Here is a 57,671-nt window from a genome sequence, read left to right on the forward strand (position 1 = left end):
TTGAAGTCGGTCTGCTGCACCCAGCGCTCGGGCTTGGTTCCGATGATGCGGTAGATGTTGCCGAACGACCCACCCTCGACCTTGACGACGAAGCCGCTGTCGTCGACGGGCTTGGGACGGATGACGATGCGCGGCTTGACGGCCTGCGCCGCGGCGGCCTCGACCCGGCCGGCCTCGACCGTCTCGGCCAGGGCGTAGTTGAGCTGCTTGAGGCCCTCGTGGCTGACGGTGGAGATCTCGAAAACGCGGTAGCCGCGCGCCTCGAGGTCGGGCTTGACGAACTCGGCGAGTTCGCGGCCCTCGGGAACGTCGATCTTGTTCAGGGCGATCAGCTGGGGGCGTTCCAGCAGCGGCTTCTGGCCCTCGGGCACCGGGTAGGCGGCGAGTTCGCCGAGAATGACGTCGAGGTCGCTGAGCGGGTCACGATCGGGGTCGAGCGTGGCGCAGTCGAGGATGTGCAGCAGGGCCGTGCAGCGTTCCACGTGGCGCAGGAATTCGAGGCCGAGGCCCTTGCCCTCGCTGGCGCCCTCGATCAGGCCGGGCACGTCGGCGACGGTGTAGCGCACCTCGCCGGCGTCCACGACGCCGAGGTTGGGGTGCAGGGTCGTGAAGGGGTAGTCCGCGATCTTGGGGCGGGCGGCCGAGATGGCCGCGATCAGGCTGGACTTGCCGGCCGAGGGGTAGCCCACGAGTGCGACATCCGCCACGGTCTTCAGCTCGAGCTGGATGTCGCCTTCCCAGCCGTAGGTGCCGAGCAGGGCGAAGCCGGGGGCCTTGCGCTTGAGCGACGCCAGGGCCGCGTTGCCGAGCCCGCCCTGTCCGCCGGGCGCGACGACGATCCGGAAGCCCGGTTCGGTCATGTCGGCGAGCTCGTTGCCCTCGGCGTCTTTCACCACGGTGCCGAGAGGCACGGCGAGTTCCATCAGCTCACTGCCGAAACCGGCCCGGTGGTCGCCCATACCGGGGCCGCCGTTGGCGGAACTGCGGTGGGGGGACCGGTGGTAGCCCAGGAGGGTCGTCACATTGGGGTCCGCGACGAGAACGATGTCGCCGCCGCTCCCGCCGTTGCCGCCGTCGGGGCCGGCGAGAGGCTTGAACTTCTCACGCTTGACGGAGACACAACCGTTCCCTCCGTTGCCTGCTCGCAGGTGGAGAGTGACGTGGTCAACAAACGTGGCCATGGGGGTGCCCCTTTCAGGTGGCAAAAACTATGTGCACAAAAACGAAAACGATGGTGCCGTGAAACACGCAAAGGGCGAGCCGAAGCCCGCCCTCACGCTTACAAGTTGTGGATGCCTACGCGGCAGCCACCACGATGTTGACGACCTTGCGGCCACCCTTCGCGCCGAACTCAACCGAGCCGGGCTCGAGGGCGAAGAGCGTGTCGTCTCCACCACGGCCGACGTTGACGCCGGGGTGGAAGTGGGTGCCGCGCTGACGGACGATGATCTCGCCCGCGCTGACAACCTGACCACCGAAGCGCTTCACGCCGAGGCGCTGGGCGTTGGAATCGCGACCGTTGCGAGTGGAACTCGCACCTTTTTTGTGTGCCATCTGTTCTTCTCCTCAGGCCTAGGCGATGCCGGTAACCTGAACGCGAGTGAGCTCCTGACGGTGCCCCTGACGCTTCTTGTACCCGGTCTTGTTCTTGAACTTCTGGATGACGATCTTCGGACCACGGAGGTCGTTCAAGACCTCGGCCGTAACCGTGATCTTGGCCAGCGACTGTGAGTCAGAGGTGATCTTGTCGCCGTCGACGAGAAGCACGGCGGCCAGCTCGACGTTGCCGTCCTTATTGGCTTTGATTCGGTCCATCGTGACGATGGTTCCGACCTCGACCTTTTCCTGCCGCCCACCGGCGCGCACAACTGCGTAAACCAAGTTACGTACCTATCTCTGGGGAGCCGTGAGGCCCCATGATGGAAAGTTACTGCTTTGAACAGGCCAAGCCGGCCCACTCGCTTTCAGAAAACCTTGATGACCGCGTGAGCTAAGGCCCAACGCACACCAACAGTCGACTTTAGCTGATCATCCAGCCCCGGTCAAACCGAGACGGGATCGTAGAATCTGAACATGACGGTGTTGATAGACCAGCCTACGTGGCCCGCCCACAGTACGGTTTGGTCTCATCTGGTCAGCGACACTTCCCTGGCCGAATTGCACGCATTCGCGGCCGCCAACGGGATTCCCCGGCGCGGATTCGACCTGGACCACTACGACGTCCCCGCGCGCCTGTACGAGGCCCTGGTGGCCGCTGGGGCGCATCCGGTGAGCAATCGGGAGCTGGTCGTGCGGCTGCGGGCCAGCGGGCTGAGAGTGACCGGCAGGCAGCGCGCTCACCTGCCGCCCGCTCCCCCACGCGACGACAACGCCTGATCCCCTGCGCGAGGGCCTGAACCACGAAGACGGGCGACCGGCGGCGAGGCGGCGATCGGCCGCTCACGCCGCCGGTCGCCCGGCGATCATTCGATGCAGTTACTGCTTCTCGTCCGGGGACGACGTGACGATCGGCTGAAGGCCGGCGGTGGACCCGCCGGCCGTCGTGACCCGGCGGCTGCGCCCGCGCCCCTGGCCGGGCTGCTTGGGCTCGGGCAGTGAGTCGAGCACCGAGTCCAGCAGCTGCTCGGTGACCTGCTTGCTCACCGTGCGACGGCTGCGCGAGGACTTCTTGATCGGGATGTCGAGAATCGCGACCGACTCGGATGAATCTTCCGAGGCCGACGCCGACGCCGACGACTCGGTGGCCGCATCCGGTGCCACCGGGGCGGACTCGGCCGCCTGGACGGGCTCGGTCTGCGCGGGCTGAACGTGCTGCCTGGCCTGAGTCGACTGGCCCGACCCGGAGGATGCCCGCCGGCTGCGGCGTGCCGGCGCAGCGGTCGCTTCCGGGGCGGCCACCTCGTTGACGGCCGCCTCGATCGGGTTGACATCGCGGGGAGCCTGCTCGACCTCCTGCGCGGGTACGGCAGTCTCCTGCGCGGTTGCAGGCTTGGTTTCCGGCGTGGCTTCAACGGACGGCATGATCGGGATGGATCCGGTCAGCGAACGGGTGATCGTGCGTGCGGCAATCAGCGCGAGGGCGTGCTTGGCGTCCTCGGTGATCCCGTGGGTGCCGTGACCGGCCCTGGCGTCGGCCTGGGTGGCCGCGGCCGCACTGCCGGAGTTGTTGCTGCCGTCACCGGAGTTGCCGCCATTGTTGCCGCCGTTGCGGTGTCCGTTGCCGCCGTTGCCGGTGTTTCCGTTGTCGCCGCCGGAGTTGCCGCCCGACTTGCTGCGCGGGCGACGCTCCATCGCCGGCTGAGCGGTCTGGCGGTGCTTGAGCACGGGGTCGTGGTGGATGACGATTCCACGGCCGGCGCAGGCCTCACAGTTCTCACTGAAGGACTCGAGGAGTCCGAGGCCCAGCTTCTTGCGGGTCATCTGCACGAGTCCGAGCGACGTGACCTCGGCCACCTGGTGCTTGGTGCGGTCGCGGCTCAGGCATTCGAGCATGCGGCGCAGCACCAGGTCGCGGTTGGTTTCGAGCACCATGTCGATGAAGTCGACGACGATGATGCCGCCGATGTCCCGCAGACGCAGCTGGCGCACGATTTCCTCGGCGGCCTCGAGGTTGTTCTTGGTGACGGTCTCTTCGAGGTTTCCGCCCGAGCCGACGAACTTGCCGGTGTTCACGTCGACGACCGTCATGGCCTCGGTGCGGTCGATCACCAGGGATCCGCCGGAGGGCAGCCAGACCTTGCGGTCGAGCGCCTTCTCGATCTGCTCGGAGATGCGGTACTCGTCGAAGGCGTCCATCTCGCCCTCGAAACGTTCGACCCGCTCGACCAGGTCAGGGGCCACCTGGCCCAGGTAGGTCTCGATGGTGGCGCGTGCCTCGTCGCCGGAGATGACCATCTTCTGGAAGTCTTCGTTGAAGACATCCCGCACGATCTTGATCAGCAGGTCAGGCTCGCCGTGCAGCAGGGCCGGTGCCGAGGCGGATTCGACCAGCCTGGCGATGGACGCCCACTGGTCGGTGAGGCGGTTGACGTCCAGCGTGAGCTGCTCGTCGGTGGCCCCCTCGGCCGCGGTGCGCACGATGACGCCCACGTTCTCGGGCAGGACCTCCTTGAGGATCTTCTTCAGGCGGGCACGCTCGGTGTCGGGTAGCTTGCGGCTGATCCCGTTCATGGAGCCGTTGGGCACGTAGACGAGGTAGCGGCCCGGCAGGGAGACCTGGCTGGTGAGCCGAGCGCCCTTGTGGCCGATCGGGTCCTTGGTGACCTGCACCAGCACCTTGTCGCCGGGCTTCAGTGCGAGTTCGATCCGTCGGGCCTGGCTGCTGTTGCCGGAGGTCTCGGCGGCGGCCTCCCAATCGACCTCTCCGGCGTAGAGCACGGCGTTGCGGCCGCGTCCGATGTCGACGAAGGCGGCCTCCATGCTCGGGAGCACGTTCTGCACCCGGCCGAGGTACACGTTGCCGATCAGGGACGCATCCTGGTTCTTGGCCACGTAGTGCTCGACGAGGACGCTGTCCTCGAGCACGCCGATCTGGATCTTGTTGTGCTTGGCGCGCACGACCATGACGCGGTCGACGGACTCGCGGCGGGCGAGGAACTCGGCCTCCGTGATCACCGGGCGACGGCGACCGGCATCCCGCCCGTCACGCCGGCGCTGCTTCTTGGCCTCGAGCCTGGTGGAGCCCTTGATGCGCTGCGGTTCGGTGATCAGCTCGGGCTCGCGGGGGGCGCGCACCCGCACGACGGTGTTCGCGGGGTCGTCGGAGCCCGAACGGCTCTCGTCGCCGGTGCGGCGGCGGGCCCGACGGCGAACGGTCGACGACTCGTCGCCCTCGTCGTCGTGGGTCTGCCGGGTGTCCGAGCGGTCCGGCCGGGCGTCCTGCTGGTAGCTGTCACGGCTGTCGCGGCGAACGCCGGTGCGGGCCGGGAGCGGCACGATGACCGGAGCCTGGAAGACCAGGGAGGTCGAGGGCCGGCGGACCACGTCGGTTGTGGGGGTGGGCGGCAGCGTCAGATCCACGTCAGCGTCCTGTTCTGTGTCGGGGGTTCCGCCGAACGGTGCGGCGGATGCCGGCTCGGTCGCGGAATCATCGGGGAGGACCGGAGCCGGTGGCTCGGTCGGGGCGGGCTCGCGTGTCGCCGCGGCGACGACCGGAACCTCGTCCTGTGGGGTGTTGCTCGGGTCATCCGTCACGACCGGGGACACCGGTGTGGCAGCACGGCGCGCTGTGCGGCGACTGCCGAACAAACCCTTGCGTTTTTTGATGTTTTCGTTGTCTTCCACCATCACTGGTGCGCTCCTTGACCGGTGTGGGCGACCGCGCCACCCATCCGGCTACTCTCTCGTGGGAGGATTTTGCTTACGCGAAACCCTCGGGAATCCTCTTCGTTCGCAACCGGCTCTTGGCTCTGGCTGCTAATACCTTTGGTCGTGGGACCAATGAATCCGGGCTAGTGCGGCCCATTTATAAAAATGTGTGATTAAGCCTTCTCTGGCATCAACTTGAGCGCGGCTCAAGCGACATCTTCGATTATCGCATGCATTCTCAGGATCACGTGCGAGGCACATGACATAATCCGAAGGTGCCAGCAGCCGACCAGTCCAAGCGCCCCGTCGGGCTCGCAATCTTCCTCATCGTCGGTGGACTGATCGCCCTCACCGCGGCATTCCTGCTGACCATCGACAAATTCCGCATTCTCGAGGACCCGCAGGCGCAGCTGTCCTGCAACTTCAGCGTCCTGGTCGGCTGCAGCACGAATCTGGGGTCCTGGCAGGGTGCCATCTTCGGCTTTCCCAACCCGCTGATCGGGCTGATCGCCTGGACGGTCGTGATCACGATCGGCGTCGCGATCTTGGCCGGCGCCCGCTTCAAGCGCTGGTTCTGGATCGGTCTGAACATCGGTGTCACGGGCGCCCTCGCCCTGGTGCTCTGGCTGATGGGCCAGAGCTTCTTCGTGCTCGACGTGCTCTGCCCCTGGTGCATGGTCACCTGGGTGGTCACGATCCCCACGTTCCTGGCCGTCACCCTGCACAATCTCACCGTCGGCAACCTGCCCGCGTCGCCGGGCGTTCGGCGTTTCGCGGCGGGCGCGTACTCGTGGATCGTGGTGATCACGATCGGCTGCTACCTCGTGGCGGCCGTCATCGCCCAACTGCAGATGGACTTCCTGCACCGCCTCTAAGCCCCGGCTACCCTCGCCGCCCGCGCCGCCGAAAGCTCGCCGAGCCGTGAGTTTCATCGCGCCGAGCCGTGAGTTGCGACCCTCCGCAGACGCGAAACAGGGGCCAAACTCACGGCTCGGCGAACGTGGCGCTGCGACGACGGTGACGCGGCGGCGAAGGCGGGACGCAGGTCCGCACGGCCGAAAAACGTCGCCGAGCCGTGAGTTGCGATCCTCCGCAGACGAAAAAGAGGGGCCAAACTCACGGCTCGGCGGATGGGGTGGGGGTGGGGTCCTGGATGGGGACCGGGTGGGGGTCTCGCTAGTCGAACCAGAGGGCGAGCTCGCGGGCGGCGGACTCGGGCGAGTCGGAGCCGTGCACGAGGTTCTGCTGCACGCGGGTGCCCCAGTCACGGCCGAAGTCGCCGCGGATGGTGCCGGGGGCCGCCGTCGTGGGGTCGGTCGTGCCGGCCAGGGACCGGAAGCCCTCGATCACGCGTTCGCCGGCGATCCGCAGCACGAGGATGGGCCCGCTCTCCATGAATTCGACCAGGGAGTCGAAGAACGGCTTGCCCTGGTGCTCGGCGTAGTGCTCGGCCAGCAGGGACCGGTCCGCCTGCACCAGCTTCGCGTCGACGAGGGAATAGCCCTTCTGCTCGATCCGGCGCAGGATCTCGCCGGAGAGATTGCGGGCCACGCCGTCGGGCTTGACCAATACGAGGGTTTCTTGGACCTGGGTGCTCATGAGTTCTCTTTCTGGTTGTCTATTCTCGAACCGGCGATCATGCAGTACGCCCACATGGCGGTGAACATGGCGCCGACAAAAAACATGGCGGGGTTGAGGAAGCCACAGAGCAGCACGATGGCCTGGAGGATCCAGCCGATCACGTACGACCACGGGTAGCGCAGCAGAGCGATCACGGCGACCATGGCCAGCGACAAAAGCGCTCCGCCGCCGAGGGCGAGCAGCGGCGGCAGCGCGCCGAGCCCGAAGATCACGAGCGCGCCGAGCATCACCACGATCGTCTCGAAGCCGAGCACGATCGAGGCCAGGGAGCGCTTGATCGACCGCGGGACGGCGGGGCGAACGGATGCGCCGGGATCCGGCGTCTCGTCGGGTTCGGGCGCGAGGGTCACTTGGTCATCCATTCGCGGGAATCGGCCAGGGTGATGGCCTCGCCGACGAGCGTGATCGAACCGGTCACGATCACGGCCCGTTTGGGCGATTCCAGGGCCCAGTCGCGGGCGGAGTCGAGCGCGGCGGCCAGGTCGTCGAAGCGGATGGTGCTCACCTCGCCGGCGGTCTCGGCCACCAGGTCGGCGAGGTCGTCGACGCCGATCGCCCGTTCGGAGTGCGACTGGGTCACGTGGAACCGGCTCACCGACGGCAGCAGCGCGGTGACGATGCCGTCGGCGTCCTTGTCGGCGAGGATGCCCACCACCGCCACGATCTCGTCGAAGTCGAAGTAGTCGCCCAGGGCCGCGCTGAGGGCGGTGGCGCCGTGGGGGTTGTGCGCGGCATCCACCAGCACGGTCGGTTCGACGCCCACCAGCTGGAGGCGTCCGGGCGAGGTGGCCGAGGCCAGCCCTTCCTCGACCAGGTCGTACGAGAGCGCCGTGGCGCCGGCGCCGAGGAAGGATTCGACCGCGGCGATCGCGACGGCCGCGTTCTGGGCCTGGTGGGTGCCGTACATCGGCAGAAAGAGGTCGGAGTAGGTGCCGGCCAGGCCGCGCACGGAGATGAGCTGCCCGCCCACGGCGACCTGGCTGCTCAGCAGCGCGAAGTCCTCGCCCTCGCTGGCCAGGGTGGACTCGGTCAGTTCGGCGGCGCGCTCGAGTTCGGCCTGGGCCTCCTCGACCTGCCGGGCCGAGACCACGGAGGCGGAGGGCTTGATGATGCCCGCCTTGGTGCGCGCGATCTCGGCGATGGTGGCGCCGAGCCGCAGGGTGTGGTCGAGGGCGATCGGCGTGAAGACGGCGACCTGGCCGTCGGCCACGTTCGTGGAGTCCCACTCGCCGCCCATGCCGACCTCGATCACCGCGACGTCGACGGGAGCGTCGGCGAAGCAGGCGAAGGCGAGCACGGTGAGCGCCTCGAAGAAGGTGAGCGCACCCTCCCCGGCGGCGACGAGCTCGGCGTCCACCATCTGCAGGAACGGCGAGATGTCGGCCCAGTTCGCGGCGAGGGCCTCATCGGTGATCGATTCCCCGTCGATCACGATGCGCTCGTTCAGCCGCACCAGGTGCGGGCTGATCAGCAGACCGGTGCGCAGGCCGTAGGCGCGCACGATGCTCTCCGCGATGCGGCTCGTGCTGGTCTTCCCGTTGGTGCCGGTGACGTGGATGATCGGGTACACGGTCTGCGGGTCCCCCAGCAGCTCCAGCGCCCGCCGGGTCGGCGCCAGGCGGGGCCGGGGCGCGCCCTCGCCGACCCGCTCGAGGAGCGCGGCGAGGACGGCGTCGCCGGCCTCGCGGTCGGGATCTGCCGCGGACGGCCGGGGCTTAGACATGAACGAGTCCGTTCTCTCGTGCGACGGCGACCAGGACGGTGCCGCGGTTGGCGTACTGACCGGCGGTGTAGAGCACGTAGTGCTCGACCGGGAACCCGACCAGGCCCGCCAGCCATTCGGACGGCAGCCCGTTGGCCAGGCTGTCGGCGGGGACCTCGGTCGACACGTGGGTGGCGAACCGGGTGGCCAGGGTCTCCGCGGCGAGGTCCACCCCGGGGGCCAGGGCGAACGTGGCGGCATCCTCGTCCGAGTAGAAGACCAGGTCCAGACGGATGCGGTCGCTCACCTCGAAGCCGGCGGACTTGCGGGTGTCCTGCACGGCGCGGATCAGGTCCCGGGCGAAGCCCTCCGCCTCGAGCACGGGCGTGGTCCTGGTCTCGAGCAGCACGAAACCGCCGCCGGCCAGCAGGGCCAGGGCGGGGGCATCCGTTGCGGTCTCGGACGCGTCGGCCTCGGCGCCCGAACCGGTCTGCAGCACGAGTTCGTACTCGCCCTCGGCGAGGGCGATGCCCCCGGCGGTGACGACGCCGTCGGTTTCGCTCCAGTCGCCGGATCGGGCGGCCTTGATCACCTGCTGCACCTGCTTGCCGAGGCGCGGTCCGGCCGCCCGGGCGTTCACGGTGAGTCGGGAGGTGATGCCGTAGGCGCTCGCGCTGTCGCCTTGGAGTTCGACCAGGCGCACGCTCTTCACGTTGAGTTCGTCGCGCAGGATGCCCTCGAAGGGCGCGAGTGCCGCCGTGTTGGAGGTGACCACGGTCAGGGTCGCCAGCGGGAGCCGCACGCGCAGCCCGGCCTGCTTGCGCAGGGAGAGCACGGTGGAGCTGATGGTGCGCACCTGGTCCATCGCGGTGACGAGGTCGGCGTCGGCGGGGAACAGGTCGGCGTCCGGCCAGTCGGTGAGGTGCACGCTGCGGCCGCCGGTGAGGCCCTGCCAGATGCGCTCGGTGACGAGCGGGAGCATCGGGGCGGCGACCCGGGTGACGGTCTCGAGCACGGTGTACAACGTGTCGAACGCCTCGGTGGAGCCGCCGGCCGCGGCGCCGGCCCAGAACCGGTCGCGCGAGCGGCGCACGTACCAGTTGGTGAGCACGTCGGCGAAGTCGCGCAGCCGGGCGGCCGCGAGGCTGCTGTCCAGGTTCTCCAGGTCGTTCGTGACGTCCACGATCAGGTCGCGGGTCTTGGCCAGCAGGTACCGGTCCAGCACGTCGGTGGAGTCGGCGCGCCAGGTGGCGTCGTAGCCGTTCTCACCGGACGCGTTCGCGTAGAGCGAGAAGAAGTACCAGGTGCTCCAGAGCGGGAGCATCACCTGGCGGGCGCCCTCGCGGATGCCCTCCTCGGTGACGATCAGGTTGCCGCCGCGCAGCACGGAGGAGCTCATCAGGAACCAGCGCATGGCATCCGAGCCGTCGCGGTCGAACACCTCGTTCACGTCGGGGTAGTTGCGCAGCGACTTGGACATCTTCTGCCCATCGTTGCCGAGCACGATGCCGTGGCTGACGACGTTCTTGAAGGCCGGCCGGTCGAACAGGGCGGTCGAGAGCGTGTGCAGCATGTAGAACCAGCCGCGGGTCTGCCCGATGTACTCGACGATGAAGTCGGCCGGGTTGTGGCTGTCGAACCAGTCGGCGTTCTCGAACGGGTAGTGCACCTGGGCGAACGGCATCGAGCCGGAGTCGAACCAGACGTCGAGCACATCCGTGATGCGGCGCATGGTGGACTGCCCGGTCGGGTCGTCGGGATTCGGGCGGGTGAGCTCGTCGATGTAGGGCCGGTGCAGGTCGGTGGGGCGCACGCCGAAGTCGGCCTCGAGCTCGTCCAGCGAGCCGTAGACGTCGATGCGCGGGTAGTCGGGGTTGTCGCTCTTCCAGACCGGGATGGGCGAACCCCAGTACCGGTTGCGGCTGATCGACCAGTCGCGGGCGTTGCCGATCCACTTGCCGAACTGGCCGTCCTTGACGTTCTCCGGCACCCAGGTGATGTCCTGGTTGAGGTCGACCATCCGGTCGCGGAAGTCAGTGACGCGCACGAACCAGCTCGACACGGCCCTGTAGATCAGCGGGTTGCGGCAGCGCCAGCAGTGCGGGTACGAGTGCTCGTAGCTGGCCTGGCGGAGCAGGCGGCCCTCGGCGCGGATCAGCTGGGTGAGCGGCTTGTTCGCGTCGGACCAGAGCTGGCCGGCCACCTCGGGCACGTCGGCGAGGAACTTGCCGCCCGCGTCGAGGGAGATGATCACCGGGATGCCGGCGGCCTCGCAGAGCTTCTGGTCCTCTTCGCCGTAGGCGGGGGCCTGGTGCACGATCCCGGTGCCGTCCGCGGTGGTGACGTAGTCCCCGACGATGATCGTCCAGGCATTCTGCGTGCCCCAGACCTCGGTGTCCGCGTAGTAGTCGAAGAGGCGGTCGTAGGAGACGCCCTCGAGGTCCGCGCCCGGCACCGTGCGGGAGATCGCCGCCAGCGCGTCGACGGCGGAGTCGTAGCCGAGGTCCTTGGCGTAGTTGCCGACGAGGTCGATCGCGAGCAGGTATTCGGCGCCGAGCACCTCGACCCGGGCGGAGGACACCGGGGCGACGGATGCCGCGCCGCCGTCCGGCCCGGCCTCCCGCAGCACGGTCGCGTCGGGGGTGCCGTTCGGCCCGGCGGGGACGACGGCGTACGTGATCTGCGGCCCCACGGCCAGCGCCATGTTCGTGGGCAGGGTCCAGGGTGTCGTGGTCCAGGCCAGGGCGCGCACGGCGGTCAGCCCGAGGGCTTCCGCCTTCGCCCCGACCAGCGGGAACGTCACGGTGACGGTCTGGTCCTGGCGCATCTTGTAGACGTCGTCGTCCATCCGCAGCTCGTGGTTGGAGAGCGGCGTCTGGTCGCGCCAGCAGTACGGCAGCACCCGGTAGCCCTCGTAGGCGAGGCCCTTGTCGTGCAGGCGTTTGAACGCCCAGATCACGGATTCCATGAACGTGATGTCGAGGGTCTTGTAGTCGTTCTCGAAGTCGACCCAGCGGGCCTGGCGGGTGACGTACTCTTCCCAGACCTTGGTGTACTTGAGCACCGAGCTGCGGGCGACCGCGTTGAAGGCGCCGATGCCCATCTTCTCGATCTCGCTCTTGTCGGTGATGCCGAGTTCGCGTTCGGCCTCCAGCTCGGCCGGCAGGCCGTGCGTGTCCCAGCCGAAGCGGCGGTGCACCTGCATGCCGCGCATGGTCTGGAACCGGGGGAACAGGTCCTTGGCGTACCCGGTCAGCAGATGCCCGTAGTGGGGCAGCCCGTTGGCGAAGGGCGGGCCGTCGTAGAAGACCCACTCCGGGGCATCCGCCCGGTTGTCGATCGACGCCTGGAAGGTGCCGTCCTCGGCCCAGAACTTGAGCACGTCGGTCTCGATCTGGGGGAAACTCGGCGACGGCACGATGCCGGAGGGCACGCTGCCCGAGGGAACGGTGCTGCCGGGCTGCTGGTCTGCCGAACCGGGGTGCCGGCCTTTGGGGTACGTCATGCTTCTCCTGGACGAGTCGGGCAGGTTCTGCTTGGTGCAGAGCCGCCCTGTTCCACGAGGACGCCGAACCCGAAAAGGGATCCGCCGCGGTACCACCTCGCTTGCCGCCTGGGCAGGTGGACCCGGGCAACCGCTTGTTCTGAGGCTGTGACGGGCCCGACCCGTTCGGTTCTACCAGGAAGCCGCCCGGAGGCGGTTCCGTTCTTCCGAAGACTCACCGGTGATGGCCGGATCACAGTCATGCAGGAACGATTCTAGCCTGCGGCGTGCACGGCCCGGTAGCCGGAGCAGACCGGCGCGATGGCCGCTTGCAGATATGGGCCCAGCGGCCCGCGGGAGACGCCCGCGCGCGCCCAGACCCCGGCGGCGGCGGCCGCGGCGGCCAACACGGCCATCGCGAAACTCCGACCGACCAGCGCCGCTTCGGCACCGGCGGGCGTGCGCGCCAGGACGAAACGCTCGACCAGCGTCACCAGCGCCATGAACCGGGACAGCGCGGATGCCTCCAGCTCCCCCGTCGTGCCCATCAGCTCGGACTGGGTGAGCGCCCAGGGCACGTGACCGGGCCCGAACCCGGCGGATATCTGCAGCAGGGCCCGCTCGACGGCGGACACCGCCTCGGCCGGTCCGGCGGCGCCGGCGCACTCGGCGAGCGCCGCCGGCAGTCCGGCCAGTCCGGCGTCCACCTCGACCCAGAGCAGGTCGCTCTTCGCGGCGAAGTAGTTGAAGAAGGTGTTGCGGCTCACTCCGGCCCGCCGCGCGATCTGCTCGATCGTGGTGCCCGCGTAGGTCTGCTCGAGGAAGAGTTCCGCCGCGGCCTCCTCGAGCATCATCCGGGACGAGCCGCGCGGGCGCCCGACTCGGCTCGGCGGGTGATTCGTCATGGTGATTCCGTGTTCTACGATGGTGGTCGGTCCGGAACATTCTTGGACCGAGTCCAACAATTGCACACTCGGCCGAGTCGCGCCGCGGAAAGAGACCTGACATGATCGCCTCGGGGCACACCCACCGCGCTTCGCGCACCGTCGCCGGCCTGGTCGCCGCCGGCCTTCTCCTCACCGGCTGCGCCAGCCCTGCGGAGTCTCCCACGATTGAGGGGCCCGTCACCGGCGGCACCCTCACCTACGCCTCCGGCGACGCGGAACCCACCTGCCTGGACCCGCACGTGGGCGGCAACTACCCGCAGGCGCTGGTGAGCACGCAGTACCTCGAGTCCCTGGTCTCCCGGGACGCCGACGGGAAAATCATCCCGTGGCTGGCGGACTCGTGGACCGAGAGCGCCGACGGCCTGGACTGGGAATTCACGCTCGCCGACGGGGTCTCCTTCACGGATGGCACGCCTCTGGACGCGTCCGCCGTGCAGGCCAACATCGCTCACCTCCAGGACCCGAAGACGGGTTCGTCGACTGGTTACCTGGCGCTGCAGAAGGTCACCGGTACCGAGGCGGTCGCCCCGAACGTGGTGCGCCTGACCCTCGGCGAACCGGACAGCGCCCTGCTCGAGTCCCTGAGCCAGCCGTGGCTCGCGATCGAATCAAAGCAGGCGCTAGCCCGCAGCCAGGAGGAGAACTGCGCGGCTCCGGTCGGGACCGGCCCGTTCCAGGTCAAGACCTGGGTCAAGCAGGACTCGATCACCCTCGTGCGGAACGACGGCTACTCCTCTCCGCCCGCGGATGCCGCGCACAGCGGATCGGCGTACCTCGACTCCATCGTCTGGCGCTTCATCCCCGACTCCGCGTCGCGGTACGCCGCCCTGCAGTCCGGTGACGTCGACGTCATCGACAACGCGCAGCCCGACACGATCGTGCAGACCGAGAAGGGCGACTCGATCCGTCACCTCGACGCACCGCGCCCCGGCGCCTCCAACCGGATCGAACTGAACTCCGGACGCGCCCCGTTCAACGACCCGCTCGTGCGCGAGGCGTTCATCCGCTCGGCCAATGTCGACGACGCGGTCGCGAGCCTGTTCCAGGGCACAGCCACCCGCTCCTACGCGGCCCTCTCCAGTGCGGAGTCCCTCGCGGTACCGCGCCCCGAACTGTTCGGATACGAGCCGAAGGACGCCGGCACCCTCCTCGATTCCGCGGGCTGGACGAAGCGCGACGCGGGCGGCTACCGGGTCAAGGACGGCGTGCGGCTCACGGTCACCTTCCCGGTGAGCACCAACCAGTCCATCCCCGCGGAGCAGTCCCTGTTCGAACAGATCCAGGCCACCGCGAAGAAGACCGGCTTCGAGGTGCGCCTGGTCCCGATGGACCTCTCCAGCTGGTACACGGCCCTCGGCGAGAACAACTACGACGCCGTCAGCGCGCCGTACACCAAGGTCGGACCCGACGTGCTGCGGATCCTGTTCCACTCCGCCGGCATCGTTCCCGCGCCCAGCGGCTACTTCGCCAACCACGCGCAGGTGAACGACCCGGCCATCGACGCGCTGCTGACCGAGGCCGGCCAGGTCACGGATGCCTCCAAGCGCAAGGCCCTCTACACGGACGCGCAGAACCAGGTGCTCGAGGGCTACTACATCCTGCCCCTCTACGACCAGCAGAACCACTTCCTGCTCGGGGCGAAGGTCACCGGCGCCCGCGCCCTGCCGACCGTGTCGACGCCCACGTTCTACGATGCGTGGCTGAAGTAGCGGATGCCGGGAACAGCCCATGCCTGACGCGGCGGCGCAGGCTCGGTCCACCCTCCGCGCCCTGCGCCGGAGCGTGCCGGGCCTGATCCTGGTGCGTCTGGTCGGGGCCGGCTTCGTGCTGTGGATGGTGGCCACGCTCACCTTCTTCGCCGTGCGGCTGATCCCCGGCGACCCGGCCGAGGCCATCCTCGGCGGTCCGGGTTCGCAGACCTCGCCGGCGGCGCTCGCCGCGGTGCGCGCCGAGTACGGCCTCGACCTGCCCGTGTTCACGCAGTACCTGGCGCAGCTCGGTCGGCTCGTCACCGGCGACCTGGGCCGCTCGTACGCGTTGAACCAGGATGTCGCCCCGCTTCTGGCCGGGCAGCTCGGCGGCACCCTGCTGCTGGCGGTGCTCGCCCTGGCCGTGGCCTGGCTCCTCGCCCTCGTGCTGGCGACCTGGTCGACCCGCGGCGGCCGGTTCGCCTGGTTCCTCGGGTCGGGGCTGGAGATCGTGTCCGCCGCGCTCCCCCATTTCTGGCTGGCGACCGCGCTGATCGTGTTGTTCAGTGTCTGGCTGGGCTGGCTGCCGCCGGTGAGCACGGCCGGGCCCGCCGGGCTGGTGCTGCCGGTGCTGACCCTCGCGGTCCCGCTGGCCGGGTTCCTCGGCCAGATCATGCGGGAGTCCCTGCTCGCCGCACTGGAGTCGCCCTTCGTGCTGTCGGCGCGGGCGCGGGGTGAGGGCGAGCGCGGCATCCGTTGGGTGCACGCGTTGCGCCACGCCGCCCTGCCGGCGATCAGCCTGTCCGGTTGGGCGTTCGGGTCCCTGATCAGCGGCGCGGTGGTGGTCGAGACGATCTTCGCCCGGCCCGGACTCGGACGCACCCTGCTGAACGCCGTGACGGTGCGTGATGTGCCGGTCGTGGTCGGCACCGTGCTGGTCGTGGCGCTCGGCTACATCCTGATGACCCTGCTCACCGACCTGGCCCAGCGCCTGGCCGATCCCCGGCTGCGCACCCGATGAGCGACCTGGAGATCCAGGCCGGCCTCGGCCGGTCCGCCCGCGCGCCCCGCCCGGCCCACCCGCCCCGGCGCGGCCGGCGACCCCGGATCGGGGTCGCCGAGACGCTGAGCGGGCTGTTCGCGCTGTTCCTGGTGGCGGCTGCGCTCGCGCCGGCCCTGGTGGCGCCCGGGGACCCGCTCGGGATCGATCCCCTGTCCGCGTTCCAGGCTCCGTCGCTCGTGCACGGGTTCGGCACCGACGAGTCCGGCCGGGACATCTTCACCCGGGTCGTACACGGCACCGGCAGTTCCCTGCTGATCGGCACCCTCGCGACCCTGATCGGGCTGGGCCTCGGACTCGTGCTCGGAACCCTGGCCGGGATGCTCGGCCCGGTCGTCGACTTCACCGTGAACCGGCTGCTCGAGGTGCTGTTCGCCTTTCCGGGGCTGCTGCTGGCGCTGCTGTTCATCCTGGTCTTCGGCCCCGGAGTGGCGAGCGCGACCGTGGCGGTCGGGCTGGCGACGGCGCCCGGGTACGCCCGCATCATCCGGGCCCAGCTCGTCTCGGTGCGCTCGTCCGCGTTCGTCGAGGCGGCCACCGTGCTCGGCCTGGGTCGCGGCCGGATCCTGGCGCGCCACATCCTGCCGAACACCCTCGCTCCCCTGTTCGTGCTCGGCACCCTCGGGATCGGCCAGGCGATCGTCTGGGCCTCCGCCCTCAGTTATCTCGGGCTGGGCGCCACGCCGCCGGCCGCCGAATGGGGCGCCATGCTCTCCGCCGGGCGCACGTACATCGGCTCGGCCTGGTGGATGAGCTTCTTCCCCGGCCTGTTCATCGTGCTCGCCGCGGTGTCGGCCACGGCCCTGGGCCGCGGCATCGACCGCAGGCTGAGGCACGCATGAGCGCGGAGAGCGCGGAGAGCCTGGCACCCGGGCCGGCAGCCGCCCTGCCCGCGACCGCGGCCGCGGCCGCGACCGCGCCGATCGTGCCGGTCGTGCGCGTGCGCAACCTGAGCGTGGGGTTCGGCCCGGAACCGGGCGCATCGCCGGTGGTGGAGGGCATCTCGTTCGACGTCGCGCCGGGCGAGTGCCTGGCCCTGGTGGGCGAGTCCGGTTCCGGCAAGTCCGTCACCGCGCGCAGCCTGCTCGGCCTCGCCGGGGACACCGCCTGGCTGCGCGCCGACGAGCTGACTCTCGGCGCGTCCGGCGTGCTGGAAATCTCGGAGGCCGCGTGGCGGTGCCGGCGCGGACGCGACGTGGGCCTGGTGTTGCAGGACGCCCTGGTGTCCCTGGACCCGCTGCGCCCGGTGGGCCGGGAGATCGCCGACTCGCTCCGGCTGCACACCCGGCTGGGCGCCGCGGCCCGCCATGCGCGCGTGCTCGAGCTGCTGGCACGCGTGGGGCTGCCCGACGGGGAGAACCAAGCCCGGAAACGCTCAGGGGAGCTGTCGGGAGGCCAGCGCCAGCGCGCCCTGATCGCGGCCGCGATCGCCCTCGACCCGCCGTTCCTGATCGCCGACGAGCCGACGACCGCCCTCGACGTGACCGTGCAGGCCCAGATCCTGGACCTCCTGGCCGACCTGAAACGCCGGGGCACCGGGATCCTCCTGATCAGCCACGACCTCGCCGTGGTGGGCCGCATCGCCGACCGGATCGCGGTCCTCTCCGAGGGACGCATCGTCGAGCAGGGGCCGACCGCCGCGGTTCTGGCCGCGCCGGAGGATCCGGTCACCCGGCGGATGCTGGCGGCCGTCCCCGTGGACAAACCACGCGGCCTGCGCCTGACCGCGCAGCTGACCCCAGCTCTGACCGCGCAGCTGGCCCTGCGCGACGCGGAGCCGGCCCGGGCGGTCGACGCCGAAGCCGGGGCGCACCCGGCCGCTCCCGCCGCGGCCAGAGAGGTCGTGCTCGAGGCCACCGGGCTGGTCAAGCGGTTCACCCGTCCCGACGGCAGCGTTCAGGCCGCCGTCGACGACGTGTCGTTCCGGCTGGAACGGGGAACGACCCTCGGCATCGTCGGTGAGTCCGGTTCGGGCAAGACCACCCTGGCCCGGCTCGTGCTGGCGCTCGCCCGGCCGGACGCGGGCGAGGTGCGAGTGCTCGGCGAGCCGTTCAGCGTCGCCGGCGAGAGAGCCGGCGCCGAGAAGGCGCGGCGGCTGCTGCGCCCCCAGTTGGGCGCGGTCTACCAGGATGCGCTCAGTTCCTTCGACCCCCGGCTCACGGTCGGCGACGTGCTGCGGGACGCAGTAGGCGGCAGGACCGGCGGCACGACCGTCGACACGACCGTCGACACGACCGTCGACACGACCGTCGACACGACCGTCGACACGACCGTCGACACGACCGTCGACACGACCGGCGCCGGCCGGTCCCGCGGTCGCGACGGCCTCCGATCCCGCGGCGGATCGGTCGACAGGTCCGATGCCGCCGGCCGGCGCATCCGGGAGCTGTTGGACGCCGTGGGCCTGCCCGCGAGCCTGCTCACCCGGCGGCCGCTGTCCCTCTCCGGCGGGCAGCGCCAGCGGGTGGGCATCGCCCGGGCGCTGGCCTCCGAGCCGCAGATCCTGATCTGCGACGAACCCGTCTCCTCGCTCGACGTCACGGTGCAGGCCCAGGTGCTCGACCTGCTCGACGACCTGCAACGGGACCTCGGCCTCAGCGTGCTGTTCATCTCCCATGACCTCGGGGTGATCCAGCACGTCAGCGACCGGGTGGCCGTGATGCGGGACGGCCGGATCGTCGAATCGGGCGCGGCCGGACAGGTCTTCGGGGCGCCGCAGCATCCGTACACCCGGGCCCTGCTGGGCGCGGTCCCCCGCCTCGGCTAGCCGGACTCCACGACCCCGCGCTCGTGGCGCAGGTTGTGGCCCGCGGCGCAGGTTCGAGCCTGCGCCCGCGGGAATAACCTGCGCCGCGAGCGGCCGGGGGGACGGGCGAGCGGCCGGGGGGACGGACGGACGGGCGGCGACCGTGTCTACGACAGGAGCGCGACCGGGGATTCCGCCTCGCCGCGCCAGGCTTCGACGCCTTCCCTGATCGCGAAGCCGGCGATCACGAGTGCCGCGAGCGAGTCCGCCCAGGCCCAGCCCAGCAGCGTGTTCAGCACCAGCCCGAGCAGCACCGACCCGGACAGCCACGCGCACAGCAGCAGCTGCCGGGAGTCCGCCAGCACGCTCTTCGAGCCGAGCTCGGTCCCGGCCCGGCGTTCCACGCCCGCCACTCCCGGCATGATCACCAGGCTCAGGCAGGCGATCACGATGCCCACCGGGCTGGGCTCGGCCTCGATCACCCCGATGAGGCCGAGGCCGGCGTTCAGGATGACGTAGCCGGCCAGGGCGAAGAAAGCGACCGCGATGGCGCGGAGGGCAGGTTTCTGCCACCGGTCGGGGTCGCGGCGCGAGAACTGCCAGGCGATGACCGCGGCGGAGAGCACTTCGATCACGGAATCCAGGCCGAATGCGACCAGCGCGGTCGAGGATGCCGCGGCACCGGCCGCGATCGACACGACCGCCTCGAGCACGTTGTAGCCGATCGTGAAGCCGACGATCAGGCGCACCTTGCGGCGCAGCGCCGTGCGGCGGGCATCCGTGAGCGTGCGCGGGCCGGCCAGGGCGTCGCCATCCGGCGTGCCGTCAGGCCTCGTGTCGTCATCATTTGGACCGGTCACGGTACCCCTCTCCGCCTCCAATCCTGCCACTCGCCGACCGACCGGGGGCGGCTCCCAAACGCCGGGCTGGGCCCGGAATCGGTCTGGAACGGGACATCCGGTAAGTTAGGTACCGCCCAATACTCAGGCACTTCACCACCGACACGGTGCCGCAGATACGAATCGGAGAAACATGACCGCCGCCAGCGTTCCGGAAAAACCTGCCCTCGAAGGGCTCGAAACCAAGTGGGGCGGCTCCTGGGAAGACGCGGGCACCTACCGGTTCGACCGGGGTTCGGCCACGCGCGCGAACATCTTCTCCATCGACACCCCGCCGCCGACCGCCTCCGGGTCGCTGCACATCGGGCACGTCTTCTCCTACACGCACACGGATGTCATCGCCCGCTTCCAGCGCATGCGCGGCAAGAGCGTCTTCTACCCGATGGGCTGGGACGACAACGGCCTGCCCACCGAACGCCGGGTGCAGAACTACTACGGCGTGCGCTGCGACCCGTCCCTGCCCTACGTCGATGACTTCACCGCGCCGTTCGAGGGCGGCGACGGCAAGAGCACCAAGGCCGCCGACCAGCTGCCGATCAGCCGCCGCAACTTCATCGAGCTGTGCGAACGCCTCACCATCGAAGACGAGAAGCAGTTCGAGGCCGTCTGGCGCATGCTCGGCCTCAGCGTCGACTGGACCCAGACCTACCGCACGATCGGCAACGACTCCCTCGTCACCTCCCAGTCGGCGTTCATCGGCAACATCGAGCGCGGCGAGGCCTACCAGGCCATGGCCCCCACGCTGTGGGACGTCACCTTCCGCACCGCGGTCGCCCAGGCCGAGCTCGAGGACAAGGAGATGCCCGCGTCCTACCACCGAGTCTCCTTCGCCCAGCCCGGCGGCGGCGCGATCGAGATCGAGACCACCCGCCCGGAACTGCTGCCCGCCTGCGTGGCCCTCGTGGCGCATCCGGACGACGAGCGCTACAAGGCCCTGTTCGGCTCAACCGTTCGCACGCCGCTGTTCGACGTGGAGGTGCCGATCCTGGCCCACCACCTCGCGCAGAAGGACAAGGGCAGCGGAATCGCCATGATCTGCACGTTCGGCGACGTGACCGACGTGATCTGGTGGCGTGAACTGGACCTCCCCAACCGCGCCATCATGGGCTTCGACGGCCGCATCATCGCCGAGGCGCCCGAAGCGATCACGAGCGAGGCCGGGCGGGCCGCATACGCGCAGCTGGCCGGCAAGACCGTCTTCTCCGCCAAGGCGGCCGTGGTCGACCTGCTCCGCACCAGCGGCGACCTGATCGGCGAACCGCGCTCGATCGTGCACCCGGTCAAGTTCTTCGAGAAGGGCGACAAACCGCTCGAAATCGTCTCCACCCGCCAGTGGTACATCCGCAACGGCGCCCGCGACGAGAAGCTGCGCGCCCGCCTGATCACGCACGGCAGCGACCTGCAGTGGCACCCGGAATTCATGCGCGTGCGCTACGAGAACTGGGTCAACGGCCTCACCGGCGACTGGCTCGTCTCCCGCCAGCGGTTCTTCGGCGTTCCGCTGCCGATCTGGTACCCGCTGGATGCCGACGCGAACCCGCTTTTCGACCAGCCCATCGTCGCCACCCGCGAGATGCTCCCGGTCGACCCGTCCTCCGACACCGCCCCCGGCTACGAGGCCGGGCAGCGCGGCCAGGCGAACGGTTTCGTCGGCGAGGTCGACGTGATGGACACCTGGGCGACCTCCTCCCTCACCCCGCAGCTGGCCGGCGGCTGGGAGCGCGACCCCGAACTGTTCGAACTCGTCTACCCGTACTCGCTGCGCCCGCAGGGCCAGGACATCATCCGCACCTGGCTGTTCTCCACCCTGCTTCGCGCCGAACTCGAACACGGCGTCTCGCCGTGGCAGCACGCGGCCCTGTCCGGCTTCATCGTGGACCCCGATCGCAAGAAGATGTCCAAGTCCAAGGGCAACGTCGTCACCCCGGCGGACATGCTCGAGCAGCACGGTTCGGATGCCGTGCGTTACTGGGCCGCGTCGTCGCGCCTCGGCACCGACGCCGCGTTCGACCCCAAGAACCCGACCCAGATCAAGATCGGCCGCCGCCTGGCGATCAAGATCCTGAACGCGTCGAAGTTCATCCTCGGCTTCGACGGCGGCGCGGAGGCCCCCGTCAGCGAGCCGCTCGACCAGAGCATGCTCGCCCGGCTAAGCGTCGTGGTCGGCCAGGCCACCGCCGCGTTCGAGGACTACGACCACGCCCGGGCGCTGGAACTGACCGAGAGCTTCTTCTGGACGTTCTGCGACGACTACCTCGAGCTGGTCAAGGAGCGCGCCTACGGCGAGGCCGGTCCCGGCCAGGCATCGGCGGTCGCCGCCCTCCGCACCGCGCTGTCCACCCTGCTGCGCCTGTTCGCCCCGTTCGTGCCGTTCGCGACCGAGGAAGCCTGGTCCTGGTCCACCGAAGACTCGATCCACCACGCGGCCTGGCCCGTCCAGTCCGAGCTCAGCGGAGGGCAGGGCGGCAACGTCGCTCTGCTGGACCTGTCCAGCCGGGCGCTCACCGGCATCCGCCGCGCAAAAACCGATGCGAAGGCTTCCCAGAAAACGGACGTCGAATCTGCTGTAATTAGCGGTACGGCTGCAGAGATTGCCCTGCTCAGGCAGGCTGCCGCCGATCTGAGTGCCGTTGGCCGTATCTCGGAGTTGGTTTTTATTGAAGGCAGCGAATTGGCTGTCACCGACATCGTGCTCGCCACGGTGCCGGAGAACTAGGAGAACCGAATGTCAATCAAGGTACGCGCGCTCGGCGACAAGGACTTTTTTTCGTGGCTGGGACTCTTCGAGGGCTACAGCGAGTTCTACAAGTGCGAACTGACTGACCAGAAAGCGCTCCAGGTCTGGAGCTGGATCATCGACAAGAACGAGTCGCTCACCGGCGCCGTTGCCGTCGACGACGACGGCGAGTTCGTCGGATTCGCCCACTACCGCGAGGTTCCGAACACCCTGACCGCCACCCGCGGCCTGTTCCTCGACGACCTGTTCGTGGTGCCGGAATCCCGCAGCACGGGCATCGGCCGGGCCCTGATCGAGTTCGCCAAGGAGTACGCCGCGGCGCACCGCCTGACCACGGTGCAGTGGCTGACCGCCGCCGACAACGAGACCGCGCAGCGCCTGTACGACGACGTGGCCACCCGCACCGACTGGGTCACCTACGAGATCGAGCTCTAACATGCAGATGGGAACACGCTGGCCGCTGGGCGGCCCGATGCCCGCACGGCTGCCCCATGTGGTCGAGATCGCCGTCAGGGCGGTCGAGGAAGAGCTCACGGCCCTGGCGGAGGACACGCAAGCCTGGCGCTGGACGCTGACCTGGCTCGAGGGCAACCCCGTGCTGGAGCTGGACGACGGCACGGTCATCCGTTACAACCCGGCCGAGGACAGCGCCACGATCACCCAACCGGCGATCGCCCTCGAAGACGAGGACGACTGGATCTAGGCTCTGCTGGCCCTGGCCTGGCTCTGGCCTGGCCGACTCCGCCGAGCCGTGAGAAGCGCCCCTTAAAATTCGGAAAACGGGGGCGCTACTCACGGTTCGGCGAAGGGTTTTCTGCCGCTACTTGCGGGCGACGACCTCTCCGTGCGGGATGCCGAACCAGCCGTCCGGGTCCCCGGCCCACTGGAGCCAGGCGGCCTTCATCTTGTTCAGGTCGGCGAGGTCGGCGGCCCCCACCTCGATGGCGTGTGCGGCGAAGGCGGATTCCGTCACGCGGTCGGCCCAGGACCCGCCCCACCACTCACGTTCCACATCCGAGGCGAAGCACCAGATGGATGCCGAGCTCGTCACCGCGCCGAACCCCGCCTGGCGCGCCCACGCCTTCAGGGAACGCCCGGCGTCGGGGTCGCCGCCATTGGAGTAGTGCACGTCCCGGTACGCCGTCAGCCACAGCGAGAGCCCCTGCAGCTTCGGGTGGTACATCACGCCCCCGTAATCGGCGTCGCGGCCGGCGAAGACTCCGCCCGGCTTCAACACCCGGCGGAACTCCCGAAGCGCGGCAACCGGGTTGGCCAGGTGCTGCAGCACCTGGTGCGCGTGCACGATGTCGAAGCTCTCGTCGGGGAAATCGAGCGCGCAGGCGTCGCCGACGTGGAAGGAGGCGTTCCGCACGCCCTCGTCGAAGGCGAGTCCCGCGGCATGACGCACGATCTGCTCCGACGCGTCGATGCCGGTGACCTGCCCGGGATACAGCCGGCGCGCCAGGTCGACCGTGACCGTGCCGGGGCCGCAACCCACGTCGAGCAGGGACCGGCCGGGCGACAGGTGCGGAACCAGGTAGGCCGCCGAATTCGCCACGGTGCGCCAGGTGTGCGAGCGCAGCACGCTCTCGTGGTGCCCGTGCGTGTACTGCTCTCGCTGCGCGGTCTCTTGGCGGTCCGGCTCGTCGGTCATGAACAGATCCTATTCGCGCGGGGGCAACCGGTGTGGCAGGGTGAGCGGATGAACCCCTTCTTCAGCCCCAGCACGCTGGCCTACGAGCTGCCCCCGTTCGGGATGATCCGGGAGGAGCACTACCGGCCCGCTTTCCTGCAGGGAATGGCGGAGCAGATCCTCGAGGTTGCGGCGATCTGCGGGGTTCCGGATGCGCCCACGTTCGACAACACCATGGTGCCGCTCGAACTTAGCGGGCAACTGCTCACCCGGGTGGCGGCGGTGTTCTTCAACCGCAGCTCGTCGGACTCGAACCAGCTGACCGACGCGCTCGAGGAGGAGCTGGCGCCGTTGCTGGCCGCGCACGCGGACGCCATCCGTCTGAACCCGGAGCTCTTCGCTCGGGTGGCCGCCCTGCACGCGCAGCTGGACCGGTTGCAGCTGGACGCGGAATCGCGCTACCTGGTCGAGCGATACCACACGGAGTTCACGCTCGCCGGCGCGGGCCTGACCGACGCCGCCAAGGCCGAGCTGCGGGACTACAACGCACGGCTCTCCACGGCGACCACCCGGTTCGAGAAGAACCTGCTGGCCGACACCAACGATTTGGCCCTCGTGCTCGAGAACGTCGCCGAGCTCGACGGCCTCACCGCCGGGCAGATTTCGGCCGCGGCGGAGGCTGCGACGGAGCGCGGGCTGCCGGGCCGGTACGTGATCACCCTCGTGCTGCCGACCGGTCACCCGTATCTGGCTCAGCTCACGAACCGCGGCGTGCGGGAGCGGCTGCTGGCGGCCTCGCGGTCCCGCGGCATCCGTGGCGGCGACCACGACAATCGCGAGCTGGTGCTGTCGATCGCCCGGCTCCGCGCCGAACGCGCCCGGCTGCTCGGCTTCGACAGCCACGCGGCCGCGGTGACCGCCGACCAGACCGCGAAGACGCCGCAGGCCATCGCCGACCTGCTCGGGCGCCTGGCACCCGCTGCGGCCCGTAACGCCCTGGTCGAGCAGGCCGACTTGCAGGCCCGGATCGACCAGGACGGCGGCGGTTTCGAGCTCGCCGCGTGGGACTGGGCGTTCTATACCGAACAGGTGCGCCGGGCCCGGTATCATGTGGACACCGCGGCCATGCGGCCCTATTTCGAGCTCGAGCGGGTGCTGCGCGACGGCGTGTTCTACGCGGCGAGCCGGTTGTACGGGGTCACGTTCACCGAGCGCCCCGACCTGGTCGCCTGGCATCCGGAGGCCCGCGTGTTCGAGGTGACTGAGGCCGACGGCTCCCCCGTCGGCCTGTACATCGGCGACTTCTACACCCGCGACTCCAAGCGGGGCGGCGCGTGGATGAACTCGCTGGTCTCGCAGTCGGCGCTCCTGGACTCGTCGGCGGTGGTCTGCAACAACCTGAACGTGCCCCGGCCGGCCGCGGGCGAACCCACCCTGCTCAGCTTCGACGAGGTCACCACCCTGTTCCACGAGTTCGGGCATGCGCTGCACGGGCTGTTCGCGCGGGTCACCTACCCGAAGTTCGCGGGCACGAACGTCTACCGAGACTTCGTCGAATTTCCGAGCCAGGTCAACGAGATGTGGATGCTGTGGCCGGAGGTGCTCGCCCACTACGCCGTTCACCACGAGACCGGTGAGGCCATGCCGCAGGACCTGGTCGACCGGATCCAGGACTCCACCGCCTTCAACGAGGGCTTCTCCACCAGTGAATACCTGGCCGCCGCGCTGCTCGACCAGGCCTGGCACCGGATCGACGCCGACGACACGGTGACGGATGTCGCCGCGTTCGAGGCCGCCGCGCTCACCGCCGCGGGCCTGGACAACCCGGCCGTGCCCACGCGCTACGCCAGCACCTACTTCGCCCACACGTTCGCGGGCGGCTACGACGCCGGCTACTACTCGTACATCTGGAGCGAGGTGCAGGACGCCGACGCCGGGGAATGGTTCGAGGACAACGGCGGGCTCACGCGGGCCAACGGGGATCGGTTTCGCCGTCGATTGCTCGGTGTGGGCGGCAGCGCCGACCCGCTGGCGGCCTACCGGGACTTCCGGGGACGGGACGCGGGCATCCAGCCGCTCCTCGACCGGCGCGGCCTGAACTAGCGGCAGCCGGCCCGGCGCCGGTCCCGGCCCCGGCACCGGCCCCGGCTCCGATCACCCCGCCCGTGAACCAATTCGACGGAGATACTGCTCTAAAAACAGCTTTCCGGGCTGCTGGGGCTCGATTTGGGCAAAATCTCCGTCGAATTGGTCAGGAGGCACCGACGGGAGCGGTGCGAGGCCGGCCGCCGCCGAGCCAGAGCCCGAGGCTCACGATGACCACCGGGTCGAACACGGGCGGGGTGAAGACCAGGCCGGGTGCGGACGACGAGGCGGTCAGCCAGTCCGTGCCCGCCTGAGGGCAACCCCGATCGCCGCCACGACCATGGCCGCCGGCACGGCCCAGGGGCGCGCGAGCCGAAACACGACCAGCCAGACCACGACTACGGGCACCGCGAGCAGCGGCTGTTGCACGGATGCCGTCACCGGCGCCAGGCAGATCGGGAACAGGATGCCCGCGAGCATGGCACTCGCGATCGTCTTGGGGATGCTGGTGATGTCCCGCCCGAGCGCCGGCCACAGCCCGCTCAGCACGATCAGGGCCCCGCAGACGAGGAACGCGCCCGCGGCGGCGGCGAAATCGTTCGTGGTCTCCCCCGCCGCTATGAGCAGAGCCGCACCGGGGGTGGACCAGGCGAAGGAGATCGGCATCTTGAAGTACCACGGCAGCAGCACACAGGTGATCCCGACCAGCAGGCACAGGGCGAGCAGTCCGGAGGCGGCCTGGGCGTCGTTCGCCCCGACCGCCTGCAGCCCCGCGATGACGAGCACGAGCGAGCTGGCGAAACCGGTGATGGCCGCCACGACGCCGGCGAAGAGGGGCTGGCACTCGGATCTCCGGCGTCAGAGGGAGGCGGGGCTGCGGGTGGCGGGGCAGCGAGGCAGGGAAGAACCGAGGTTAGGCGGACTTCTCCACCCGGCGGGGCTTGTGCAGCACGATCGTCGGTTCGGCGTTGTCGAGAACCGCGGCCCGGGTCACGACTACCCGCGCAACCTCGGAGCTGGACGGCACCTCGAACATGATCGGCCCGAGAACCTCTTCCATGATCGCGCGCAGACCACGGGCACCGGTCTTGCGGAGCACCGCCAGGTCGGCGATGGCCTCGAGGGCCGGCTGCTCGAATTCGAGTTCGACGCCGTCGAGTTCGAACATGCGCTGGTACTGGCGCACGAGGGCGTTCTTCGGCACGGTCAGGATCTGCATCAGCGCCACCTGGTCGAGCTGCGTGACCGTCGTGACCACGGGAAGCCGGCCGATGAACTCGGGGATCAGCCCGAACTTGTGCAGGTCTTCGGGCAGCACCTCGCTGAACAGGTTGACGTCGTCGCCCTTGCTGTGGAGGGGCGCCCCGAAACCGATGCCCTTCTTGCCGGCCCGGGTCGAGATGATGTCGTCCAGGCCCGCGAAGGCGCCGGCCACGATGAACAGCACATTGGTCGTGTCGATCTGGATGAATTCCTGGTGCGGATGCTTGCGGCCGCCCTGCGGCGGGACCGACGCCACGGTGCCCTCGAGGATTTTCAGCAGGGCCTGCTGCACACCCTCACCGGACACGTCGCGGGTGATCGACGGGTTCTCGGCCTTGCGGGCGATCTTGTCGATCTCGTCGATGTAGATGATGCCGGTCTCGGCGCGCTTGACGTCATAGTCGGCCGCCTGGATCAGCTTGAGGAGGATGTTCTCCACGTCTTCGCCGACGTAGCCGGCCTCGGTCAGGGCCGTCGCATCCGCCACGGCGAAAGGCACGTTGAGGCGCTTGGCCAGGGTCTGCGCGAGATAGGTCTTGCCGCACCCGGTGGGGCCGATCAGCAGGATGTTCGACTTGGCGATCTCGACATCATCGTGGATGGCGTCGGCGGCCGTGAGGGTCGCGCGGGAACGCACGCGCTTGTAGTGGTTGTAGACGGCGACGGCCAGGGCGCGCTTGGCTGCTTCCTGCCCGATGACGTATTCCTCGAGGAAGCCGAAGATCTCTTTCGGCTTGGGCAGTTCAAACTCGCCGGCACCCTCTTCGGCGCCGGCTTCGGCCAGGCGCTCCTCGATGATCTCGTTGCACAGTTCGACGCATTCGTCGCAGATGTACACGCCGGGGCCCGCAATGAGCTGCTGGACCTGCTTCTGGCTTTTCCCGCAGAAAGAGCACTTCAACAGGTCGGCGCTTTCGCCTATTCGGGCCATCCGTCAGCCTCCTCCATCGATTAGCTGCCTTGACTGATTAGCTGCATTGAGCCTAGCTTGTGCCTGTGACGCTGGGGTGCAGGCTACGCGGATGCGTCGGATAACGATCCCGGTGCCCGTGGGGCGGGAGGGTCCCGATGTGCCGAACGCGACGGATGCCCGGCGAACCTGCCGCCGGGCATCCGTCGCGTTCATGTTCTGTGCCTTATTTGACGAGCGTCGGCACGTTTTTGCGGCTGGTCAGGATCTGGTCGATCAGGCCGTACTCGAGCGCTTCGGCCGCGCCGAGGATCTTGTCGCGGTCGATGTCCTTGTGAACCTGCTCCGCCGTGCGGTTGGAATGGTGGGAGATGGTGAATTCCAGCCACTCACGCATCCGCTGGATCTCGGCGGCCTGGATCTCGATGTCGGATGCCTGCCCGCCTCCCTGACCGCCGGCCGAAGGCTGATGGATGAGGATGCGCGCGTTCGGCAGCGCGAGACGCTTTCCGGGCGTTCCACCGGCAAGCAGCACCGCAGCGGCGGAGGCCGCCTGGCCGAGGCAGACCGTCTGGATGTGCGGCCGGATGTACTGCATCGTGTCGTAGATGGCCGTCATCGCGGTGAAGGAACCACCCGGGGAGTTGATGTACATCACGATGTCGCGATCGGGGTCCTGGCTCTCCAGCACGAGAAGCTGGGCCATGACGTCGTCGGCCGAGGCATCGTCGACCTGCACGCCGAGAAAGATGATGCGGTCCTCGAACAGCTTCGCGTAGGGGTCCTGACGCTTGTAGCCGTAGGCGGTGCGCTCTTCGAACGTGGGGAGGATGTAGCGGGCCTCGGGCGACTGCGGGGCGCGGCCACCGGCCTGGTGACCAAAATTCGTGAATTCCATGTCGTTTCTGCCCGTCCTACTTCTTGTTCACTGAGTCGTCGGTGCCGCCGCCGCCGACCACATCCGACGCGAATTCGCGCAGGTGGTCGACGAAGCCGTATGCTACGGCCTCCTGGGCGGTGAACCAGTTGTCGCGGTCGTTGTCGATGAGGACCTGCTCGACCGACTTGCCGGTCTGCTCTGCCGTCAGTTCGGCCATCCGCTTCTTCATGTCCAGGATCACCTTGGCCTGGGTCTGGATGTCGGCGGCCGTGCCACCGAAACCGCCGGACGGCTGGTGCAGCAGGACGCGGGCGTTCGGGGTGATGTAGCGCTTGCCCTTGCTACCGGAGGACAACAGGAACTGGCCCATCGACGCGGCAAGGCCGATGCCGACGGTGACGATGTCGTTGGGTACGAACTTCATCGTGTCGTAGATCGCCATCCCAGCCGTGATCGAGCCACCGGGCGAGTTGATGTACAGGAAGATGTCCCGCTCCGAATCCTCTGCGGCCAGCAGCAGGATCTTGGCACAGATCTCGTTGGCGTTCTCATCCCGAACCTCGGAACCGAGCCAGATGATGCGGTCTTTCAGCAGTCGGTCAAAAACGCCGGGTGTAGGTGTCATATCGGCCATGTCGCGCTCCGTTTCACTTGTCGCTTCAGATTGAATCTATAGGAGCCAACGCTCCGGAACTGCTGTGTTCGCCCTCGGCAGATAACGCGCCGCGCCGGGCCGCCCCGCCGGGCCCCGCGCATCCGTGCTGCCGGACCCCGCGCATCCGTCGCTCTGAACCAATTCGACGGAGATCCTGCTCTAAAAACCCCGAATACGGCCCAAACCAGTCCAGAACCGGAGAATCTCCGTCGAATTCGTCAGGGCAAACGCGAAACGGGCCGGATGTCTGTGACATCCGGCCCGTCGGCGCGCGTGAGCGGGGGTGGTGCTACTCCTTGGCGGCGGCGGCCTTCTTCTTCGCCGCTGCGGCCTTGGCCTTGGCGGCCTTGGCAGCCTTTGCCTTGGCGGCCTTGGCCTCGGCGGCCTTGGCCTTGGCCTCGGCCTCGGCTGCGACGGCCTCGGCGTCCGAGTCGTCTTCCTCGATCTCGTCGTCTTCGTCTTCGTCCTCGTCCGGGACGGCGACGAACTCGGACAGGTCGACGGCGTTGCCGTTGGTGTCTACGACCTCGGCCTTGCCCAGGGCGATGGCGAGGGCCTTGTTGCGGGCGACCTCGGCCACCATCGACGGGATCTGGCCGTTGCCGCTGAGCGCCTGGACGAACTCGCTCGGGTCCATGCCGTACTGGCTGGCACCCTGGATCAGGTACTGAGTCAGCTCGTCCTGGCTGACCTGGACCTTCTCGGCCTCGGCGATCGTGTCGAGCAGGATCTGCTGGCGGAAGGTCTTCTCGCTGGATTCGGTGACCTCGGCGCGGTGCTCGGCGTCTTCGAGGCGGTTCTCGCCCTCGAGGTGGCGACGAACCTCGTCTTCGATGATCGCGGTCGGGATCGGGACCTCGACCGACTCGAGGAGCTGCTCAACGAGCTTCTCGCGAGCCTGCGTGCCCTGGCCGAAGACCTTGGAGCGCTCGACGTTGACCTTCAGGCTGTCGGTGAGCTCGGCGATGGTGTCGAATTCGCTGGCGATCTGCGCGAAGTCGTCGTCGGCGGTGGGAAGCTCACGCTCCTTGACGGCGATGACGGTGACGGTGATCTCAGCGGTCTCGCCCTCGTGTTCGCCGCCCATGAGCTTCGAGTTGAAGGTGGTGGTCTCGCCGGCGCTGAGGGAGTCGAGCGCCTCGTCGATACCGTCGATGAGGTCGCCGGAGCCGACCTCGTAGGAGATCCCGCTGGCGTTGTCGACCTCGACGCCGCTGATCGCGGCGATCAGGTCGATCTGGGCGAAGTCGCCCGTGGTGGCGGGGCGGTCGACGGTGATGAGCGTGCCGAAGCGGCTGCGCAGGTTGTCGAGCTCCTCGGCGACCTCTTCGTCGGACACCTCGACGGCGTCGACGGTGAGCTTCAGGCCGGAGTAGTTGGGCAGGTCGATCTCGGGGCGCACGTCAACCTCGATGGACAGCTGCAGGTCTCCGGAGAAGTCCTTGTCGCTGGGCCATTCGACGATGTCGGCCTCGGGGCGGCCGAGGGGGCGCAGCTTGTGCTCGGTGACCGCGGTGCGGTAGAAGCCGTCGAGGCTCTCGTTGACGGCGTGCTCGAGCACGGCCGACTTACCGACGCGCTGGTCGATGATGGCGGGCGGAACCTTGCCCTTGCGGAAGCCGGGAATGTTGATGTCCTCGGCGATGTGACCGTAGGCGTGGGTGATGCTGGGCTTCAGCTCCTCGGGAGTCACCGAGATGGTGACCTTGGCGCGAGTGGGGCTCAGCTTTTCTACCGTGGACTTCACGTGGCAATCTCCTGTGTTCGACCGATGTATGGGGGGATGATGGTCGGGGCGACAGGATTCGAACCTGCGACCTCTCGGCCCCAAACCGAGCGCTCTACCAAGCTGAGCTACGCCCCGGACACTGTCTCAACCCGGTGGTGCCGTCCGCGAGGCGTGCAAGGATCGCACTTCACGCAGAATGACCTCGGTTAGTCTACTGCACGGGCCGGATGTCGCGGGTCCCCCTGTGCAGCGAGCACCCGCCAACGTGTACTACGCTGTGTGAGTGCGCGGGAGACTGCGCTCGGGGGATGTAGCTCAATGGTAGAGCCTCAGTTTTCCAAACTGATGGCGCGGGTTCGATTCCCGTCATCCCCTCCACAACATCGCTCACTTCAGGCCGAGTCCGTCCAGCGTCTGGCGCAGAGTCGCCGCCGAGTGCTCGAACAGTTCCTGCTCCTTCTCGCTGAAGGGCACCTCGATCACCCGAGAGACCCCGTCGGCGTTGATCACGCTCGGCACCGAGAGGGCCACGTTGCTGACGCCGCGGTAGTCGGTGAGCACCGAACTCACGGGCAGCACGGCGCCCTCGTCACGGAGCACGGCCTCGACGATCCGGGCGCCGGACAGCCCGATCGCGTAGTTGGTCGCGCCCTTGCCCTCGATCACCTTGTAGGCCGCGGACTTCACACTCTCGGTGATCGCGTCGAATTCCGATTCGGAGAAGGGAACCAGGCCCTTCGGCGAGATCGCGTCCTGAACCCACTCGGCCATCGAGATCGGGCCGATCCGGGCCTGGGACCAGAGTGGGAACTCCGAGTCGCCGTGCTCGCCGACGATGACCGCGTGCACATTGGCGATCGCGACCCCGACCCGGTGCGCCAGCATCCAGCGCAGCCGTGACGAGTCCAGGACCGTGCCGGAGCCGAAGACCCGCGAGGCCGGCAGCCCGCTGAACTCGCGTGCCGCGTAGGCCAGCACGTCGCAGGGGTTGGTGACCAGCATGTAGATGGCGTCGGGGGCGCGCTCGACGAGTTTCGGCATCAGTTCCCGCAGGATGCCGACGTTGACACCGGCCATCTCGAGCCGGGACTGGCCCGGGTGCTGCCTCGCGCCGGCGGTGATGACGACCATGTTCGCCCCCGCGATCGCGTCGAGGTCGCTGCCGCCGGCCACGCAGGAGGCACCGGTGAACTGGGTGCCGTGGGCCAGGTCGAGCACCTCGGCCTCGACCTTGGGCCCGTTGATGTCGTAGAGCACGACTTCGCGCGCCGATTGACGGATCAGGGAGGCGTAGGCGAGGGAGGACCCCACCGCTCCCGCTCCGATGATGGCCAGCTTGGAATTCTCGATCACGCTCATGGGTCAAGTCTGCCCCTTCCGGGGCCCGTGTCCCATTCCTCGGCAGGCGAAATCAAGCCCCGGTGCCGGCGGGACCAGCACTCGCGGCGCAGGTTGTGGCTCGCGGCTCAGGTTGGAACCTGCGCCCGCTGCCACAACCTGCGCCGCGACCCGGGCGCCGGCCCCGGGCCGGACGGTCAGAGCCGGTCGTGCGTGAACCGGCCGGCCAGCAGCGTGGCGGCCACGGGCATCCGTCGGAGGTCGCCGACGGAGGCGACGAACGGGTCGGTCTCGCACACGGCGAGGTCGGCGACGTCCCCCACCAGCACGCGGTGCCGGCCGCGCGCGGACGCGGCGAGCGCCGCCTGCCGGGAGATCGCCTGCTCGGCGTGCCAGGGTTCGCGCCCGTCGCGGGTGCGGCCGACCGCAGCGGCCAGGCTCACCCAGGGGTCCAGCGGCGCCACCGGGGCGTCCGACCCGAGCGCGAGGGTCGCGCCGGCGCGCAACAGGCTGGCCAGCACGAAGGCCCGGTCGGTGCGGCCGGCCCAGTACCGGTCGGCGACGTCGCGGTCGTCCAGGGCGTGCTCGGGCTGCACACTGGCCACCACGCCCAGCCGGGCGAAACGGGCGATGTCGGCGGGGGCGAGCAGTTGCGCGTGCTCGATGCTGCCCGAGCAGCCGAGCCGTTCGAAGGTGTCGAGCGCGAGGCTGTTCGCGTGGTCGCCGATGGCGTGCACGGCGGGGCGGATGCCGGCCTCCGTCGCCACCCGCAGGTGGTCGAGCAGTTCCTCGGGCGGCACGTTGAGCGACCCGCGCGAGCCGGGCTGCCCCTCCAGGCCGGGGTACTCGTCGAAGCAGAAGGCGGTGCGGGTGTTGAGCGACCCGTCGGTGATGACCTTGTAGGGACCCACCGTGAGGAGCCCACCGGTCCCCGCGATCACGTCCCCGCTGCGGAGTCCCTGCTCGACCGCCCGGCCGAGCTGCGGGGTGTAGATGCCGAACTCGACCCGGAGCGCATCCGTGCCGGCCTGGATGCGGCGCCGCCACGTGTCGAGGTTCCAGGCCATCTCCATCTCGACGATGCCGACGACCCCGCGGGCCGCCGCGGCCCGGGCCGCGGCGTCCGCCCACCCGTCCATCACCCGGTCGGGCACCGCGGCCAGCGCCCGCACCACGGCGAAGCAGTCGTCCTCGCGGAGCAGGCCGGTCGGATGGTCGGCGAACCCGTGCTGCGCCAGCGCGGCCGAGTTCAGCCAGCAGGAGTGCAGGTCGCCGCTGATCAGCACGGCCGGCACGGGGCCGGTGACCGCGTCGAGCGTGGCCCGGGCCGGGACATCCGGCCAGAGGCCGTCCCTGAACCCGAAACCGACCAGGCCCTCGCCCGCCGCCAGGTCCGGCACGCGCGCGGCGACCAGGGCAGCCACCTCGGCGGCGCTGCCGGCGCCGGATAGGTCCAGCCGTCGCGCGGTCTGCGCCCACTGGCTGAAGTGCACATGATTGTCCCAGAGACCGGGGATCAGCCACCGTTCGGCGAGATCCACCGCACGGATGCCGGGTCCCACCATTCCGAGGTAGCCGATCCGCCGGATCCGACCGTCCACGATCTCCACGTCGACCCGTTCGTCGCTGCCGGGAAGCCGGGCGTTCCGGAGCACCAGCGACTCGGAGTCCCCGGGCGTCACCGGTCGTGTCCCTGCGGGCCGGACGGCTCCGCGCCGAGGGGCGCGTAGGTGACGGGCGGAACCGGGTCGTGCACGCGGCGCATCTCGGCGGCGAGCGCCGGGCTCGCGTAGGGGCCGTCCCCGTCGAGTTCGGCCAGGATGCGCGCCACCGTCTCGGCCGGCTTGTTCTGGCTCAGCTTGCTCTTCGCGCTGAGGCGGCTCACCCGGAGCCGGAAGCCGACCGTGCCGCCGACGATGCGGGCGGCGTAGGCGGAGCTCGCGGGCGTGCCGTTGAGGCGACGCGGCTCAGGCATCCGTTCTTCGAAATGGTCGACGAGCCGGTCGAGCACGCGCAGGTTCTCCTCGTCGCTGAGCAGCTCCGGGGTGCCGTGCAGGTGGGCGGTGACGAAATTCCAGGTCGGCACGGCCGGGGTGGGGGCATCCGCGGGCCCGTCGTACCAGCCCGGGGAGATGTACCCGTGCGGGCCCTGGATGATGACCAGCAGTTCGTGCCGGCCGAGTTCGTGCAGCGCCTCGTCGGGCCGGCCGACATGGCTGAGCAACACGATGCCCTCGGCGTCCTCGTCGAGGATCACCGGGTAATGCGACGCCACCAGCTCGCCCGCGGAGGTGTGACTGATCATGCTCGCCCACGGGTTCTCGCGGATCAGGCGCTTGACCTCATCCGGATCGTCGAGGGCGAAACTGGGATTGTGTCTCATCGGGCTCCCGTTCGGTGGGGCTGCGGGCCGGGGGTCAGGACTGGCACCGCGGGCACCAGTAGAGCTTGCGGGCGGCCATCTCCTCCAGGGTGATGTGCGTGCCGCAGATCCGGCATGGCAGCCCTTCGCGTTTGTACACCCAGTGCCGGTCGGCCCGGTTGCGCATGGCGAGAACGTAGTCTTCGTCGCCCAGGTCGTCCATCGTCATCATCTGGCCGGTGGAGACGCCGATCTTCAGCAGGTGGGCCCAGTCCCGCCAGAGGGCCCGCGCCTGCTCGTCGCGAAGCGACTTCCCGGGGGCGTATGGATTGATGCCCGCCCGGAACAGGAGCTCGGCGCGGTACACGTTGCCGATCCCGCTGACCACGGATTGGTCCATCAGGAGCCGGCCGATCGGCGTCGGTTTCTTGCGCACCGCGCTGACGAAGCGCTCCTCCGCGGCGGCGCCGTCGTCGAGCATCGGGTCAGGGCCGAGCCGGTTCATCGCGACCTCGACCTGGTCGGGGCCGAGCACCTCGCAGGCCGTGGGCCCGCGCAGGTCGGCCACGACGTCGTCGGCGAGCAGGCGAACCCGAACCTGGCCGATGGGGTCGGGCGGGAAACCGTCGGGTTCGACGCTGACCTTCTCGGCCTCCGCCATCCGCAGCCGGGTCAGCCGGGGAGCGCCGATACTGCGCACCGAGTTCTCGCCGGCCGAATCCAGAACGGCGTCGCCGGTGCCGCGCATGCCGGTCTGGCCCATGCGTCCGTTGGCGGATGCGACGGTGGCGTCCACCTGGATGTCGCCCGCGAAATCCCACGCACCGTAGAGACCCAGGTGCACGCGCAACCACAGCCCGTTGTCGAACTCCAGGAACATTTGCTTACCGACGGCGCGGGCATCCGTCATGGAGTGACCGTCCAGCCGGGCCGCGCCGTCCACGAAGCGGCCCTGCGGGGACGACAGCCGGATGCGCTTGCCCACGAAATTTCGGGCGAACTGGCGCGCGATCCGGTGGACGGAATGACCCTCGGGCACGGTTAGCTTGAAAGAGGCGTGCCGTTGATTGTGCAGGTCGTTTCGTACTCCGCCAGCTGGGAGATCCGGCGCACATGGCGCTCGTCCCCGGGGAACGGCTCCGCGATGAAGGCGTCGATGAAGTCGGTGGCATCCTCGATCGTGTGCTGGCGGGCGCCGATGGAGATGACGTTGGCGTCGTTGTGCTCGCGGGCGAGACGCGCCGTGTTGAGGCTCCAGACGAGAGCGGCTCGAATCCCCTTCACCTTGTTGGCCGCCATCTGCTCGCCGTTGCCCGACCCGCCGAAGACGATGCCGAGCGCCTCTACGCCCTGCGTGAGGTCGGTCACGACGGCCTCGGCCGCGGTGATGCAGAACCCGGGGTAGTCGTCGAGGGCGTCGTAGCTCACCGGGCCGTGGTTCACGACTTCGTGACCGGCAAGGGTGAGGTGCGTGAGCAGGTGGTGGCTGAATTCGAGGCCGGCGTGGTCAGTGGCGATGTGGATGCGCATGATCCAATTCTATTTACTCGGCCGCGAAGACGGGTCCGCGGGTGCGGGTGCGCTTCATCTCGAAAAAGCCCTCGCAGCCGGCGACGGCCACCACGCCGTCCCACAAGGCCAGCGCCTGGTCGCCGGTGGGCGCGGGCGACACGACCGGGCCGAAGAAGGCCACGTCGTTGACGGAGATGACGGGGGTGCCCACATCCTGCCCCACTCGCTCCATGCCGTCGAAGTGGCTGGCGCGCATCTGCACGTCGTATTGCTCGCTGTCCGCCAAGGCGGCGAAGGCGACCGGCAGGCCCACTTCGGCGAGCGCCGCCGGGATGACCTCGTCGGGGTTCGAGCTGCCGCCCGGGTGGATGCGCGCGCCGAGGGCGTCGTAGAGAGCCTTGACCGTCTGCTGGCCGTGCAGTTCCTGCGCGGCCTGCACCAGGCGGGTGTATTTGAGGGCCCGCGGGAAGAACTCCCGGTACTCCTCTGACACGTCCTGATCCTCGTTCAGGACGGCGAGGCTCATCACCTTCCACTCGACGTCGAAACCGCGCAGGGCGGCCACCTCCCCCACCCAGCGGGAGGTCATCCAGGCCCAGGGGCAGGAGGGGTCGAACCAGAACTTCACGGAGTCAGCCATGGTGCCAGCCTAAGCGCCGATTGACTCGAGAACGGGCGACGGAGACCCCACGTAAACCCCTGTCCAGGGCGGGTATCGCAAACGAAATGTCTGGTTGAGGCCACTTTTCGGCTAAAATCGTACGTTATGCCCGGAAGCGGGCCGCAACTTTTCATCGAAAAATGATCTCCACGAGAGAAGCTCCAATGCTCAGAACGACAAGCACGACCGATTCGAATGCCGGTGCGGATCTCACCGCCGGCAAGGCGAAGAAAACGCTCCTCAAGCGCCGCTTAAAAGTGTCCCACGTCAACGTGGTCGACCAGTCGAGACTGAAGAAGGCCCTCGGCGGCACCATCGTCGGAAACACGATGGAATGGTACGACGTCGGCGTGTTCGGCTACCTGATCACGACGATGGGCCCGGTGTTCCTGCCCGAGGCCGACAAGACGGTGCAGACCCTCTTCCTGCTCGGCACCTTCGCCGCGACCTTCATCGCCCGCCCGCTCGGTGGCGTCTTCTTCGGCTGGCTCGGAGACAAGATCGGCCGCCAGAAGGTGCTGTCGATGACCCTGATGCTGATGGCGGCATCCACTTTCGCGGTGGGCCTGCTGCCCAGCTACGCCCAGGTCGGCATGCTCGCCGCGGCGTTGCTCGTCTTCACCAAGCTCGTGCAGGGCTTCTCCACCGGCGGTGAGTACGCCGGTGCGACCACCTTCGTCAGCGAGCACTCGCCCGACAAGCACCGCGGCTTCTTCGCCAGCCTGCTCGACATGGGCAGCTACCTCGGCTTCGCCATCGGCGCCGCGCTCGTCTCGATCCTGCAGGTGACCCTGGGTCAGCCCGTGATGGAAGACTGGGGCTGGCGCATCCCGTTCCTCATCGCCGGACCGCTCGGCCTGATCGCCATCTGGTTCCGCCTCAAGATCGAGGAATCCCCCACCTTCCAGGCCACCCTGGATGCCAAGGAGCTGGCTGCCACCGACCCGTCGTTCACCGACGAGTCCGCCGCGTCGAACGGCCCGGTCAGCATTTTCAAGAACCACTGGCGCGGCATCATCGTCGCGATGGTCCTCGTTGCCGCGGCGAACACCCTCGGCTACGCCCTGACCTCCTACATGCCGACGTACCTCACCGCCACCAAGGGCTACGACGAGCTGCACGGCACACTGCTGACCATCCCCATCCTCGTGATCATGTCGTTCTGCATCCCCCTCGCCGGCCGACTGTCGGACAAGATCGGCCGCCGCCCGGTGCTCTGGATGGGCGCCGGTAGTGCCGTGGTGCTCTCCATCCCCGCGTTCCTGCTGATCGGTGTCGGTGAGATCTGGTCGACGCTGCTCGGCCTGGCCCTGATCGCCTTGCCCGTCACGTTCTACGTCGCCAACCTGGCCTCGGCCCTGCCGGCGCTGTTCCCGACCGAAAGTCGTTACGGCGCCATGGGCATCGCGTACAACTTCTCGGTCGCCATCTTCGGCGGCACCACGCCGTTCATCATCGCGGCGCTCATTGCCGGGACCGGGAACGACATGATGCCGGCCTACTACCTGATGGGCACATCCGTCGTCGGTGGAATCGCGATCTTCTTCCTGCGCGAGTCTGCCGGACGCCCGCTGCTGGGCTCGATGCCCAGCGTGAATTCGGTCTTCGAGGCCCGCGAGCTGGTCGCCAACCAGGACGACAACCCCGACCTGGACACCGACGAAATGCCGTTCGACGAAACGTATGAGCCGGCCACCTCGTCGATGGACCTGTCCTCGCTCGCGACGGAACTCGACTCCACTCCTGCGCCGGAGACCCTGAAGGTCTAGCCACACCCGCTCCACCAGCTCGCTTCACCGCTGTTGCCCGGACGGACAACAGGTGCCGCTACACCGGCACCAGTTGTCCGGCCGGGCAACAGTCGTCTCAGGGGGCCGTCGTAGAATTGGCGGATGACCACCACGCCTTCGACCGAGCCCGCGGCAGAGCCCGCACCGGGCATCGACCCCGCGGAGATGGCGATCGCCCTGCGGGTCCTCGCCTCGCTCAGCGAGATCGACCCGGAGGACCCGGACTTCGTCACCGTGCGGCAGGCCACCGCCAAGATGTTCAAGTCCGTCAAAATGGTGCGCCGCGGCGAGAAGCGCCAGGCGATCGCGGACGCCGACCGGGAGGTCATCGCCGCGACCGCGACCGGCGCCCGCACCCGGATCGACGACGAGACCATCGGCGCCCAGCTGCGCCTCGGCACCGATCGGGCGTCGGCCGGCGAACTGCTCGTGCCCCGGGCCTGCTACATCTGCAAGCAGAAGTACACCCTCGTCGACGCGTTCTACCACCAGCTGTGCCCCGGCTGCGCGGCCATGAGCCACCAGAAACGGGATGCCCGCACCGACCTGACCGGCAAGCGCGCCCTGCTCACCGGCGGCCGCGCCAAGATCGGCATGTACATCGCCCTGCGCCTGCTGCGCGACGGCGCCCACACGACCATCACCACCCGGTTCCCGCGGGATGCGGTGCGCCGGTTCAGCGCCATGCCGGACTCCGCCGACTGGCTGCACCGGTTGCGGATCGTGGGTATCGACCTGCGCGACCCGGCTCAGGTGATCGGCCTGGCCGACTCCGTGGCGGCGGCCGGACCGCTCGACATCCTGATCAACAACGCCGCCCAGACCGTGCGCCGCTCCCCCGGCTCCTACTCGATGCTGGCCCTGGCGGAGCAGTCTCCGCTGCCGGAGGGCAGCATCCCGGAGATCGTGACGTTCGGGCACGCCAACGACGCGCACCCGACCGCGCTCGCGGCATCCGTCACCAGTCACCCGATCCTCACCGCCGCGGCCGGCGCGACCGGCGCGCTCACCGCCGACGACCTCACCGCGCTGGCCCTGGCGCCGGGCTCCTCCTCGCTCGAGCGCCTCGCCGCCGGCACCGCGATCGACGCGGGCGGGCTCGTGCCCGACCTGCACGACGCGAACAGCTGGACCGCGAACGTGCAGGACGTAGACCCGCTGGAGATGCTCGAGGTTCAGCTCTGCAACACCACGGCCCCGTTTCTGCTGGTGAGCCGCCTGCGTGCGTCGCTGGCGGCATCCGAGGCCCGCCGCACCTACATCGTGAACGTGTCCGCGATGGAGGGCGTGTTCGGCCGCGGCTACAAGGGCCCCGGCCACCCGCACACGAACATGGCCAAGGCCGCGCTGAACATGCTCACCCGCACCAGCGCGAAGGAGATGCTCTCGGACGGCATCCTGATGACGAGTGTGGACACCGGCTGGATCACCGACGAGCGCCCGCACCCGACCAAGGTGCGCCTCGCCGAGGAGGGCTTCCACGCCCCGCTCGACCTGGTCGACGGCGCGGCGCGGGTCTACGACCCGATCGTGCGCGGCGAGGCCGGCGAAGACCTCTGCGGCGTCTTCCTGAAGGATTACCAGCCCGGAACCTGGTAGCCGTCCCTCGGGCCACCACCCTGTCCCGCTCCGAACCAATTCGACGGAGATTCTGAGCTTTTCGCACCCTGGAGGCCGATTCAGACCCGATTTCGGCAAAATCTCCGTCGAATTGGTTGGGTGGAATTGGTGAGGGCGAGCGGATGCCCCGGCGCACTCGCAGCGCGACCAGGCAACGCCGAGGATCAGTCCGGCGCGGGGGCGGGCGGCGTCCAGACATACGGGGTCGTCGTCGTCAGCGTCTGGAAGCCCAGGCGCAGCAGGATCGGTTTGCTGTCCTCGGAGGCGTCGACCTGCAGGTAGCGCACGCCACGATCGTGCGCGAGCCGTGCCCGGTGCGCCACGAGCGCCCGGTAGATGCCGCGGCCCCGCCAGGCGGCAAGCGTCGACCCGCCCCAGAGGCCGGCGAAGTCCGTTCCCGGGGTGAACTCGAGTCGGCACGAGGAGACCACCTCTCCGGCGGCCTCGGCGACGAAGACGAGCACATCACCCGGGGCATCGCGCACACTCGTCTCAAGGTCGCCGGCCAGCCAGGACTGGTCCGTTCCCCAGACCTGAGTCTGGACGTCGGCGATGCCATCGAAATCCGCTCGGGAGTCGACCTGACGGATGGTGACCCCGTCGGGCAGCCCGGACCCGGGTCGCGCGGTCAGGCGCGCGGTCTCGCCCACGACGACCGTCTCGGGTGCCTCGGGCACGAACCCGGCAGCGATCAGGCGCCGGGTCAGGTCCGCGGGCTCGTCGTGGCCGCGGGTCTTCCACTCCACCGCCTCGCCGCGAGCCGCGAAGAAGTCTCGGTGCCCGGCGATGAGGGCGTCCAGCGCCGACCCGGTCAGTCCCACCTCGCGGGCGGTCTCGACGAAACCCTGGTGCCATCCCACCACGCGCAGAACCGAACCCCGCAGTTCAAAACGGATGCCCGCGGGCTGCTCGGCCGGAACCCGCAGCCGGAGCTGGGCATCGTAGGCGGCCAGGAGGGCCTCTCGACTTGTCATTGCGCCCCACCCTAGAGCCGGCCCGAACGAATTCGACGGTAATTTTGGCCAAACGAGACCCAGACGGCCAAAAAACGGGCTGTTAGGGCAGAATCTCCGTCGAATTGGTTCAGCGCCGGACACCGTGTGCCGGCTCCGCCCGGGAGTCGAGCCAGGGGCCACCGATCCGGGACGCCCGGCGGGAATGCTCGACCGCCGCGACGACTTGGAGTCAAGGGGCATCCGTCCCGGTGAGTGAAGAGGTGCAAGCTGAGCAGCATCGACGTGGGCTTCCGTTCCGAACGCGGCCCGGTGCTGATCGCCCTGATGATGACCACGGGCCTGGTCGCGATCGACGCCACCATTCTGGCGACCGCCGTGCCCACGATCGTGAAGGACCTCGGCGGCTTCGCCCAGTTCCCCTGGCTGTTCTCCATCTACCTGCTCGCCCAGGCCGTGTCCGTGCCGGTGTACGCGAAACTGGCCGACACCGTCGGTCGCAAGCCGATCGTGCTGATCGGCATCGCCCTGTTCCTGCTCGGCTCGGTGCTCTGCGGGCTGGCCTGGAGCATGCCTGCGCTGATCGTTTTCCGCGCGATCCAGGGCCTCGGGGCCGGGGCCGTGCAGCCGATGGCGGTCACCATCGCCGGCGACATCTACACCGTGGTCGAACGCGCGAAGGTGCAGGGCTACCTCGCCAGCGTCTGGGCGATCTCCTCCGTCGTCGGCCCCACCCTCGGCGGCGTGTTCTCCCAGTTCCTGTCCTGGCGCTGGATCTTCTTCGTCAACATCCCGCTCTGCGTCATCGCTGCCTGGATGCTGCTGCGCCAATTCCACGAGACGGTCGAGCCCCGCCGCCACCAGGTGGACTACCTCGGGGCCGGGCTGCTCACCGTGTCACTGAGCCTCCTGATCATAGCCGTGCTGGAGGGCGGGCAGGCCTGGGCCTGGAACTCGCCGCAGAGCATCGGATCCTTCGGCCTGGGCGCGCTCCTGCTGGCCCTGTTCGTGCTCGCCGAGCGGGGGGCCGCCGAGCCCGTCCTGCCGCTCTGGGTGTTCAGCCGGCATCTGCTGCTCAGCACCGCGCTCGTCTCGATCGGTGTCGGCGCCATCCTGATCGGCCTCACTTCCTTCGTGCCGACCTACCTCGAAGGGGCCCTGGGAACCGCGCCGCTGACCGCCGGTCTGGCCCTGGCGGCGCTGACGATCGGCTGGCCGATCTCGGCATCGCTCTCCGGGCGCCTTTACCTGCGGATCGGCTTCCGGAACACGGCGCTGATCGGCATCGGCATCGTGCTGCTCGGCGTGGTGGCCCTCGCACTCTTCGCAGCGACCCCCTCGGTCGCCATCGTCGCCGCCAGCTGTTTCGTGACCGGCCTCGGCCTGGGCCTGGTGGCCACCCCGTCCCTGATCGCGGCGCAGTCCAGCGTCGACTGGAACGAACGCGGCGTCGTCACCGGAGCCAACCTGTTCTCCCGTTCCATCGGCAGCGCGGTCGGCGTGGCCATCTTCGGCGCCGTGGCGAACGCGATCTTCTCCGCCTCCGGGCGAGGGGCGCCGGATGCCGCCACGGTCGTCGCGGCATCCGGCGCGGTGTTCGCGGCCGTGACCGTCACCGCCGCTTTGACCATGATTGCGGCGATCTCCATGCCGCGAACGCCGGCTCACCGGGTGCAGTGACCCGAGGCCTCGACACCTGAACGAATTCGACGGAGATTCTGACAGAAACGACCCTGAACAGCCCGAAAGCGAGCCTTTACGGCAATATCTCCGTCGAATTGGTTCACCGCCGGGGCGAGGATCCCCGCTCGTCCAGCCAGTGCAGGGCCCGCCCGTGCGGCTCCGTGAACGCGATCGGCTCGGCATCCAGAGCGAGCACGAAGTCAGTGGATGCTGCGGGGCGCGCCCGCAGTCTCTCCGTCACCGCGGGCACGACCGAGCGGCCCTCGTTGGACAACCAGCGCACGGGCGGCCGGTGCATGGTGGCCGTGAACCGGCGCGCGGCTGCTTCGTCGAGGTAGGCCAGCACGGCGGTGTGGAACACGACCACGGTCGCCCCGGCGGGCGCCCGTGCGACGAGGGCCTCGACCTGGTCGTTGAGGTCCCCTCGCACGATCGGGGCCGGCTCCGCCCGAGCGAGCTGCACCGCCGCACGGAGCCTCGCCCGGCGATCGTCGTGCTCCGGCCAGATCAGGGCGTCCAGCCAGGCCACGTCGGCCTGATCGAACAGGTCGAGCAGGTTGAGGTCGACGCCGGCCCGCCAGACCACCTCGGGCAGTTCGGCCGGCCCGGGCACCGGCCCGGTCAGGGAGCAGTCGAGGACCACCGGGCTCGGCCCGGCGGCGGGATGCAGCATCCGTTCGACCTCATCGCCGGCGAGATACCGGTAGCTGTACCGGTCGGGATACAGGCAGAGCCCCGCGGATGCCCCCACCTCGATCAGGGCCAGCGGACCGGGAAGCGCGGCGAGCGCCGGCAGCAGCACCGCGCACCGTCCGGGCTCGTTCGTCTGGGTGGAGTGACTGAGGCAGGTGGCCGACACGACGGCCCAGTGGCCGGCCAGCCAGGAGCCGAACTCCCCGTACTCCGAGACGGGGGCGCCGTGGAACCGCGCCGCGCTGAAGACCAGGTTCGGCTGCCGTTTCGGCGCCGGGAGCCGGTCGATCAGGGCGACGGTCGCCGGGTCGTCCGCCACGCCGTGCGCCCACGCTTCGTAGCAGGCGCTCAGGCCGCGCGCTTCCATGTCGGCGAACTCCCGGTAGCGGTCGGCGGTCGCGGCCCGCGGGTCGGTGCTTGCCCTCATGCGCACACCCTAATCCTTGGCTAGGCTGAATCCTGTGTGCTGCGTCACAAGCGTCAGCGCGCCCGCATACCGCGAAACCGAGATGGAGAAACCGTTGCCCGGAGAGAACCTCACCAGGATCGAAGCCCAGGAGCGCGCCGCGCTCATCACCGTGCAGAGCTATCAGGTCACCCTCGACCTCACCGCCGGACCGGAGACGTTCGGCAGCGAGACCACGGTGCGCTTCACCGCGACGCCCGGTTCGTCCACCTTCATCGACGCCATCACCCGCACCGTGCACTCGGTGACGCTTAACGGCGCCGCGCTCGACCCCGCATCCGTCAGTGACGGCATCCGGATCCAGCTCGACGGCCTCGCCGCGGAGAACACGCTCACCGTCGTCGCCGACGCCGAGTACACGAACACCGGCGAGGGCCTGCACCGCTTCGTCGACCCGGTCGACAACGAGGTCTACCTCTACAGCCAGTTCGAGGTGCCCGACTCCCGCCGCGTCTTCGCCGTGTTCGAGCAGCCCGACCTCAAGGCCACGTTCGCGTTCACGGTCACCGCGCCGGGCGCCTGGGAAGTCATCTCCAACTCGGTCACGCCCGAGCCGACGGATGCCGGCAACGGCCAAAAGACGTGGGCCTTCGCCCCCACCCACACCATCTCCAGCTACATCACCGCCCTCGTCGCCGGCCCCTACGCGGTCGTGCGCAGCGAGCTGACCTCCAGCGACGGCCGCACCATCCCGCTCGGCCTCTTCTGCCGGAAGAGCCTGTTCGAGTACCTCGACGCGGATTACCTGTTCGAGAAGACCCGCCAGGGCTTCGAATACTTCGAGGGCAAGTTCAACTACCCGTACCCGTTCGACAAGTACGACCAGATGTTCGTGCCGGAGTTCAACGCCGGCGCGATGGAGAACGCCGGCGCGGTCACCTTCACCGAGACCTACGTGTTCCGTTCCAAGGTCACCGACGCCATCAAGGAGCGCCGCGTCGTCACCGTGCTGCACGAGCTCGCGCACATGTGGTTCGGCGACCTGGTCACCATGAAGTGGTGGAACGACCTGTGGCTGAACGAGTCCTTCGCCGAGTGGGCGTCGACCATGGCCACCGCCGAGGCCACCGAGTGGACCGAGGCATGGACCACCTTCGCCGTGATGGAGAAGAGCTGGGCCTACAAGCAGGACCAGCTGCCCTCCACCCACCCCATCACCGCCACCATCACCGACCTCGAAGACGTGCAGGTCAACTTCGACGGCATCACGTATGCCAAGGGCGGCTCCGTGCTCAAGCAGCTCGTGGCCTGGGTCGGCCGCGACGAATTCTTCACCGGCGTCGCCGCGTACTTCCAGAAGCACCAGTGGGGCAACACCGAGCTGCACGACCTGATGGTCGAACTCGAGGCCTCCAGCGGCCGCGACCTCAGCGAATGGACCAGGCTGTGGCTCGAGACCGCGGGCGTGAACACCCTGCGCCCGGAGGTCACCGTCGACGAGACCGGCACCGTCACCGGCTTCACGGTGCTGCAGACAGCCGCCGCCGACTACCCCACCATTCGCCCGCACCGCCTCGCGATCGGCTTCTACGACCTGGCGGACGGCACACTCGTGCGCTCGCACCGGGTCGAGATCGACGTCGACGGCGCGCAGACGGATGTCCCCACGCTGGTCGGCCTGAAGCGTCCCGCCCTGGTCCTGCTCAACGATGACGACCTGGCCTACGCCAAGATCCGCCTCGACCCGGCGTCGCAGGAGGTGGCCCTCGAGAACCTCTCCGCGATCGAGAGCCCGCTCGCCCGCGCCATCGTCTGGGGCGCGGTGTGGGACGCCACCCGCGACGCCGAGACGGCGCCGCGCGACTTCATCACGCTCGTGCTCGGCAACGTCGCGACGGAGACCGAGTCGACCACGCTGCGCACGGTACTCGGCCAGGTCGTGCTCGCCGCCACCTACTACGTCGCCGAGGAGCACCGCACGGCGACGATCAAGGAGGTCGGGGACGCGCTCTGGTCCCTCGCCCGCCACGCCGAAGCCGGCTCCGACGCGCAGTTCCAGTTCGTGAAGTTCTTCGCCGGTATCGCGACCACCGAGAGCCAGCTGGCATCCGTGGCCGCGCTCCTGGACGGCTCCGTGCCGCTCGAGGGCCTGGAGATCGACACCGACCTCGCCTGGGAGCTGCTCATCGCCCTCGTCGCCGGTGGCAAGGCCGGATCGGCCGAGATCGACGCCGCACTGGCCGCGGACAACACCGCGACCGGCGCCCAGTCGGCCGCGCAGGCCCGCGCCGCCATCCCGACGGCTGAGGGGAAGCAGGCCGCCTGGTCGTCGCTGATCGACGTGGACACCGCCCCGAACACGATCGTGCGGGTCACGGCCGCCGGTTTCCTGCGCGCCAACGACACCGCGCTGCTCGAACCGTTCGTGGACCAGTACTTCGCCATGCTGCAGTCGGTCTGGGCGGCCCGCAGCTTCTCGATCGCAGAGAAGCTCGTGCTCGGGCTGTACCCGGCACCGCTCGCGAACCGGGCGCTCGTCACCTCGACGCGCACCTGGCTCGACGCCAACCCGGAGCCGCTCGCGCTGCGCCGCCTGGTGATCGAGAACCTGGCCGGGGTCGAACGGGCCCTCGCCGCCCAGACGCGCGACGCGGAGTAGCCGCGCCGCCGCATCCGCCCGCGTGCCCCTAACGAATTCGACGGAGATTCTGCTCCTGGAACCGGGTTAAACCGGTCCAGATCGCCAGATCAGCCAAAATCTCCGTCGAATTCGTTGGGGCGCGGAGCCGGGGCCGGGGACTAGGAGCGCGGGGCGCGGGGCAGGGGACTCAGGATCCGGACAGGACGAGGCTCTGTAGACTCGTCTCGTTATGGACTTTGACGCAATCTGGCTTGAACTCACCCAATTTTTCACGATCGACCTGTGGCTCAAGACCATAAACATCGTCGTCATCATCGTGGGCGCACTCGTGCTGCGCTGGGTGCTGCACTTCGTGATCGAACGGGTCGTGCAGCAGATCGTCTCCGGGGTCAAGAAGAACCAGAACGTACTGGACACGCAGGCCCTGAGCGTCTCCCCCCTGGCGGCGGTGCGCGTGGTGCAGCGCACCCGCACCCTCGGCTCCGTGCTCTCCAACATCCTCAACGTCACCCTGCTGATCGTGTCGATCCTGTTGATCGTCAACATCATCAACACGGACATCCTGGGGTCCTTCGCCCTGCTCACGGCCGCTCTCGGCGCCGGCCTGGGTTTCGGCGCGCAGAACATCGTCAAGGACATCCTGAACGGCCTGTTCATGGTCGTCGAGGACCAGATCGGCGTGGGCGACATCGTCGACGTGGGCTTCGCCTCCGGCGTCGTCGAGACCGTCGGCATCCGTGTCACCCAGGTGCGCGACGTCGACGGCACGCTCTGGTTCGTGCGCAACGGCGAGATCCTGCGGGTCGGCAACATGTCCCAGGGCTGGGCCCGCGTCATCATCGACCTCGCTATTCCCTACTCGTCCGACGTGGAAGCCGTTCAGAACGAGCTGCTCCGGGTGGCGAAGGCCCTGGCCTCCAGCCGCAAGTGGCGCCCCGTCATCCTCGAGAAGCCCGAAATCTGGGGACTCGAATCGATCTCCGCGGAGGCCCTCGTCGTGCGCCTCGTGGTGAAGACCCGGGTCGCGGCGAAGTGGGACTTCGCGCGCGACCTGCGCCTGCACCTGAAGAAGGCTCTCGACGGCCTGGGCATCGGCCTGACCCCGCTGAACAGCGTTGTCATGGCCGGCAAGGATGGCGCCATCAACGCCGGCACGACCCCCGCCTTCGAAGATGCACCCGACGCGGCCGTCGAAGCAGCCGCGTCGATGCCCGACATCGCCACCAGCCCCTTCACCGCCCCGGTGACGATGAGGAAGAACAAGGCGCCGCGGGCCCCGCGCCGGCCCAAGGCCGACACGGTGACACCCGAAAAGGCCGAACCCGAAGCGTCCAAGCCGGCAGCGTCCAAGCCGGAAGCGCCCAAATCCGAAGCGTCCAGGCCGATAACGCCCAGGCCGGTAACGCCCAGGCCGGTAACGCCCAGGGCCGAATCGCCGAAAGCTGAAACGCCGAAGACCGAACCAGCCAGGAACACCGCACCCGACCCGGAGATCCGCGATGACGAATGACGCCACCCCAGTTTTCCCCGCCACCCCCGCCGGGGTCCACCTCCGCGGCGGTGAGGACGGCGCGGCCCTCGGCCCGTCGTTTTACGAGCAGGTCGGCGGGCGACCGTTCTTCGAGAAACTGGTCGCCGAGTTCTACCGCGGCGTCGCCACCGACCCGGTGCTGAAGCCGATGTACCCGGAGGCCGACCTCGGGCCGGCCGTCGAGCGGCTCACGATGTTCCTCGAGCAGTACTGGGGCGGTCCGGGCACGTACAGCGAGCAGCGCGGCCACCCGCGCCTGCGCCAGCGCCACCAGCCGTTCAAGGTCAACCCGGATGCCCGCGACCGCTGGCTCAGACACATGCGCGCCGCCGTCGACAGCTGCGAGCTGCCCCCGCTGCAGCGTGACACCCTGTGGGACTACCTCGAGCGCGCCGCGTTCGCCATGCTGAACACGTTCGACGAGTAACCCGCTGTCCTCCCGATAGCACCGCTGACGATGGAGTCACGATGAACCCGGTTCCCCGTCGCGCCGCCCCGACCGAAGCCGATGTCATCGTCGTGGGCTCCGGCCTCGCCGGGCTCGTCGCGACGTGTGAGCTGCTGGATGCCGGCAAACGTGTCTTCCTGGTCGACCAGGAGGGCGCCGCGTCCATCGGCGGCCAGGCCTGGTGGTCGTTCGGCGGGCTCTTCCTGGTCGACTCCCCCGAGCAGCGCCGCCTCGGCGTTCACGACTCCCCCGAGCTCGCCCGCCAGGACTGGTTCGCGAGCGCCGGCTTCGACCGGGCCGAGGACTACTGGCCGACCCTGTGGGCGGATGCCTACCTCGACTTCGCCAGCGGCGAGAAACGTGCCTGGCTGCACGATCTGGGCATCCGGTTCTTCCCGGTCGTCGGCTGGGCCGAGCGCGGCGGGTACACGGCCCTCGAACACGGCAACTCGGTGCCGCGGTTCCACATCGTCTGGGGCACCGGCCCGGCACTCCTGACGCCCTTCATCACGCGGGTGAGGCAGGGCGTTCAGGCCGGCCAGGTGAGCGCACTGCATCGGCACCGGGTCGACGAGCTCCTCATCGAGGACGGCGGCGTGGTGGGCGTCCGCGGAGTGCGCCTCGCCGACGACGGCGCGGAACGCGGCACAGCGAGTTCACGCGACCCGGTGGGTGACTTCGAACTGCGGGCCTCGGCCGTGATCGTCACCAGCGGAGGCATCGGCGGCAACCACGACCTCGTGCGCGCCCAGTGGCCGACGCGCCTGGGCACGGCGCCGAAGAAGCTTCTCTCCGGCGTCCCGGCGCACGTCGACGGACGGATGCTCGGCATCAGCGAGCGGGGCGGCGCGCGCCTGATCAACGGGGACCGGATGTGGCACTACACCGAGGGGATCACGAACTGGGACCCGGTCTGGGCCGCCCACGGCATCCGTATCCTCCCCGGTCCGTCCTCCCTCTGGCTCGACGCCACCGGCGCACGACTGCCCGGGCCGCTCTTCCCCGGGTTCGACACCCTCGGCTCGCTGGAGTACATCCTCAAGACCGGACACGAGCACAGCTGGTTCGTGCTCACCCAGAAGATCATCCAGAAGGAATTCGCCCTCTCCGGCAGTGAGCAGAACCCCGACCTGACCGGCCGGAACCTGCCGTTGCTAGCGAAGAGGCTTCTCCCGGGCGCGCCGGGGCCGGTGGAGGCGTTCAAGGAGAAGGGCGTCGACTTCGTCGTCGCCGACACCCTGCACGACCTGCTGACCGGCATATAGCAGCGTGCACCTGAGGTGCGCCTGGACTTCACCAACGTCGAGCGGGAGATCCGCGCCCGGGACCGGGAACTCGACAACGGTTTCTCAAAGGATGCCCAGATCAACGCGATCCGGCAGGCGCGGCACTATCGGGGCGACCGTCTCATCCGCGTCGCCAGCCCGCACAAACTGCTCGACCCGAAGAACGGGCCCCTGATCGCGGTGAAGCTGCACATCCTCACCCGGAAGAGCCTCGGCGGCATCGAAACCGACCTGTCCGCCCGGGCCCTGGGCGCGGACGGCCAGCCGATCCCCGGCCTGTACGCGGCCGGGGAGGCCAGCGGGTTCGGCGGCGGCGGCATGCACGGCTACCGCTCGCTCGAGGGCACCTTCCTCGGCGGGTGCCTGTTCACGGGCCGCACCGCGGGTAGCGCGGTCGCCGCGGCGCTCTAGACGCAGCCCCGGCGTCGCGGCGCACCCTGTGCACGCGGGCGCAGGCTGGAGCATGCGCCCGCGCCCCGAAGGTGCGCCGCGAGACGGATGCCGGCAGCCGGCATCCGGCGGCGCGGCTAGAGTCCGGCTGCGACCAGGGCCGCCGTGTCGCGGCCCATCCGGATGGCGCCGTCGACGTGCTGGTACCCCTTGCCGGCCAGGTCGCTGCAGGAGAACGAGATCGGTCCCACCGGCGTGCGCAGGTCGGCGCCGTACCGGGCCAGCCCGCCCAGGTCGAAGCTGGCCGCGTAGGCACCGCGGGTCCATTCCTCGGTGCCCCAGTCGCTCTCGTAGTACACGACCGGCGTGAGCGCCTTCTCGCCGAAGTAGTGCGAAAGCGAGGTGAGGATGCGCTGCTTGCGTTCCTCCGCCGTGAGGGTGAAGACCTCGTCGGCCGCTTCGTCGGAGACGAATCCGACGAACGTGCCACGGGTGTCGCCGAAGTTCGTGTTGTCGTAGGCCTCGTGCACGAGCTCGTACGGGCTGAAGGCCGTGCCGGACAGGCCGTCCTCGCGCCAGAACGGGGTCTCGTAGACCGCGTGCACCTTGATCACAAAACCCATCGACAGGTGCTGGTGCAGCTGGTGCTGGCGGCGCGGAAGCGGGGGTTCGAACGAGATCCGGTTGTAGAGCACCGGTGGGACGGCCACGATCACGCGGCGCGCGTGCACCTCGAGCTGGTCGGTGACGGCCACGACGCCGTCCGCGTTCCAGCGCAGGGCGCGCACGGCCTGGCCGAGGAACACGTCGTCGCCGAGGCGCTCGGCGAGCAGGATCGGCACCTGCTGCAGGCCCCCGACGACGCGCTCGTCCAGGATGAAGTCGGCGTCGACGAGGTTGCTGAAGCTGCCGGCACTGGCCGCCATCAGCAGCGCCTGCAGGGTGGAGAACGCGTGGGCCGGCTTGGTCAGCATGGCACCGGCGATGAACATGCCGATGTTGTCGCGGGCCTCCTGGTCGGTGGTCTCCTGCTCCAGCCAGGCGCTGAAGGAGATCTCGTCGAGTTCCTTCGCCTGCGGGTGCGTCCACGGCCGGTCGGGGTCGGTTTCGGCGACGAGCCCGTCCAGCTTCTCGATCAGGCGCACGATCTCCCGCTCGGTGTCGGGAGAGACTGGGAAGATCTCGCCCTCGAACCGGGTGCGCTCGCCCGCCGCGTTGACGTAGACGCTCTCGCCGTCGCGGTACCGCGCGAAGGTCTCGAGGCCGAGCTCCGCGATGGTGTCCTTGAGCGCGTCCTGGTCGGGCGAGACCCACTGGCCGCCGATCTCGAGCATGGCGCCCTCGATGTCGTCGGTCCAGAGCCGGCCGCCGACGCGGTCGCGCGCTTCGAGCACGGCCACGGTGTGGCCGGCCTTCTGCAGCGCGGTCGCGGCGGTCAGGCCGGATGCGCCGGCGCCGATGATGACGATGTCACGTTCGATGATGGTCATTGTTGTTTCCCCTGGATGCTGGTGGTTGCTGATGCCGCGGATGGTGGGAGTCGATGAACGGTCAGGAGACCGGGATGAGCGTGTACTTGGTGGACAGGTACTCGTGGATTCCCTCGAGCCCGCCTTCCCGGCCGAGACCGGACTGTTTGACGCCGCCGAACGGGGCCGCGGCGTTGGAAACCAACCCCGTGTTCAACCCCATCATTCCAGTGTCCAGCTGGGCGATCATCCGCTGCCCGCGGGCCAGGTCCTGGGTGAAGACGTAGCTGACCAGCCCGTATTCGGTCGAGTTGGCCAAACGCACGGCCTCGGCCTCGTCGGTGAAGGTGACGATTCCCACGACGGGGCCGAAGATCTCTTCGCTCAGGATGGCGCTGCCCGGCGTGACGCCGGTCAGCACGGTCGGCTCGTAGAAGGAGCCGGGGCCGGCCGGGCGCACCCCGCCGGTGAGCAGGGTGGCGCCGTGGGCCAGCGCGTCCTTGACGAGCGCGTCGGTGCCGGCGACGGCGGCCTCGTTGACGAGGGGGCCGATGGTGACGCCGGACTCGGTGCCGCGGCCCATCTTCAGCGCGGTGACCCGGTCGGCCACGCGGCGGGCGAACTCGCCCGCCACCGACTCGTGCACGATGAACCGGTTGGCCGCGGTGCAGGCCTGGCCGATGTTGCGGAACTTCGCCAGCATGGCGCCCTCGACGGCCTTGTCCAGGTCCGCGTCCTCGAACACGACGAACGGGGCGTTGCCGCCCAGTTCCATCGAGGTGCGCAGCACCCCCTGGGCGGCCTGCACGATCAGCTTGCGGCCGACGGCGGTGGACCCGGTGAAGCTGAGCTTGCGCAGCCGGGGGTCGGCGATGATCGGCGCGGCCACGGTCGACGAGTCCGAGGTCGTGATCACGTTGACGACGCCGGCCGGGACGCCCGCGTCCTCGAGCAGTTGCACGAAGAACAGGGTGGTCAGCGGGGTCAGCTCGGCCGGCTTCACGACGACCGTGCAGCCGGCGGCGAGCGCCGGGGCGATCTTGCGGGTGGCCATGGCGAGCGGGAAGTTCCACGGCGTGATCAGCAGGCACGGGCCCACCGGCCGCTGGGACACGACCATGGAGCCGGTGCCCTCGGGGTTCAGCCCGTAGCGGCCGCTGATGCGCACGGCCTCCTCGCTGAACCAGCGCAGGAACTCCCCGCCGTAGGTGACTTCGCCGTTGGCCTCGGCGAGCGGCTTGCCCATCTCCATCGTCATCAGCAGGGCGAAGTCGTCGCGGCGCTCCTGCAGCAGGTCGAAGGCGCGGCGCAGGATCTCGGCCCGCACCCGCGGCGCGGTGGCCGCCCACGAGTCGGCCGCGGCGACGGCCGCGTCGAGGGCACGGATGCCGTCGGCGGCATCCGCGTTGGCGATCTGTTTGAGCACAACGCCCGTCGCCGGGTCGGTGACGTCGATCGGCTCGCCGCCGCCCTGCTGCCAGGCGCCGTCGATGTAGAGGCCGGCCGGGACGCGGGCGAGCAGTTCGGTTTCACGGGTGGACACGATGATTCTCTTTCCGATGCGATGCGGGTAATGCAGGAGGGGGGACGGTGCCGGACTGGGATCAGGGGTAGAGGCCGCGCAGCAGGTGCGCTTCCGCGACCCGTTCGACGGCGAGCACGGTGGCGGCGGCGCGCAGGGACAGGTCGCGGGCGGCGGCGTAGTCGACGACCTGGTGCCAGGCGGCGAGCATCCGTTCGGCCAGTTTGTGCTCGACCTCCGCGGCGTTCCACCAGTAGGCCTGGTTGCCCTGCACCCATTCGAAGTAGGAGACGATGACGCCGCCGGCGTTGGCGAGGATATCGGGCACAACGAGCTGCCCGTTGGCGGCGAAGATGGCGTCGGCCGCGGGCGAGGTGGGGCCGTTGGCACCCTCGACGATGACCCGCGCGGTGACGCGCGCCGCGTTGCCCTCGTGCAGCACGCCTTCGACGGCGGCCGGCACGAGCAGGTCGACGGGCAGTTCGAGCAGGGCGTCCCCGTCGATCGGTTCGGCCCCGGCGAAGCCGACGACCCTGCCGGTCGTGGCGACGTGCGCGCTGAGCCGTTCGAAGTCGAGGCCGGCGGCGTTGTACACGGCGCCGTACTGGTCGCTCACGGCCACCACGCGCACGCCGGCGTCGGTGAGGAAGACGGCGGCGTCGTGACCGACCTTGCCGAAGCCCTGCACCGCCGCGGTCGCCCCTTCGGGACGGATGCCGCGGTGCTTCAACGCCGCGATGGCCATGTGGGTAACGCCGCGCGAGGTGGCGCTGGCGCGGCCGTGGGAGCCGCCCAGGCTGATCGGCTTGCCGGTCACGATCCCGGGGACGGTGTAGCCGACGTTGACGGAGTAGGTGTCCATGATCCAGGCCATGGTGCGCTCGTCGGTGCCCATGTCGGGTGCCGGGATGTCCTTCTCCGGGCCGATGATGGGCAGGATCTCGCTGGTGTAGCGGCGGGTGACGCGTTCCAGTTCGGGCTGGGAGAACAGGCGGGGGTCGATGGTGACTCCGCCCTTGGCACCGCCGTACGGCACGTCCAGCAGGGCGCATTTCCAGGTCATCCACATGGCGAGGGCACGCACCTCGTCGAGGGTGACGTTCGGGCTGTAGCGCAGGCCGCCCTTCGCGGGGCCGCGGGACAGGTTGTGCTGCACCCGGTAGCCGGTGAAGAGGCGGGTGGTTCCGTCGTCGCGGCGGAGCGGCACGGCGACCGTCATCTCGCGCCGCGGGGTGGCGAGCAGGGAGTGCAGGCCGTCGCTGTAGCCGAGCACGCCGATGGCGGCGCGGAGCTGGGAGCGTGCGTCGTCGAGCGGGGTGGCCAGGGGGGTCGCCTGCGGGGTCGCCTGCGGCAGCGCCAGGGGCGCCGGCGCGGCCTCGAGCAGGCTCATGCGGCGGCCAGGGCGCTCGCGAGAACCTGCAGGCCCTCGACCAGGAGGGCGTCGGGGATGCTCAGCGGCGGCAGGAAGCGGATCACGTTGCCGTAGGTGCCGCAGGTGAGCAGGATGACTCCCTGCGCGTGGGCGGCGGACACGATGCGGCCGGTGAGGGCGGCATCCGGGTCGCCGGTGACCGGGTCGACGAGTTCGATCGCGATCATGGCACCGCGACCGCGTACGTCGCCGACGCGCTTGTCGACGGCCCGCAGTGCGTTCAGTCGACCGGTCATGATGACGCCGATGTCCCGCGCCCGCCGGGCCAGGTCGTCTTTCTCGTAGCTTTCCATGGTCGCGAGGGCCGCGGCGCAGGCGAGCGGGTTGCCGCCGTAGGTGCCGCCGATGCCGCCGACCTGGGGGGCGTCCATGATCTCGGCCCGGCCGGTGACGGCGGAGAGGGGCAGGCCGCCGGCGATGCCCTTGGCCATCACCATGATGTCCGGCACGATGCCTTCGTGCTCGCTCGCGAACATGTCGCCGGTGCGGGCGAAGCCGGTCTGCACCTCGTCGGCAATGAAGACGACCCCGTTGGCGCGGCACCACGCGACCAGGGTGGGCAGGAAGCCCGGGGCGGGAACGATGAAGCCGCCCTCGCCCTGGATCGGCTCGATGATCAGGGCCGCGAGGTTGTCCGCCCCGATCTGCTTCTCGATCTGGGAGATGGCGCGGGTGGCCGCGGCAACGCCGTCCAGGCCGCCGTCACGGTAGGGGTAGGACATCGGCGCGCGGTAGATCTCCGCGGCGAAGGGGCCGAAACCGTTCTTGTAGGGCTGGTTCTTGGCCGTCAGGCCCATGGTGAGCGTGGTGCGGCCGTGGTACGCGTGGTCGAAGGCGACGACGGCCTGCTTGCCGGTGTAGTGCCGGGCGATCTTGACCGCGTTCTCCACGGCCTCGGCGCCGGAGTTGAACAGCGCGCTGCGCTTGGGGTGGTCGCCGGGGGTGAGCCGGTTGAGCGTTTCGGCCACGGCGATGTAGGAGTCGTAGGGCGCGACGGTGAAGCAGGTGTGCGTGAACTGGGCGAGCTGGGCGGCGACGGCCGCGACCACCTCGGGGGCACTGTTGCCGATCCCGGTCACGGCGATGCCGCTGCCGAGGTCGATCAGGGAGTTGCCGTCCACGTCGACCAGCACGCCGCCGCCGGCGGCCACGATGTACACGGGCAGGGTGACGCCCACGCCGGCCGAGACGGCCTGCGCCTTGCGGGCGCTGAGTTCCTGCGACTTCGGACCGGGGATCGCCGTGACGAGGCGTCGCTCCTGCGGGAGGGAGGGTCCGCCGACGGGGGTTTCTTGGGCAAGGGATTCGACAATGGTCATGGCTGCTCCAGTTCTGGGACCGAGATGCATCGGCGCGCTGCCGGCGACGATGCCAATTGCCACACTCTATGGCGGCTCGCGGTGCGCCGGCACCCGCCATTCTGTACATTCCCATGGGAGTAATCCGCCATCTTGTACACTTGGTCCATGTCCCCGATCGCGGCCCCGCCGCTGCTGCCGCCCCTGCGCCGCCTGCTCGACCAGCCGGGTCTGCGGCTGCGCCTGCTCACACCCGAGGCATCGTTGCCGGCCCAGGCGCTGGAGCAGTCCGTGGAATGGGTGCACAGCTCCGACCTGGCCGACCCGACGCCGTTCCTCTCCGCCGGCCAGGTGCTGCTCACCACGGGCACTCAATTCGCCGCCGAGGGCACGACGGATGCCTTCTACGCCGAGTACGTGTCGCGGCTACGCGCCCGCGGCATCGCCGCCCTCGGCTTCGGCACCGAGGTCGTGCGCGACGGCACGCCCGATCCGCTGGTCGCCGCCTGCCTCGCCCACGGCCTGCCCCTGGTCGAGGTGCCCTACGGCACGCCCTTCATCGCGGTCGCCCGCGCGGCCGGCGACCTCGTCGCGGAGCTGCGCTACGCCCGGCACACCTGGGCGCTCGGAGCCCAGCGTGCGATCTCGCTCGCCGCCCTCCGGCCGGACGGCCTCAGCGCCACGCTCAGCGAACTGTCCCGGCAGCTGAACCACTGGGTGGCGCTGTTCGACGCGAGCGGCGCCCTCGACCGGGTCTTCCCGCGGGACACGTTCGCGGCCTCGGGCGGCGCGAACTCCCGGGGCTCCCTGGCCCGGGTGCAGCAGGAGGCCGCCCGGCTGCTGCACCGCGGGCAGCGGGCCAGCACCACCCTCGACGAGGGCGGCGAGACCCTGACCCTGCAGACGCTGGGCCGGCGGGACCAGCTCCGCGGCGTGCTGGCCCTCGGCGGTGCCACCGAACTCGACCAGGCAAGCCAGGAGGTGGTGACCAGCGTCATCGCGATGGCCGGGCTCGCGCTCGAGCAGAACAGTGCCCTGGACCGTGCCCGCGGCCACCTGCGCTCGGGCCTGCTGCACGCGCTCCTCGGCGGGGACGTGGAGCTCGCCCAGACCATCTCCCGCGAGATGTGGGGGCCGCTCCCCCACGAGCCGGTGCGGATCGCCATCGTCGAGCCCCTGCCCGAACGCCTGGACGCCCTGACCGAGTTCCTCGAGCTGCGCGTGGAGGAACGACCCGGGCAGCTCTTCTTCGCCCGCGAGGGCAGGTCGG

44 protein-coding genes, 2 tRNA genes and 2 pseudogenes (2 of these 48 only partly in view) are annotated in these 57,671 nt (G+C 69.3%); 19 read left to right on the forward strand and 29 right to left on the reverse strand.

Annotation, left to right across the window (positions count from 1 at the left end; all coding sequences use genetic code 11):
• From obgE to rplU, 3 genes are all read right to left on the reverse strand, one after another.
• Positions 1 to 1,181 carry the 5' portion of a GTPase ObgE gene (gene obgE, locus E3T42_RS13780; RefSeq protein ID WP_134366125.1) on the reverse strand. 400 nt of this gene lie to the left of the window's left edge, so only the first 1,181 of its 1,581 coding nucleotides appear in the window; the start codon lies at positions 1,179 to 1,181; the stop codon falls past the left edge of the window.
• 115 nt (positions 1,182 to 1,296) lie between these two features.
• Entirely contained in the window at positions 1,297 to 1,554 is a 258-nt protein-coding gene (rpmA, locus tag E3T42_RS13785; protein WP_104169636.1) for a 50S ribosomal protein L27, read from the reverse strand.
• 18 nt (positions 1,555 to 1,572) lie between these two features.
• Positions 1,573 to 1,881, reverse strand: coding sequence for a 50S ribosomal protein L21 (gene rplU / locus E3T42_RS13790; protein ID WP_134366124.1), 309 nt, complete (start codon positions 1,879 to 1,881; stop codon positions 1,573 to 1,575).
• A gap of 192 nt (positions 1,882 to 2,073) precedes the next feature.
• On the opposite strand from rplU, the gene E3T42_RS13795 reads away from it, so the two are divergent.
• Positions 2,074 to 2,376, forward strand: coding sequence for a DUF4031 domain-containing protein (locus E3T42_RS13795; RefSeq protein WP_134366123.1), 303 nt, complete (start codon positions 2,074 to 2,076; stop codon positions 2,374 to 2,376).
• Between the two features lie 99 nt (positions 2,377 to 2,475).
• Here the strand turns inward: E3T42_RS13795 and E3T42_RS13800 are convergent, their stop codons facing one another.
• A complete protein-coding gene (locus E3T42_RS13800; protein ID WP_134403175.1) occupies positions 2,476 to 5,286 on the reverse strand; it encodes an Rne/Rng family ribonuclease in 2,811 nt (936 codons plus the stop codon).
• 296 nt (positions 5,287 to 5,582) lie between these two features.
• Here E3T42_RS13800 and E3T42_RS13805 point away from each other — a divergent pair, with 296 nt between their 5' ends.
• The gene (locus tag E3T42_RS13805; protein ID WP_134403159.1) at positions 5,583 to 6,182 is read left to right on the forward strand and encodes a vitamin K epoxide reductase family protein; all 600 of its coding nucleotides are present in this window, start codon (positions 5,583 to 5,585) and stop codon (positions 6,180 to 6,182) included.
• Between the two features lie 301 nt (positions 6,183 to 6,483).
• Here the strand turns inward: E3T42_RS13805 and ndk are convergent, their stop codons facing one another.
• The 5 genes from ndk to E3T42_RS13830 form a co-directional block, all read right to left on the reverse strand.
• Positions 6,484 to 6,906, reverse strand: coding sequence for a nucleoside-diphosphate kinase (gene ndk / locus E3T42_RS13810; protein WP_134366120.1), 423 nt, complete (start codon positions 6,904 to 6,906; stop codon positions 6,484 to 6,486).
• Positions 6,903 to 7,298: a DUF4233 domain-containing protein gene (locus E3T42_RS13815; protein WP_241976159.1), complete on the reverse strand. Its 396-nt coding sequence runs from the start codon at positions 7,296 to 7,298 to the stop codon at positions 6,903 to 6,905. Before E3T42_RS13815 ends, ndk begins: the two co-directional genes overlap by 4 nt.
• Positions 7,295 to 8,671, reverse strand: coding sequence for a folylpolyglutamate synthase/dihydrofolate synthase family protein (locus E3T42_RS13820; protein WP_134403161.1), 1,377 nt, complete (start codon positions 8,669 to 8,671; stop codon positions 7,295 to 7,297). Before E3T42_RS13820 ends, E3T42_RS13815 begins: the two co-directional genes overlap by 4 nt.
• The gene (locus tag E3T42_RS13825) at positions 8,664 to 12,155 is read right to left on the reverse strand and encodes an isoleucine--tRNA ligase (protein WP_134403162.1); all 3,492 of its coding nucleotides are present in this window, start codon (positions 12,153 to 12,155) and stop codon (positions 8,664 to 8,666) included. Before E3T42_RS13825 ends, E3T42_RS13820 begins: the two co-directional genes overlap by 8 nt.
• A gap of 254 nt (positions 12,156 to 12,409) precedes the next feature.
• Positions 12,410 to 13,039 carry a TetR/AcrR family transcriptional regulator gene (locus E3T42_RS13830; RefSeq protein WP_134366116.1) on the reverse strand — a complete coding sequence of 210 codons (630 nt, stop codon included), beginning with the start codon at positions 13,037 to 13,039 and terminating at the stop codon, positions 12,410 to 12,412.
• 101 nt (positions 13,040 to 13,140) lie between these two features.
• Between E3T42_RS13830 and E3T42_RS13835 the strand changes: the two genes are divergently transcribed.
• From E3T42_RS13835 to E3T42_RS17490, 4 genes are read left to right on the forward strand one after another with little or no spacing between them, the layout of a single operon-like run.
• Complete coding sequence (locus E3T42_RS13835; protein WP_134403163.1) at positions 13,141 to 14,790, forward strand: ABC transporter substrate-binding protein; 1,650 nt, start codon at positions 13,141 to 13,143, stop codon at positions 14,788 to 14,790.
• A 19-nt stretch (positions 14,791 to 14,809) separates the two neighbouring features.
• On the forward strand, positions 14,810 to 15,790 hold the full coding sequence (locus E3T42_RS13840) for an ABC transporter permease (protein ID WP_134366114.1): 981 nt from the start codon (positions 14,810 to 14,812) through the stop codon (positions 15,788 to 15,790).
• Positions 15,787 to 16,671, forward strand: a complete 885-nt coding sequence (locus tag E3T42_RS13845) for an ABC transporter permease (RefSeq protein WP_134366113.1) — start codon at positions 15,787 to 15,789, stop codon at positions 16,669 to 16,671. The genes E3T42_RS13840 and E3T42_RS13845 overlap by 4 nt, the downstream gene beginning before the upstream one ends.
• Positions 16,668 to 18,596, forward strand: a complete 1,929-nt coding sequence (locus E3T42_RS17490) for an ABC transporter ATP-binding protein (RefSeq protein ID WP_134403164.1) — start codon at positions 16,668 to 16,670, stop codon at positions 18,594 to 18,596. The genes E3T42_RS13845 and E3T42_RS17490 overlap by 4 nt, the downstream gene beginning before the upstream one ends.
• Positions 18,597 to 18,742: 146 nt before the next feature.
• Here E3T42_RS17490 and E3T42_RS13855 read toward each other — a convergent pair whose 3' ends face one another.
• A complete protein-coding gene (locus E3T42_RS13855; protein ID WP_338145000.1) occupies positions 18,743 to 19,435 on the reverse strand; it encodes a cation transporter in 693 nt (230 codons plus the stop codon).
• 172 nt (positions 19,436 to 19,607) lie between these two features.
• On the opposite strand from E3T42_RS13855, the gene valS reads away from it, so the two are divergent.
• From valS to E3T42_RS13870, 3 genes are read left to right on the forward strand one after another with little or no spacing between them, the layout of a single operon-like run.
• A complete protein-coding gene (gene valS / locus E3T42_RS13860) occupies positions 19,608 to 22,190 on the forward strand; it encodes a valine--tRNA ligase (RefSeq protein WP_134403165.1) in 2,583 nt (860 codons plus the stop codon).
• 9 nt (positions 22,191 to 22,199) lie between these two features.
• Positions 22,200 to 22,646 (forward strand): GNAT family N-acetyltransferase, encoded by a 447-nt coding sequence (locus E3T42_RS13865; protein ID WP_134366110.1) that lies wholly within the window; start codon positions 22,200 to 22,202, stop codon positions 22,644 to 22,646.
• A gap of 7 nt (positions 22,647 to 22,653) precedes the next feature.
• The gene (locus E3T42_RS13870) at positions 22,654 to 22,914 is read left to right on the forward strand and encodes a hypothetical protein (protein WP_241976161.1); all 261 of its coding nucleotides are present in this window, start codon (positions 22,654 to 22,656) and stop codon (positions 22,912 to 22,914) included.
• 117 nt (positions 22,915 to 23,031) lie between these two features.
• Here E3T42_RS13870 and E3T42_RS13875 read toward each other — a convergent pair whose 3' ends face one another.
• On the reverse strand, positions 23,032 to 23,865 hold the full coding sequence (locus E3T42_RS13875) for a class I SAM-dependent methyltransferase (RefSeq protein WP_134366108.1): 834 nt from the start codon (positions 23,863 to 23,865) through the stop codon (positions 23,032 to 23,034).
• 48 nt (positions 23,866 to 23,913) lie between these two features.
• Here E3T42_RS13875 and E3T42_RS13880 point away from each other — a divergent pair, with 48 nt between their 5' ends.
• Positions 23,914 to 25,947 carry a M3 family metallopeptidase gene (locus E3T42_RS13880; RefSeq protein WP_134403167.1) on the forward strand — a complete coding sequence of 678 codons (2,034 nt, stop codon included), beginning with the start codon at positions 23,914 to 23,916 and terminating at the stop codon, positions 25,945 to 25,947.
• Positions 25,948 to 26,220: 273 nt separating this feature from the next.
• Here E3T42_RS13880 and E3T42_RS13885 read toward each other — a convergent pair.
• The 6 genes and pseudogenes from E3T42_RS13885 to E3T42_RS13910 form a co-directional block, all read right to left on the reverse strand.
• Positions 26,221 to 26,751 (reverse strand): annotated as a pseudogene (locus E3T42_RS13885) (benzoate/H(+) symporter BenE family transporter); the annotation flags it as partial.
• 91 nt (positions 26,752 to 26,842) lie between these two features.
• On the reverse strand, positions 26,843 to 28,123 hold the full coding sequence (gene clpX / locus E3T42_RS13890) for an ATP-dependent Clp protease ATP-binding subunit ClpX (RefSeq protein WP_134366583.1): 1,281 nt from the start codon (positions 28,121 to 28,123) through the stop codon (positions 26,843 to 26,845).
• Positions 28,124 to 28,328: 205 nt separating this feature from the next.
• On the reverse strand, positions 28,329 to 29,000 hold the full coding sequence (locus tag E3T42_RS13895) for an ATP-dependent Clp protease proteolytic subunit (protein WP_134366582.1): 672 nt from the start codon (positions 28,998 to 29,000) through the stop codon (positions 28,329 to 28,331).
• 16 nt (positions 29,001 to 29,016) lie between these two features.
• Positions 29,017 to 29,616, reverse strand: a complete 600-nt coding sequence (locus E3T42_RS13900) for an ATP-dependent Clp protease proteolytic subunit (RefSeq protein ID WP_134366581.1) — start codon at positions 29,614 to 29,616, stop codon at positions 29,017 to 29,019.
• Positions 29,617 to 29,926: 310 nt separating this feature from the next.
• On the reverse strand, positions 29,927 to 31,384 hold the full coding sequence (gene tig / locus E3T42_RS13905) for a trigger factor (RefSeq protein ID WP_166805335.1): 1,458 nt from the start codon (positions 31,382 to 31,384) through the stop codon (positions 29,927 to 29,929).
• Between the two features lie 40 nt (positions 31,385 to 31,424).
• A tRNA-Pro gene (locus tag E3T42_RS13910) sits at positions 31,425 to 31,501 on the reverse strand.
• Between the two features lie 169 nt (positions 31,502 to 31,670).
• Here E3T42_RS13910 and E3T42_RS13915 point away from each other — a divergent pair.
• A tRNA-Gly gene (locus tag E3T42_RS13915) sits at positions 31,671 to 31,744 on the forward strand.
• Positions 31,745 to 31,753: 9 nt separating this feature from the next.
• Here E3T42_RS13915 and E3T42_RS13920 read toward each other — a convergent pair.
• The 6 genes from E3T42_RS13920 to E3T42_RS13945 form a co-directional block, all read right to left on the reverse strand.
• Complete coding sequence (locus tag E3T42_RS13920; RefSeq protein WP_134366580.1) at positions 31,754 to 32,725, reverse strand: L-lactate dehydrogenase; 972 nt, start codon at positions 32,723 to 32,725, stop codon at positions 31,754 to 31,756.
• A 176-nt stretch (positions 32,726 to 32,901) separates the two neighbouring features.
• Entirely contained in the window at positions 32,902 to 34,386 is a 1,485-nt protein-coding gene (locus tag E3T42_RS13925; protein WP_198418101.1) for an amidohydrolase, read from the reverse strand.
• Complete coding sequence (locus tag E3T42_RS13930; RefSeq protein WP_134366579.1) at positions 34,383 to 35,087, reverse strand: FMN-binding negative transcriptional regulator; 705 nt, start codon at positions 35,085 to 35,087, stop codon at positions 34,383 to 34,385. The genes E3T42_RS13925 and E3T42_RS13930 overlap by 4 nt, the downstream gene beginning before the upstream one ends.
• 34 nt (positions 35,088 to 35,121) lie before the next feature.
• Entirely contained in the window at positions 35,122 to 36,105 is a 984-nt protein-coding gene (locus E3T42_RS13935) for an Fpg/Nei family DNA glycosylase (RefSeq protein WP_134366578.1), read from the reverse strand.
• A gap of 2 nt (positions 36,106 to 36,107) precedes the next feature.
• The gene (locus E3T42_RS13940) at positions 36,108 to 36,596 is read right to left on the reverse strand and encodes a ribose-5-phosphate isomerase (protein WP_134366577.1); all 489 of its coding nucleotides are present in this window, start codon (positions 36,594 to 36,596) and stop codon (positions 36,108 to 36,110) included.
• A 13-nt stretch (positions 36,597 to 36,609) separates the two neighbouring features.
• Entirely contained in the window at positions 36,610 to 37,218 is a 609-nt protein-coding gene (locus E3T42_RS13945; RefSeq protein ID WP_134366576.1) for a disulfide bond formation protein DsbA, read from the reverse strand.
• Positions 37,219 to 37,403: 185 nt separating this feature from the next.
• On the opposite strand from E3T42_RS13945, the gene E3T42_RS13950 reads away from it, so the two are divergent.
• Together E3T42_RS13950 and E3T42_RS13955 are read left to right on the forward strand one after the other, a co-directional pair.
• A complete protein-coding gene (locus E3T42_RS13950; RefSeq protein ID WP_174235682.1) occupies positions 37,404 to 39,008 on the forward strand; it encodes an MFS transporter in 1,605 nt (534 codons plus the stop codon).
• Between the two features lie 123 nt (positions 39,009 to 39,131).
• Entirely contained in the window at positions 39,132 to 40,628 is a 1,497-nt protein-coding gene (locus E3T42_RS13955) for an SDR family NAD(P)-dependent oxidoreductase (RefSeq protein ID WP_134366574.1), read from the forward strand.
• A 185-nt stretch (positions 40,629 to 40,813) separates the two neighbouring features.
• Here the strand turns inward: E3T42_RS13955 and E3T42_RS13960 are convergent, their stop codons facing one another.
• Positions 40,814 to 41,623, reverse strand: coding sequence for a GNAT family N-acetyltransferase (locus E3T42_RS13960; protein ID WP_134366573.1), 810 nt, complete (start codon positions 41,621 to 41,623; stop codon positions 40,814 to 40,816).
• Positions 41,624 to 41,929: 306 nt separating this feature from the next.
• Between E3T42_RS13960 and E3T42_RS13965 the strand changes: the two genes are divergently transcribed.
• Positions 41,930 to 43,282, forward strand: a complete 1,353-nt coding sequence (locus E3T42_RS13965; protein WP_134366588.1) for an MFS transporter — start codon at positions 41,930 to 41,932, stop codon at positions 43,280 to 43,282.
• 103 nt (positions 43,283 to 43,385) lie between these two features.
• Here the strand turns inward: E3T42_RS13965 and E3T42_RS13970 are convergent, their stop codons facing one another.
• On the reverse strand, positions 43,386 to 44,405 hold the full coding sequence (locus tag E3T42_RS13970) for a DUF2332 domain-containing protein (RefSeq protein ID WP_134403169.1): 1,020 nt from the start codon (positions 44,403 to 44,405) through the stop codon (positions 43,386 to 43,388).
• 94 nt (positions 44,406 to 44,499) lie between these two features.
• On the opposite strand from E3T42_RS13970, the gene pepN reads away from it, so the two are divergent.
• From pepN to E3T42_RS13990, 4 genes and pseudogenes are all read left to right on the forward strand, one after another.
• Entirely contained in the window at positions 44,500 to 47,043 is a 2,544-nt protein-coding gene (gene pepN, locus E3T42_RS13975; protein ID WP_134366587.1) for an aminopeptidase N, read from the forward strand.
• 211 nt (positions 47,044 to 47,254) lie between these two features.
• On the forward strand, positions 47,255 to 48,535 hold the full coding sequence (locus E3T42_RS13980) for a mechanosensitive ion channel family protein (protein ID WP_134403170.1): 1,281 nt from the start codon (positions 47,255 to 47,257) through the stop codon (positions 48,533 to 48,535).
• On the forward strand, positions 48,525 to 48,983 hold the full coding sequence (locus E3T42_RS13985) for a globin (protein ID WP_134366570.1): 459 nt from the start codon (positions 48,525 to 48,527) through the stop codon (positions 48,981 to 48,983). Before E3T42_RS13980 ends, E3T42_RS13985 begins: the two co-directional genes overlap by 11 nt.
• A gap of 41 nt (positions 48,984 to 49,024) precedes the next feature.
• Positions 49,025 to 50,701, forward strand: a pseudogene (locus E3T42_RS13990) (FAD-binding dehydrogenase).
• 116 nt (positions 50,702 to 50,817) lie between these two features.
• Here E3T42_RS13990 and E3T42_RS13995 read toward each other — a convergent pair.
• From E3T42_RS13995 to gabT, 4 genes are read right to left on the reverse strand one after another with little or no spacing between them, the layout of a single operon-like run.
• The gene (locus E3T42_RS13995) at positions 50,818 to 52,203 is read right to left on the reverse strand and encodes an NAD(P)/FAD-dependent oxidoreductase (RefSeq protein ID WP_338144976.1); all 1,386 of its coding nucleotides are present in this window, start codon (positions 52,201 to 52,203) and stop codon (positions 50,818 to 50,820) included.
• Between the two features lie 28 nt (positions 52,204 to 52,231).
• Entirely contained in the window at positions 52,232 to 53,695 is a 1,464-nt protein-coding gene (locus E3T42_RS14000) for an NAD-dependent succinate-semialdehyde dehydrogenase (protein WP_160141033.1), read from the reverse strand.
• A gap of 58 nt (positions 53,696 to 53,753) precedes the next feature.
• Positions 53,754 to 55,061: a Glu/Leu/Phe/Val dehydrogenase gene (locus tag E3T42_RS14005; protein ID WP_134366567.1), complete on the reverse strand. Its 1,308-nt coding sequence runs from the start codon at positions 55,059 to 55,061 to the stop codon at positions 53,754 to 53,756.
• Positions 55,058 to 56,422 (reverse strand): 4-aminobutyrate--2-oxoglutarate transaminase, encoded by a 1,365-nt coding sequence (gene gabT / locus E3T42_RS14010; RefSeq protein WP_134366566.1) that lies wholly within the window; start codon positions 56,420 to 56,422, stop codon positions 55,058 to 55,060. Before gabT ends, E3T42_RS14005 begins: the two co-directional genes overlap by 4 nt.
• A gap of 147 nt (positions 56,423 to 56,569) precedes the next feature.
• Between gabT and E3T42_RS14015 the strand changes: the two genes are divergently transcribed.
• On the forward strand, positions 56,570 to 57,671 hold the 5' portion of the coding sequence (locus tag E3T42_RS14015; protein ID WP_134366565.1) for a PucR family transcriptional regulator. Its footprint extends 488 nt past the window's final position; 1,102 of the gene's 1,590 nt are visible here — the first part of the coding sequence; it begins with the start codon at positions 56,570 to 56,572; the stop codon falls past the right edge of the window.

Origin of the sequence: Cryobacterium sp. TMT4-10 (genome assembly GCF_004403275.1) — a bacterium.
Classification (GTDB): Bacteria; Actinomycetota; Actinomycetes; order Actinomycetales; family Microbacteriaceae; genus Cryobacterium; species Cryobacterium shii.

Bases quoted from the DNA above. Each gene is read 5' to 3' on its own strand.
- rpmA (WP_104169636.1), bottom strand. From the start codon at position 1,554: ATGGCACACAAAAAAGGTGCGAGTTCCACTCGCAACGGTCGCGATTCC.
- E3T42_RS13795 (WP_134366123.1), top strand. From the start codon at position 2,074: ATGACGGTGTTGATAGACCAGCCTACGTGGCCCGCCCACAGTACGGTT.
- E3T42_RS13800 (WP_134403175.1), bottom strand. From the start codon at position 5,286: ATGGTGGAAGACAACGAAAACATCAAAAAACGCAAGGGTTTGTTCGGC.
- ndk (WP_134366120.1), bottom strand. From the start codon at position 6,906: ATGAGCACCCAGGTCCAAGAAACCCTCGTATTGGTCAAGCCCGACGGC.
- E3T42_RS13820 (WP_134403161.1), bottom strand. From the start codon at position 8,671: ATGTCTAAGCCCCGGCCGTCCGCGGCAGATCCCGACCGCGAGGCCGGC.
- E3T42_RS13825 (WP_134403162.1), bottom strand. From the start codon at position 12,155: ATGACGTACCCCAAAGGCCGGCACCCCGGTTCGGCAGACCAGCAGCCC.
- E3T42_RS13830 (WP_134366116.1), bottom strand. From the start codon at position 13,039: ATGACGAATCACCCGCCGAGCCGAGTCGGGCGCCCGCGCGGCTCGTCC.
- E3T42_RS13835 (WP_134403163.1), top strand. From the start codon at position 13,141: ATGATCGCCTCGGGGCACACCCACCGCGCTTCGCGCACCGTCGCCGGC.
- E3T42_RS13840 (WP_134366114.1), top strand. From the start codon at position 14,810: ATGCCTGACGCGGCGGCGCAGGCTCGGTCCACCCTCCGCGCCCTGCGC.
- E3T42_RS13845 (WP_134366113.1), top strand. From the start codon at position 15,787: ATGAGCGACCTGGAGATCCAGGCCGGCCTCGGCCGGTCCGCCCGCGCG.
- E3T42_RS17490 (WP_134403164.1), top strand. From the start codon at position 16,668: ATGAGCGCGGAGAGCGCGGAGAGCCTGGCACCCGGGCCGGCAGCCGCC.
- valS (WP_134403165.1), top strand. From the start codon at position 19,608: ATGACCGCCGCCAGCGTTCCGGAAAAACCTGCCCTCGAAGGGCTCGAA.
- E3T42_RS13865 (WP_134366110.1), top strand. From the start codon at position 22,200: ATGTCAATCAAGGTACGCGCGCTCGGCGACAAGGACTTTTTTTCGTGG.
- E3T42_RS13870 (WP_241976161.1), top strand. From the start codon at position 22,654: ATGGGAACACGCTGGCCGCTGGGCGGCCCGATGCCCGCACGGCTGCCC.
- E3T42_RS13875 (WP_134366108.1), bottom strand. From the start codon at position 23,865: ATGACCGACGAGCCGGACCGCCAAGAGACCGCGCAGCGAGAGCAGTAC.
- E3T42_RS13880 (WP_134403167.1), top strand. From the start codon at position 23,914: ATGAACCCCTTCTTCAGCCCCAGCACGCTGGCCTACGAGCTGCCCCCG.
- clpX (WP_134366583.1), bottom strand. From the start codon at position 28,123: ATGGCCCGAATAGGCGAAAGCGCCGACCTGTTGAAGTGCTCTTTCTGC.
- E3T42_RS13895 (WP_134366582.1), bottom strand. From the start codon at position 29,000: ATGGAATTCACGAATTTTGGTCACCAGGCCGGTGGCCGCGCCCCGCAG.
- E3T42_RS13900 (WP_134366581.1), bottom strand. From the start codon at position 29,616: ATGGCCGATATGACACCTACACCCGGCGTTTTTGACCGACTGCTGAAA.
- E3T42_RS13920 (WP_134366580.1), bottom strand. From the start codon at position 32,725: ATGAGCGTGATCGAGAATTCCAAGCTGGCCATCATCGGAGCGGGAGCG.
- E3T42_RS13930 (WP_134366579.1), bottom strand. From the start codon at position 35,087: ATGAGACACAATCCCAGTTTCGCCCTCGACGATCCGGATGAGGTCAAG.
- E3T42_RS13940 (WP_134366577.1), bottom strand. From the start codon at position 36,596: ATGCGCATCCACATCGCCACTGACCACGCCGGCCTCGAATTCAGCCAC.
- E3T42_RS13945 (WP_134366576.1), bottom strand. From the start codon at position 37,218: ATGGCTGACTCCGTGAAGTTCTGGTTCGACCCCTCCTGCCCCTGGGCC.
- E3T42_RS13950 (WP_174235682.1), top strand. From the start codon at position 37,404: ATGCTCAGAACGACAAGCACGACCGATTCGAATGCCGGTGCGGATCTC.
- E3T42_RS13955 (WP_134366574.1), top strand. From the start codon at position 39,132: ATGACCACCACGCCTTCGACCGAGCCCGCGGCAGAGCCCGCACCGGGC.
- E3T42_RS13960 (WP_134366573.1), bottom strand. From the start codon at position 41,623: ATGACAAGTCGAGAGGCCCTCCTGGCCGCCTACGATGCCCAGCTCCGG.
- E3T42_RS13965 (WP_134366588.1), top strand. From the start codon at position 41,930: ATGATGACCACGGGCCTGGTCGCGATCGACGCCACCATTCTGGCGACC.
- E3T42_RS13970 (WP_134403169.1), bottom strand. From the start codon at position 44,405: ATGAGGGCAAGCACCGACCCGCGGGCCGCGACCGCCGACCGCTACCGG.
- E3T42_RS13980 (WP_134403170.1), top strand. From the start codon at position 47,255: ATGGACTTTGACGCAATCTGGCTTGAACTCACCCAATTTTTCACGATC.
- E3T42_RS13985 (WP_134366570.1), top strand. From the start codon at position 48,525: ATGACGAATGACGCCACCCCAGTTTTCCCCGCCACCCCCGCCGGGGTC.
- E3T42_RS14005 (WP_134366567.1), bottom strand. From the start codon at position 55,061: ATGAGCCTGCTCGAGGCCGCGCCGGCGCCCCTGGCGCTGCCGCAGGCG.
- gabT (WP_134366566.1), bottom strand. From the start codon at position 56,422: ATGACCATTGTCGAATCCCTTGCCCAAGAAACCCCCGTCGGCGGACCC.